Origin of the sequence: Bifidobacterium aerophilum, from assembly GCF_010667685.1 — a bacterium.
Taxonomy (GTDB): Bacteria; Actinomycetota; Actinomycetes; order Actinomycetales; family Bifidobacteriaceae; genus Bifidobacterium; species Bifidobacterium aerophilum.
On the sequence record NZ_WHZW01000011.1, the window covers coordinates 1 to 57,671 of the forward strand.

44 protein-coding genes and 1 other RNA gene (1 of these 45 running past the window's edge) are annotated in these 57,671 nt (G+C 64.5%); 32 read left to right on the forward strand and 13 right to left on the reverse strand.

Annotated features, from left to right (window positions below; all coding sequences use genetic code 11):
* The first annotated feature begins 128 nt into the window (after window positions 1–128).
* The 5 genes from dtd (at window position 129) to GFD25_RS06095 (ending at window position 4,596) form a co-directional block, all read left to right on the forward strand.
* The gene (dtd, locus tag GFD25_RS06075; protein WP_163230970.1) at window positions 129–614 is read left to right on the forward strand and encodes a D-aminoacyl-tRNA deacylase; all 486 of its coding nucleotides are present in this window, start codon (window positions 129–131) and stop codon (window positions 612–614) included.
* Between the two features lie 94 nt (window positions 615–708).
* Window positions 709–2,301 (forward strand): S10 family peptidase, encoded by a 1,593-nt coding sequence (locus GFD25_RS06080; protein ID WP_163230972.1) that lies wholly within the window; start codon window positions 709–711, stop codon window positions 2,299–2,301.
* A gap of 74 nt (window positions 2,302–2,375) precedes the next feature.
* Window positions 2,376–2,693 (forward strand): hypothetical protein, encoded by a 318-nt coding sequence (locus tag GFD25_RS06085; RefSeq protein ID WP_163230974.1) that lies wholly within the window; start codon window positions 2,376–2,378, stop codon window positions 2,691–2,693.
* Between the two features lie 77 nt (window positions 2,694–2,770).
* Window positions 2,771–3,418: an alpha/beta hydrolase gene (locus GFD25_RS06090; protein WP_163230976.1), complete on the forward strand. Its 648-nt coding sequence runs from the start codon at window positions 2,771–2,773 to the stop codon at window positions 3,416–3,418.
* 86 nt (window positions 3,419–3,504) lie between these two features.
* Complete coding sequence (locus tag GFD25_RS06095) at window positions 3,505–4,596, forward strand: glycosyltransferase family 2 protein (protein ID WP_239512437.1); 1,092 nt, start codon at window positions 3,505–3,507, stop codon at window positions 4,594–4,596.
* Between the two features lie 121 nt (window positions 4,597–4,717).
* On the opposite strand, the gene GFD25_RS06100 is transcribed toward GFD25_RS06095, so the two are convergent.
* The 3 genes from GFD25_RS06100 to GFD25_RS06110 form a co-directional block, all read right to left on the reverse strand.
* Window positions 4,718–6,829 carry a GmrSD restriction endonuclease domain-containing protein gene (locus tag GFD25_RS06100; RefSeq protein WP_163230978.1) on the reverse strand — a complete coding sequence of 704 codons (2,112 nt, stop codon included), beginning with the start codon at window positions 6,827–6,829 and terminating at the stop codon, window positions 4,718–4,720.
* Window positions 6,830–7,026: 197 nt separating this feature from the next.
* On the reverse strand, window positions 7,027–7,680 hold the full coding sequence (locus GFD25_RS06105) for a response regulator transcription factor (protein WP_338024631.1): 654 nt from the start codon (window positions 7,678–7,680) through the stop codon (window positions 7,027–7,029).
* A 130-nt stretch (window positions 7,681–7,810) separates the two neighbouring features.
* On the reverse strand, window positions 7,811–9,166 hold the full coding sequence (locus tag GFD25_RS06110; RefSeq protein ID WP_163231119.1) for a sensor histidine kinase: 1,356 nt from the start codon (window positions 9,164–9,166) through the stop codon (window positions 7,811–7,813).
* A gap of 259 nt (window positions 9,167–9,425) precedes the next feature.
* On the opposite strand from GFD25_RS06110, the gene GFD25_RS06115 reads away from it, so the two are divergent.
* From GFD25_RS06115 to GFD25_RS06125, 3 genes are all read left to right on the forward strand, one after another.
* On the forward strand, window positions 9,426–10,016 hold the full coding sequence (locus GFD25_RS06115) for an Ltp family lipoprotein (protein ID WP_163230982.1): 591 nt from the start codon (window positions 9,426–9,428) through the stop codon (window positions 10,014–10,016).
* A gap of 141 nt (window positions 10,017–10,157) precedes the next feature.
* The gene (locus tag GFD25_RS06120) at window positions 10,158–11,009 is read left to right on the forward strand and encodes a Bax inhibitor-1/YccA family protein (protein WP_163230984.1); all 852 of its coding nucleotides are present in this window, start codon (window positions 10,158–10,160) and stop codon (window positions 11,007–11,009) included.
* A gap of 118 nt (window positions 11,010–11,127) precedes the next feature.
* Window positions 11,128–12,102 (forward strand): DMT family transporter, encoded by a 975-nt coding sequence (locus tag GFD25_RS06125; RefSeq protein WP_163231121.1) that lies wholly within the window; start codon window positions 11,128–11,130, stop codon window positions 12,100–12,102.
* On the opposite strand, the gene GFD25_RS06130 is transcribed toward GFD25_RS06125, so the two are convergent.
* The gene (locus GFD25_RS06130; RefSeq protein ID WP_163230986.1) at window positions 12,059–12,787 is read right to left on the reverse strand and encodes a GTP pyrophosphokinase family protein; all 729 of its coding nucleotides are present in this window, start codon (window positions 12,785–12,787) and stop codon (window positions 12,059–12,061) included. The two genes, GFD25_RS06125 and GFD25_RS06130, sit on opposite strands and share 44 nt — an antisense overlap.
* Window positions 12,788–12,899: 112 nt before the next feature.
* On the opposite strand from GFD25_RS06130, the gene miaB reads away from it, so the two are divergent.
* A complete protein-coding gene (miaB, locus tag GFD25_RS06135; RefSeq protein WP_163230988.1) occupies window positions 12,900–14,360 on the forward strand; it encodes a tRNA (N6-isopentenyl adenosine(37)-C2)-methylthiotransferase MiaB in 1,461 nt (486 codons plus the stop codon).
* A gap of 4 nt (window positions 14,361–14,364) precedes the next feature.
* Window positions 14,365–15,390 (forward strand): tRNA (adenosine(37)-N6)-dimethylallyltransferase MiaA, encoded by a 1,026-nt coding sequence (miaA, locus tag GFD25_RS06140; protein WP_163231123.1) that lies wholly within the window; start codon window positions 14,365–14,367, stop codon window positions 15,388–15,390.
* 49 nt (window positions 15,391–15,439) lie between these two features.
* On the opposite strand, the gene GFD25_RS06145 is transcribed toward miaA, so the two are convergent.
* Entirely contained in the window at window positions 15,440–16,228 is a 789-nt protein-coding gene (locus tag GFD25_RS06145; RefSeq protein WP_163230990.1) for a Fic family protein, read from the reverse strand.
* 81 nt (window positions 16,229–16,309) lie between these two features.
* On the opposite strand from GFD25_RS06145, the gene GFD25_RS06150 reads away from it, so the two are divergent.
* From GFD25_RS06150 to GFD25_RS06180, 7 genes are all read left to right on the forward strand, one after another.
* On the forward strand, window positions 16,310–19,222 hold the full coding sequence (locus tag GFD25_RS06150) for a DNA translocase FtsK (protein ID WP_163230992.1): 2,913 nt from the start codon (window positions 16,310–16,312) through the stop codon (window positions 19,220–19,222).
* Between the two features lie 63 nt (window positions 19,223–19,285).
* The gene (pgsA, locus tag GFD25_RS06155) at window positions 19,286–19,957 is read left to right on the forward strand and encodes a CDP-diacylglycerol--glycerol-3-phosphate 3-phosphatidyltransferase (RefSeq protein ID WP_204314798.1); all 672 of its coding nucleotides are present in this window, start codon (window positions 19,286–19,288) and stop codon (window positions 19,955–19,957) included.
* Between the two features lie 77 nt (window positions 19,958–20,034).
* Window positions 20,035–20,601: a CinA family protein gene (locus tag GFD25_RS06160; RefSeq protein ID WP_163230994.1), complete on the forward strand. Its 567-nt coding sequence runs from the start codon at window positions 20,035–20,037 to the stop codon at window positions 20,599–20,601.
* A 147-nt stretch (window positions 20,602–20,748) separates the two neighbouring features.
* Window positions 20,749–21,261 carry a helix-turn-helix domain-containing protein gene (locus GFD25_RS06165; RefSeq protein ID WP_163230996.1) on the forward strand — a complete coding sequence of 171 codons (513 nt, stop codon included), beginning with the start codon at window positions 20,749–20,751 and terminating at the stop codon, window positions 21,259–21,261.
* An 87-nt stretch (window positions 21,262–21,348) separates the two neighbouring features.
* The gene (locus tag GFD25_RS06170; RefSeq protein ID WP_163230998.1) at window positions 21,349–21,594 is read left to right on the forward strand and encodes a DUF3046 domain-containing protein; all 246 of its coding nucleotides are present in this window, start codon (window positions 21,349–21,351) and stop codon (window positions 21,592–21,594) included.
* A gap of 260 nt (window positions 21,595–21,854) precedes the next feature.
* Window positions 21,855–23,003, forward strand: a complete 1,149-nt coding sequence (recA, locus tag GFD25_RS06175) for a recombinase RecA (protein ID WP_163231000.1) — start codon at window positions 21,855–21,857, stop codon at window positions 23,001–23,003.
* Window positions 23,000–23,686 carry a regulatory protein RecX gene (locus GFD25_RS06180; protein WP_420837547.1) on the forward strand — a complete coding sequence of 229 codons (687 nt, stop codon included), beginning with the start codon at window positions 23,000–23,002 and terminating at the stop codon, window positions 23,684–23,686. Before recA ends, GFD25_RS06180 begins: the two co-directional genes overlap by 4 nt.
* 83 nt (window positions 23,687–23,769) lie before the next feature.
* On the opposite strand, the gene rnpB is transcribed toward GFD25_RS06180, so the two are convergent.
* Window positions 23,770–24,143: RNase P RNA component class A (gene rnpB / locus GFD25_RS06185), an RNA gene on the reverse strand.
* 258 nt (window positions 24,144–24,401) lie between these two features.
* Here rnpB and hpf point away from each other — a divergent pair.
* The 3 genes from hpf (at window position 24,402) to trpD (ending at window position 29,424) form a co-directional block, all read left to right on the forward strand.
* Entirely contained in the window at window positions 24,402–25,061 is a 660-nt protein-coding gene (hpf, locus tag GFD25_RS06190) for a ribosome hibernation-promoting factor, HPF/YfiA family (RefSeq protein ID WP_163231005.1), read from the forward strand.
* Between the two features lie 236 nt (window positions 25,062–25,297).
* Window positions 25,298–28,216 carry a preprotein translocase subunit SecA gene (gene secA, locus GFD25_RS06195; RefSeq protein ID WP_163231007.1) on the forward strand — a complete coding sequence of 973 codons (2,919 nt, stop codon included), beginning with the start codon at window positions 25,298–25,300 and terminating at the stop codon, window positions 28,214–28,216.
* A 161-nt stretch (window positions 28,217–28,377) separates the two neighbouring features.
* A complete protein-coding gene (trpD, locus tag GFD25_RS06200) occupies window positions 28,378–29,424 on the forward strand; it encodes an anthranilate phosphoribosyltransferase (protein ID WP_163231009.1) in 1,047 nt (348 codons plus the stop codon).
* Between the two features lie 76 nt (window positions 29,425–29,500).
* Here trpD and GFD25_RS06205 read toward each other — a convergent pair whose 3' ends face one another.
* Window positions 29,501–30,061: a DUF4491 family protein gene (locus GFD25_RS06205; protein ID WP_163231011.1), complete on the reverse strand. Its 561-nt coding sequence runs from the start codon at window positions 30,059–30,061 to the stop codon at window positions 29,501–29,503.
* Window positions 30,062–30,112: 51 nt separating this feature from the next.
* On the opposite strand from GFD25_RS06205, the gene GFD25_RS06210 reads away from it, so the two are divergent.
* The gene (locus tag GFD25_RS06210) at window positions 30,113–30,823 is read left to right on the forward strand and encodes a lysophospholipid acyltransferase family protein (RefSeq protein ID WP_163231013.1); all 711 of its coding nucleotides are present in this window, start codon (window positions 30,113–30,115) and stop codon (window positions 30,821–30,823) included.
* 126 nt (window positions 30,824–30,949) lie between these two features.
* Here the strand turns inward: GFD25_RS06210 and GFD25_RS06215 are convergent, their stop codons facing one another.
* Together GFD25_RS06215 and GFD25_RS06220 are read right to left on the reverse strand one after the other, a co-directional pair.
* Entirely contained in the window at window positions 30,950–33,289 is a 2,340-nt protein-coding gene (locus GFD25_RS06215) for a protein kinase domain-containing protein (RefSeq protein WP_163231015.1), read from the reverse strand.
* An 84-nt stretch (window positions 33,290–33,373) separates the two neighbouring features.
* Complete coding sequence (locus GFD25_RS06220) at window positions 33,374–34,468, reverse strand: polyprenyl synthetase family protein (RefSeq protein WP_163231017.1); 1,095 nt, start codon at window positions 34,466–34,468, stop codon at window positions 33,374–33,376.
* Between the two features lie 479 nt (window positions 34,469–34,947).
* Here GFD25_RS06220 and GFD25_RS06225 point away from each other — a divergent pair, with 479 nt between their 5' ends.
* From GFD25_RS06225 to GFD25_RS06235, 3 genes are all read left to right on the forward strand, one after another.
* Complete coding sequence (locus tag GFD25_RS06225) at window positions 34,948–35,496, forward strand: DUF4192 domain-containing protein (protein ID WP_163231019.1); 549 nt, start codon at window positions 34,948–34,950, stop codon at window positions 35,494–35,496.
* 140 nt (window positions 35,497–35,636) lie between these two features.
* On the forward strand, window positions 35,637–37,028 hold the full coding sequence (locus GFD25_RS06230) for an RNA polymerase sigma factor (protein ID WP_163231021.1): 1,392 nt from the start codon (window positions 35,637–35,639) through the stop codon (window positions 37,026–37,028).
* Between the two features lie 176 nt (window positions 37,029–37,204).
* Entirely contained in the window at window positions 37,205–39,472 is a 2,268-nt protein-coding gene (locus GFD25_RS06235) for a DNA gyrase/topoisomerase IV subunit B (RefSeq protein WP_163231023.1), read from the forward strand.
* 66 nt (window positions 39,473–39,538) lie between these two features.
* Here the strand turns inward: GFD25_RS06235 and GFD25_RS06240 are convergent, their stop codons facing one another.
* Window positions 39,539–40,975 (reverse strand): aspartate ammonia-lyase, encoded by a 1,437-nt coding sequence (locus GFD25_RS06240; RefSeq protein ID WP_163231025.1) that lies wholly within the window; start codon window positions 40,973–40,975, stop codon window positions 39,539–39,541.
* A gap of 258 nt (window positions 40,976–41,233) precedes the next feature.
* On the opposite strand from GFD25_RS06240, the gene GFD25_RS06245 reads away from it, so the two are divergent.
* Window positions 41,234–42,415, forward strand: coding sequence for an MFS transporter (locus GFD25_RS06245; protein ID WP_163231027.1), 1,182 nt, complete (start codon window positions 41,234–41,236; stop codon window positions 42,413–42,415).
* Window positions 42,416–42,478: 63 nt separating this feature from the next.
* Here the strand turns inward: GFD25_RS06245 and GFD25_RS06250 are convergent, their stop codons facing one another.
* On the reverse strand, window positions 42,479–43,915 hold the full coding sequence (locus GFD25_RS06250; protein ID WP_163231029.1) for a DUF4153 domain-containing protein: 1,437 nt from the start codon (window positions 43,913–43,915) through the stop codon (window positions 42,479–42,481).
* 154 nt (window positions 43,916–44,069) lie between these two features.
* Here GFD25_RS06250 and GFD25_RS06255 point away from each other — a divergent pair, with 154 nt between their 5' ends.
* From GFD25_RS06255 to GFD25_RS06265, 3 genes are read left to right on the forward strand one after another with little or no spacing between them, the layout of a single operon-like run.
* Window positions 44,070–44,669: a DUF2975 domain-containing protein gene (locus tag GFD25_RS06255; protein WP_239512438.1), complete on the forward strand. Its 600-nt coding sequence runs from the start codon at window positions 44,070–44,072 to the stop codon at window positions 44,667–44,669.
* Complete coding sequence (locus tag GFD25_RS06260; RefSeq protein WP_163231031.1) at window positions 44,670–44,897, forward strand: helix-turn-helix domain-containing protein; 228 nt, start codon at window positions 44,670–44,672, stop codon at window positions 44,895–44,897.
* Window positions 44,898–44,948: 51 nt separating this feature from the next.
* Window positions 44,949–49,760, forward strand: coding sequence for a DEAD/DEAH box helicase (locus tag GFD25_RS06265; protein WP_163231033.1), 4,812 nt, complete (start codon window positions 44,949–44,951; stop codon window positions 49,758–49,760).
* A gap of 25 nt (window positions 49,761–49,785) precedes the next feature.
* On the opposite strand, the gene GFD25_RS06270 is transcribed toward GFD25_RS06265, so the two are convergent.
* Window positions 49,786–52,515, reverse strand: coding sequence for a DNA gyrase/topoisomerase IV subunit A (locus GFD25_RS06270; protein ID WP_163231035.1), 2,730 nt, complete (start codon window positions 52,513–52,515; stop codon window positions 49,786–49,788).
* Between the two features lie 140 nt (window positions 52,516–52,655).
* Between GFD25_RS06270 and GFD25_RS06275 the strand changes: the two genes are divergently transcribed.
* Entirely contained in the window at window positions 52,656–53,906 is a 1,251-nt protein-coding gene (locus GFD25_RS06275; RefSeq protein WP_163231037.1) for an alkaline phosphatase family protein, read from the forward strand.
* 93 nt (window positions 53,907–53,999) lie between these two features.
* Here GFD25_RS06275 and sepH read toward each other — a convergent pair whose 3' ends face one another.
* The gene (gene sepH, locus GFD25_RS06280; protein WP_163231039.1) at window positions 54,000–55,085 is read right to left on the reverse strand and encodes a septation protein SepH; all 1,086 of its coding nucleotides are present in this window, start codon (window positions 55,083–55,085) and stop codon (window positions 54,000–54,002) included.
* 149 nt (window positions 55,086–55,234) lie between these two features.
* Between sepH and GFD25_RS06285 the strand changes: the two genes are divergently transcribed.
* The 3 genes from GFD25_RS06285 to GFD25_RS06295 form a co-directional block, all read left to right on the forward strand.
* Window positions 55,235–55,528 carry a DUF4193 domain-containing protein gene (locus GFD25_RS06285; protein ID WP_163231041.1) on the forward strand — a complete coding sequence of 98 codons (294 nt, stop codon included), beginning with the start codon at window positions 55,235–55,237 and terminating at the stop codon, window positions 55,526–55,528.
* Window positions 55,528–56,004: a dUTP diphosphatase gene (gene dut / locus GFD25_RS06290; RefSeq protein ID WP_163231043.1), complete on the forward strand. Its 477-nt coding sequence runs from the start codon at window positions 55,528–55,530 to the stop codon at window positions 56,002–56,004. The genes GFD25_RS06285 and dut overlap by 1 nt, the downstream gene beginning before the upstream one ends.
* Before the next feature lie 66 nt (window positions 56,005–56,070).
* Window positions 56,071–57,671 carry the 5' portion of a RelA/SpoT family protein gene (locus GFD25_RS06295; protein ID WP_163231045.1) on the forward strand. 736 nt of this gene lie beyond the right edge of the window, so only the first 1,601 of its 2,337 coding nucleotides appear in the window; its start codon is at window positions 56,071–56,073; the stop codon falls past the right edge of the window.

Genomic DNA, 57,671 nt, shown 5'->3' on the forward strand with positions numbered 1-57,671 from the left:
AGGTTTAGGCACCACCCATTCTGCCTAGAAGCCTCTAACTATTCCCACCCCTCCATCAGAACAGCAAACACGGTCGCAGTCCGATGTCGGTCATGCGACGACCTCGGCCCCGTGGCATAATCGGGTGCATGCGTATTGTGTTGCAGCGAGTGTCCCAGGCCAGCGTCGATGTGCTGAACGAATTGGGCACGGTCGATCCCACCTTCGAACCGCAGCAGACGGGACCCGGATATATGATCCTGGTCGGGGTGTCCGACTCGGACGGCGAGAGGGAGGTCTCCTGGTTGGCGCACAAGGTGCTCAACCTGCGCGTGTTCGAGGACGAGCAGGGCAGGATGAACCGTTCCATTCAGGATGTTGGCGGGGAGATCCTGTCGATTTCGCAGTTCACGCTGTTCGCCGACGTGCATAAGGGCAACCGGCCGAGTTTCGTGAAGGCCGGCGAACCCGTTCATGCCGAATTGGTCTGGCGCGATTTCAACGATGCGTTGCGATCCGGGGGAGTGCCGGTGAGCGAAGGGCGGTTCGGTGCGCACATGCGCGTCGGACTGATCAACGACGGGCCGGTCACCATCGCGATCGACACGGACGCCGACATGCCGGGCAAGGCGTAGGGGAGGCCGGTGTCGGGAAACGACATGCCGTAGAACATTTGTTCGATCTGTTTGGTAGAGTGATGACACGATTCTCGAAAGGTCGGTGATCGCCATGAGCGAGGACAACAAGACGCAGGACAACAAGACGGCTGCCGTGCAGACCGGAACGACCTCGAACGCGCAGCACGATGGAGGGAAGCTGCCCGAGCCGTATGAAAAGACCACCCGTCACGCGATCGTGATCGACGGAACGCATCTGGACTATACGGCCACGGTAGGTGCCATCAACATCGATACCGCCAAGGTCAAGCCGGCCGCGAGCATCTTCTTCACCGCCTTTGACATCGTTGACGGCAGCGGCAATGCGGATCCGTCCCGTCCCGTCACCTTCATCTTCAACGGAGGGCCGGGCTCGTCCACCACGTTCCTGCTGATGGGCTCCGTGGCGCCCAAGCGCATCGACGTGCCCGATGCGGCCCCGGTGCCGGCTGCGCCATACCATCTGGCCGACAACGCATACACGCTATTGCCCTCGTCCGATCTGGTGTTCATCGACGCGGCCGGGGCGGGTTTCTCCGAGATTCTCGACGCCGCGAAGGCCGAGCTGTGGTCGGTCGATGGCGACGTCGCCGGCTTCAGCGCGTTCATACGGGCCTATCTGTCCAAGTATCGTCGTTGGAACTCACCCAAGTATGTACTCGGCGAATCGTATGGCACCACGCGCGGTGCGGCATTGGCCTATCGTTTGCAACAGGACGGCGTCGCGCTCAACGGCCTGATCCTCATCTCCAATATCCTCGACTACGCATTCACGCTCGACACGTCGGACCAGTTCTACATCGGCTACTTCCCGACCTTTGCATCCGTTGCGAAATACCACGGCCGCGCGGCATCCGATACCGAGATCGCGGATCATCTGCAAGCCGCGCGCGCATTTGCGAACGGTCCGCTGCGTCTCGCGCTTGCAGCCGGCGCGTCCCTGGATGACGACACGAAGCATCGTGTCGCCGCACGCTATGCGGAACTGACCGGCCTGAGCGAACGGTATGTCTATGATTCCGACCTGCGCGTGGTGGACATGCGATTCCGCAAGGCATTGCTGCGCGACGAGGACAGGATCGTGGGTCGCTATGACGGCCGCGTGGCGGGCTATGATCTCGACCGCATGAACGACGAGGAGACGTTCGTGGTGGACGACGCGTTCCTCGACCCCGCCTATTCCAGCCTGTGCAACGCATATCTGCGTGACGAACTCGGTTGGGACCGCGTGCCGGAGCGCCGTGGATTCGCCGACTTCGATTGGAACGCCACCGAACCCGGTAAGGGTTGGACGTGGTGGCATGAACAGCCGGACATGACGAAATCCTCTTGGGGCGCGAAGATCCCGTTCCCGAACGTCGTGCCCGATCTGGCCGCCGCGATCGTTCATCAGCCGACGCTCAAGGTGCTGATCGGCAACGGCATCTACGATCTGTGCACGCCGTTCTTCCAGACGGAATACGATATCGACCATCTCGGTCTGCCGAAGCCGTTGCGCTCCAACGTGGCATTCACCTACTATCCGGCCGGTCACATGCTGTATTCGTCCGAAACGAGCCTCGCCAAATTCTCGTCCGATCTCAAGCGTTTTTACGGCGAGGATGTGACCGGACTGCCTAAGCTGAACGAGCGCCCGGATCTGCCCGAGGCGCGGATCGACCTGTAACGGCCCATTGCCGACGGTTGGATCATGCCTTTCCGCGGCATGGTCCAACCGTTCCCGACTCAAAGGAGGCATCCATGACATCATTCGCCAACTGGTCCGACCTCGACCTGAGTAATCTCGACCTGTCCAAACTCGACCTGTCGTTCATCGACAGGATCGTGTTGTGGTACGGCACGCTGCCATCCGCGGTGCAGACGCTCATTACCGTCGCCGTCGGCGCAGCCATCGCCTATGTGGTGTTCAAGATCGTCATCAAACTCATCAAGGGCATCATCGCTTCGGTCATCGCCGCCGTGCTCGCGTTCCTGCTGACGACGGTTCCCGGCAACCTGCTGCTGTCCCAGGCGTTCGACCATGTCGAGCAGCAGATCTCCACAAGCCTGAACAAATAGCGCATGGATTCCGTTCCCGTCTTGGGTCGTGTACGAGACGCGACGGACGATCCCCGTACAGTCGGAAAGGTTGTGATATGGACGTTACGCATGCATTGACCCATATCGGCACGAACGATACCGGACCGGTGTTCCTGCTGTTGCACGGATGGGGCTCCAACGAGCACGACCTGCCGAGCCTGCTTGCCTACTGTGCGCAGGGGGCGGATTACGCGTCGCTGCGTGCGCCGATCGCATATGGCATGGGCTATACATGGTTCGGTACCTGGGACTATGACGGTGTGCCTACCGGAGCGTCATTGGACGAACAGGCGCAGGAGGCGGGCGAAGCCATCAATCGTTGGGTATCGGACAATATTCCCGACGATCGGCGTATCGTGGTCATGGGATTTTCACAAGGTGGCCTGCTTGCAGGCGAGGTGTTGCGGCTGAAACCGCAGCGGTATGCGGCGGCGGTAAGCTTCTCCGGATTCCTTGCCCATGCGCCGCTTGCCGGAGACGACGAATTGGCGCAACGGCGCCCGCCGATGTTCTATGGACATGGTTCCGCCGACGATATCTTTCCACAGGACGAGGTCCGGGCGATGTCCCACTTCTACGCGGCTCACGTCACGCTCACCGAACGCGTGTACCCGGGCATGACCCACAGCATCTGCATGGAAGAGATGCGTGACGTCTCCGCGTTTCTGACCGACAATGATCTGACAAGGCCTCGCATCTGGTAAGCCGGTGCGAACGGTACCGGCATCGTGCGGACATGCCGTCGGCGTTATAGTGGGAATCATCGTGACCGCAGGGAACGGAGCAGCAGATGACGACGCAGGGAACGGATGACGACATGCTGGTATCGGTGATCGTGCCGGTATATAAGGTCGAACGCTATCTGGACGAATGCGTGGCCAGCATCGTCGCGCAAACCTACCGCAATCTCGAGATTCTGCTGGTGGACGACGGGTCGCCGGACGATTGTCCCGCCATATGCGATGACTGGGCCGAGAAGGACGATCGCATACGAGTCATCCACAAACCCAACGGCGGGCTGTCCGACGCCCGCAACGCCGGGCTTACGCGTGCCACGGGGGATTGCATCTACTTCGTGGATTCGGACGATACCATCGCGCCGAACCTCGTGGAACGCGCGGTGGCGACCATGCGCGAATACGATGCCGACCTGGTCATGTTCCAATTCGACACGATATCCGAAAACGATGTGCCGCTGGTGTCGGACTACAGGCACAACGACTTCGATACGGTCATGGTCATGACCCCCGAAGAGGGCATCAAGGCGCAGGTCAAGGCCGAAATCGACGGTTACTTCTGGTCGTTCCTCGCCGCGGCCCCGATCTACAAGGATCATGGGTTTTCGTTCCCCGTCGGCCGCAAGATCGAAGACATGGCGCGCATCTGCAACGTCATCGGCGAAGCGCGTCGCATCGTGCGCATCCCCGAGGTGCTCTACCATTACCGGCTGCGCAAAGGATCGATCACCAGCGGTTGGAGCCCTCAGCTCATCAAGGATTGGATGAAGGCCGCCGATGACCGGGAAGCCTATATTCTGGACCGGTATCCGGATCTCAAGGGGTTCATGCGCCTGCAGCAGCTGACGTTCTTCGCGAACCTCGACTATGAGACGATCCGCCAAAGCGTCACCGCAAGCCTGCATATCGATCCCGAGGACGCGAACGAGCTCCGCCGCCGCATCGACAGACTTCGCAAGGACATGGACGACAGCGGAGACGCGGTGCCGGAATCCACAGATTCACTGCTGGACATGCTCAAGGACTCCGTGGACGATGCCGTTGACGATTTCAAGGATAATTTCAAGGAAATACGCGATGACTGGATCCGCATTAGCCGCGGCTGGAAGGAGTACATGCACGACAAGGAGACGGATCGGGACTAATGCCGGTCTAGCCCGCTCGCCTTATTCCTTTGCTCCCCCTGAAGGGGGAGCTGGCAGCGAAGCTGACTGAGGGGCGGCACCCGGTCCCTTGAATCCAACGGGAACAGTAGGCCGGCCAGTCTCAGTTCGCCTTCAGACGGTACGCCTTCCACACATCGCTGAGCTTCTGTCCGTTCGACGTACGCTTCCACACGTCCAAGCCCACCTTGCTGCCTCCCGCCGCGCGTGCCGCGGCGGGAGGCGACGCGTATTCGGAACCGTCCTCCAGACGGAACCTGCCGTTTTCGGTGACGGTCGCCACATAGCGTTCGCCCTTGCGCGGCCGCTCCCATACCAGTGTCTCGCCGGGAATCAGCAATCCCGCTTTCACCACCTGTGCGATGGTGACGCGTCGGGATCCCCGGCTGACGCTCGACGCCGCATCCGTGCTTTCGACCAACCGTTCGATGCTGTCCGATGACGTCAGATCCGAATGGTTCTCGTCATAGCGAATATCCCAATATTCGGCGATCAGCCGAACCGTCTCCTCCTGACGGTGCCGCATCATCGCCGGCGTGCACTCGGCGAAATCGGCCAGCTCCCGCGTCAGCGGGAAACGCCGCGAATCCGCCCGCATCAGTATCCGTTCCCTTCTGCGATCGTACTCGGCCATTTTGTCCAGCTGATCCGCACCACCCTGCACCAGCGTCATATTGCCCAGACGGTACATCCAATAATCATGCGTTTCCTGCGACCAATGGGCGAACGATGCGGACTCGCCGATCTCCAACGGCATGATCGGCAAGGCGCTGAGCTTGCGCGGACGGGCGAGCCGGCCGTTCGCCGCCTGCTCGTTCGCGCGGATCAACAGCAGCCGCGCCAGTTCCTCGTCGCCCTGCAATTCGCCGTGCAGCCGTACCAAGGCGCCCGCTCGGTCATCGGCGCTGATGGACAGCCCCCGTACCAGTCTCACCGGATATCCCTTGTCGAGATCCCGGATCGCCGCCGTCGCATGGCCGCGCCGTTCCAGGGAACCCGTACGGTTCAGCGTATCCACGCCGGTCACGCGCTCCAATGCGGCGAACAGTTCCTCAAGACGTTGCGCATCGTGCAATCCGAGCGATGCCTCCGTCACCGTCGTGCGCGACGCGTGCGAGCCGCGCCGCACGAACGGTGACATGCCAGGTTCGCCGAGCTTGCGGAACGAATTGACCAATGCCCACATCGCCACGGGCTTCCACTCGTGGTTCCGGTAGTCGTTCAACGCTTCGATCCGGTCACGGACCCCTTCGGACAGCACCGTGTCGCCCGGATGCTCCAACATGCGCCACGCCATCGCATACGGGGCGAGAACACGGTCGATGAAGGAGGTGATCGTGCCGGCGGCCAGATACGGCTGCAGCACCTCATTCAGGAAGTCGTCGATCAGCTTGCCGGTATCGGGCTTGTGCGCCAGGATCAGATACAGGTATGAGAAGAATTCCTCGCTTTGACGGGGATCGTCGCCCAGGGGATCCATGATGTCGTCCCAACGAGCCGCATACGCGTCCACCAAGGCCGGTTTCAGCCCCGACGTCGCACGGGCCTTGAACACGTCGGACGGCGTCAACGGCAGTCCGCGCATGTTCATCACGTCGAAGATGCGGTGCGCGCCATCGAGATCATCGGTGGTGACGATCACCAGGGTCACGCCATTGACCAGATATGAGGCGAACGCGTGGCGCTCATCATCGCCCATTACGGACAGCGCGTCATAGGCCGCCCGGGTGTTGCGCGCGACATTGCGCTGCGCGGTCGACGACCAATCCTCGTCGGTCATGTCGAACAACGCCTCGAGATTGCCTTCCTGCACGTATTCGCGGAAAAACGCCGCATCGCGTTCGCGCAAGGTCAGTCTCGGTTCGTTCCTGATGCCGCGCAGCTTGTCCCCGGGCTCCACGATCAGCGCATCCAGCAGACGCATCCACTCCGCATCCTCCTCCAGATCGCGCAACGCCGCGATGATGATCGACAGAGACACCAATCGCTGCTGCCCGTCAATCACCTCGTACCGCGTTCCACCGTCATGCACCAGGATCAGCGATCCCAGAAAATATGGGACATCCGCGGATTTGGACGCTTCCTCGAGATCGCCGATCAGTTGCAGCACGTTCGCCGGCTGCCATATATAGGCGCGCTGGAACGAGGGGATCGTGAACCGATAATCCGAAGTGAACACCTTGCCGAGCGGTTTTTCCGTCGCGCTGATCGCCATACGTACCCCTTCGTTCAATGCCGTCACCAACAACCTGCACCCAGCCTACCAGCGTATGCATAGAACACCGGCATCGGCATCCGGCCATCCGCATATCCGCGGGAGAATCGTCACGATGCGCGGGACGGGATGACGGTGCACGGGGCGGCTGATGGTGCACGGGTACGGTGTGACGGTCCGCAGGACGCCGAACGGTCTCATTCGACGGGCGGCAGATCGGCCCGTTCCACCAATCGCGCCAACTGCACGCGTCCCATGTTCAACTTGTCCGCCGCACTCGACAGATGAGCCTTCGCGGTGCGTTCGGAAATGAACATGCGCGCGGCGATCTGCGCGTTCGTGAAGCCTTCCGCCGCCAGCACCACCGTCTCACGTTCCCGCGCGGGCAGCGAATCCAACAGGCGTCTCGCCTCGTCGCGACGGGCGGTCGGCCGCTGCGCGCCCAGATCGGCGATCAGCTGGCGCTGGCTCGCGGTATTGAACTGGGGAACGCCCTCGCACACGTCGAACACGCGACGGATGATCTCCTGCGGCGCATCGGTTTTCGACACGAATCCCTCGGCGCCGGCCTCCACCGCACGCTCCACCGTATTCGACGGGTTCAACGACGTGAGCATCAGCACATGCGGCGGCTCGGGAAGCGCCCTCAGCTGCCGCGTCGTCTCGATGCCGTCCGTGCCGGGCATGGCGATGTCCATCAGCACCACGTCGGGATGCTCACGCCTCGCATGCTCCACCGCGTCCACGCCGCTGACCGACGTGGAGATGACACGGATGCCTCCGTTCGAATAGTCCGTCAATATCAGCCGCATCGCCTGGCAGACCATCGGATCGTCATCGACGATGTTCACCGTGACATGAGGATCACGACAAGGTTCGGTGGCGCTGGCATCGGACGATGGACGGAGATCATGATCGCGTGTGTTCACGGCTTCATTGTATCCGGGCATGGGAGGATGGCATTCGCGACGGTACGTTCGGTCATGCGAGAGGACCGCCCGACACGCGAGGATCGGATGATGCCGCAGCCCACGGCAGCGTCACGTCGACATGGAATGCGCCGCGGCCGTCGACGCCATATCGGCACGAACCCCGTGCGGAACGAACCCGCGCAGCCAATCCCGACAGCCCGGAGCCGATGCGTGGTTCCCGCGTCGCGGACCGATCGGAACCGGCGTTGCCGGAGACCGTATGAGCGGTCGTGGTTTGAGTCGGCGTCGCGGCCACCGGATTGCTGGCATGGACGTGCACCCCGATCCGGGGATTGACGGTCACCTCCAGCGATATCGGCATGCCCGACGCATGACGCAGCGCATTCGTCAGGCTCTCCTGTATCGCCCGATACGCCACCTTGCCGACCGACTCGTCCAGATCGCCCAACTGGCGGATGTCTATCCATGTGTTGATCTGCGCTCCTGCCTGCCGGGCGTCCGCGATCAGGGCGTCCAACGAGTCACGGGTCAACGACGTGTCGTCTGTCGGAGCAAGCTGCTCCCACGCCTGTTGAGGATGGCGCAGCATGTCGATGATCGCATGCGCCTCATCCAGCGCGCCGGCCGCCTGCCGACGGATCTCGTCCGCCTTGGCCGCCACGGATGCGGCACCCGGACCGATCCGCACGTCGGAGCCGGACGCTTCGGCCAGTCTGTTCGCCTCGGCCTGCAGGGCGCTCGCGTTCAGGGCTATCAGCGACAATGAATGCGCAAGCGTGTCGTGCGCCTCCGCGGCGATCGCGTCGGCAAGTTTCTGGTCATCGAGATCGTTCTGCAGATGCTGCACATGATGCCGGGCCGCCTGCGTCTGCGCGTCGGCCTGCGTCAGACGAGCCCGTGAACGGATGTGCAGGCCGACCAGCACCGCCACCACGACGCCGATCAGACCGGTCATCGCCGCCGTGAGCACGATGGCGGGTTCTCCTGCCATCATCTTCGTGCCGGCCGTGACTGTCGTGTCGCCATCGGGCCGTTCGGCGAACACCACGTGCCACAACGACGTTCCCGCCGGTCTCAGGGCGTCGCGCACCTGCGACCATACGGCGACCGGCGTCGCCGCGGCCGTCGCGCGTATGGTGCGCGAGACGGCCGAACGCCGTGCCACCAGCGAGGACAGCGCCATCAGCATGAGCAACGGGTCATAAGGGAAGACGAGCACCACCGCCAGGCATGTCCAGAACACCGGCTCGGGATGCGTGCCCCGTTTCAGCAGGACGAACGGCCACACCAACGTGAGCAGCGTGCTTACCGACAGCCACGGGTACAGGATCCCGAGGCTCGGATCCAGACGCTCCGCCGTGAACGACGTCTGGGCCAGGCACATGAACGCCGCCGACGGGATCATCAGCACGGTGCACCAGCGTCGGGTGCGCACCGGCACATCGTCATCGTCGGCCGGCCGATGCGGCCATGCGATTCGTGGAAGGGTCATGATCCCCACTGTATTGCGTCACGCGCCCGCCGGCCATTGGACATGCGGGCGATATCGGACGCGACCCGTTGCCCGAAGGGGCAGCGAATTATGGCCGTTCGTCCACTGACGTTCCGACGACGTTTTCTGTAGCGTCGGACATGTCACTTACGAACGAGAAAGAAGGAACATCATGAGCAGTCACAGCCAATCTCCGATCCGACCCCAGTCCGATCCGCAGCCGGCCGGCAAGGAAGGCAAGACCGTCAAGAAGCCGATCTGGAAGCGTTGGTGGTTCTGGCTGGTCGTCGTCATCGTCGTGGTCGCGTTCGCCGCGAGCGCGAACGGAGGCAACGGGTCGTCTCCGTCGGCGCAGCAGTCGTCGCAGTCATCGACGAGCCAGAGCCAGCAGTCCGACGGCTCGAAGGACACAGCCGGTCAATCGGGCGATACGTCGAAGCAGGAGGAATCCAAGGTTCCCGCCGAATACCGGTCCGCGCTCAAACAGGCCGACACTTACGCCAATGTCATGCATATGTCCAAGCAGGGCGTCTACGACCAGCTTGTCAGCGAATACGGCGGCAAGTTCTCGGCCGAAGCGGCTCAATATGCCATCGACAACGTGAAGGCCGACTGGAATGCGAACGCACTGGCCAAGGCAAAAAGCTATCAGGACAACATGGCGATGTCCCCCGAGGCGATACGCGACCAGCTTGTCAGCGAACACGGTGAGAAATTCACCGCCGACGAGGCCGCCTACGCCATCGAGCATCTGAACGACTGATGCTGCGGGCCTCGTTCCGGGAATGCCGTGCATCCCGAACGTGGCCGTTCGGTGAAAGCGCGACGCTGCCGGCTGAAATTCATGGAATTCCAAGGTTGCCTCCCGTAGGATAGGCCTAGACAAGCAAAGCAAGGAGTCATCATGACATTCGGCCAGCAGCCGCAAGGCAACAACAACCAGTACGGCAATCCCAATGGCCCGCAGCAGTATGGCCAGCAGCAGTACCAGTACGCGCAGGCCCCGTACGGGCAGCCGCAGTATGCGTATGCGCCCAACGGCGCCGCCGCGATGAATACGCAGGCCGCGTATTCGTACGAGCAGGTGCAATCCGCCGAACGCGCGTCCGTCACCCGCGCATACGGCGAAATGACGATCGGTCTGCTGATCACCGCCGTCGTCGCGGTCGCCGCGCAGATGACCGGCGCGTACATCGCGTTCCTGCAGTCCACCGGACTGATCGGCGTCATCCTGTTCGCCGTCATCCAGGTCGGCATGGCCGTATATCTCGGCGCGCGCATCATGACGATCAAGGCGTCGACCGCGCGCGTCATGTTCTACGTGTATGCGGCGCTGATGGGATTCACGCTCAGCTCGATCTTCCTGATCTACGATCTCGGCTCGATCGGGCTCGCGCTCGGCATGACCGCGCTGTTCTTCCTCGTGCTCACGATGTTCTCCATGACCACGAAGATGGACATGCTCAAGGCCGGTCCGATCCTCATGGTCGCGCTGATCGTGCTCATCATCTCCCAGCTGATCCTCGCGTTCCTGCCGGTGAGCGGCATGACGCAGATCGTGTGCGCGATCGGACTGATCATCTTCGCCGGCATGACGATGTACGACGCGCAGGTCACCCGCGCGCTGTTCGCCCAGTACGAGGCGCAGGGGCCGGACGTGATCAAGAAGGTCTCGATCGTGTGCGCGCTGAACCTGTACCTTGATTTCGTGAACATGTTCCTGTACGTGCTTCAGCTGCTCGGCAACCGCGACTAGCCTTACGGCTGATCCCTGCCATCGACGAAAGCCCGGCCCCCGAAGGTCGGGCTTTCGTCGTTTCGGTCACCTGCCGGCGCTACCGTGGTGCCTCATGACACGACAGGAACTCGCGGGCATGGGATGCCTGATGCTGACGGCGCTGATCTGGGGCTTCGCCTTCGTCTCGCAGGTGCAGGGCATGGATTCGATGACGCCGCTGTTCTTCAACGCGACACGGTTCACGCTCGGCGCGCTTTCGCTGGCGCCGCTGCTGTGGTGGCGGTCGAAACGCGGGGGAGGAGCCGTTGCGGAGACGATGACCTGCAAGGAGGACGCCGCAGCCGACGGCGTATCCTCGGGCGTATCCAAAACATCCGTCGCTCGCATGCTTGCCGATCCGATCGTCGTCGGCGCGATCTGCGGCATGTTCCTGTTCACCGCCAGCACCTTGCAGCAGTACGGCATCCTGTACGGGCATTCGGCCGGGCGTGCCGGATTCATCACCGCCCTGTACATCGTGCTGGTGCCGTTGCTGGCGTTCGTGTTCCTGCGCCGACGCGTGCGTCCGGTCACGGCTCTCGCGGTGGCCGTTTCCATCGTCGGCTTCTACGCGCTGTGCGTCACCGACGGATTCGGTTCGCTGACCTTGGCCGATCTGCTGCTGGTGGTGACGGCCGTGCTGTTCGCCGCGCATATTCTGGTGATCGATACGCTTGGCGGCCGCATCGACCCGCTGACGCTGTCGTTCGTCCAATTCGTGACGACGGCCGTGCTGAGCTGGGCCGGATCCCTGGCCGAAGGGTCGATCGACTGGCAGGGAGCGGCCCAGGCGTGGCCGGCCGTGCTGTACGCCGGAATCGGTTCGGTGGGCGTCGCCTACACGTTGCAGGCGGTCGGCCAGCGATGGGTGCCGCCGACCCGCGCGAGTCTCATCATGTCGCTCGAATCGTTCTTTTCGGTGATCGGCGGCGCGCTGCTGCTCGGCGAGGTCATGACGCCGCGCGGATATCTTGGTTGCGCGCTCATCTTCGCCGGCACTCTCCTGGCCCAGCTGCCCGCTGAACCGCTCAGTCTGCCTTCGGTGCCTCGCCGACCTGAGGGGCGCCGTTGATGTCGCGGTGGATGTTCTGCATCTGCGTCTCGATGTTCTGCAGCGAGCGCGCGCAGTCGAGCAGCGTCTGCGAGTGCTCGCTGAGCTTCGAATCCGGCAGGTCGGTCTTGTATCGCAACGCGTGTTCGAGGCTTGCCCAGTAGTCCATCGCGATCGTGCGGAACTGCACCTCGACCGGCGTATAGTGCGCGCCCGACGACAGGAACACCGGCACCGCGTAGATCACGTGCAGGGAGCGATAGCCGTTCTGCTTCGGGTTTTTGATGTAGTCCTTGACGCGCAGCACCGAAATGTCGTTCTGCGCCGACAGGTAGTTGGACACGGAGTACACGTCGTCGCGGTAGTTGCAGATCACGCGCACGCCGGCCACGTCGAACAGGTTGTCGCGGATCGACGAGACCTGAAGCGGCAGCTCCTTGCGCTCCAGCTTGCCGAGGATCGAATTGACCGATTTGAGACGGCGTTCCATGTGATGGATCGGATCGTGCGCGAACCGCACCTGGAACTCCGAGTCGAGGATCTCGAGTTTGGTGCTGATCTCGTACATCGCGCCCTCGTATACCTGCATGAGGTTGACGAATTCCGTGATCTCCTCGGCGGGGAACGGCACGTTCTCCTGGCCGATGGCGTTGAGACGGGCCTTGAGATCGCTGGTATTGATGCGGCTTTGTCGGTCAAGTATCACGGTCAATAATCATAGCGGCACATGTGCGAAGGAACTGAAAATTTCCTTGGCCGCCCGCCGCGACGCGACCCGGCGGACGGTCTGGCGTGGCCAATCGTTACGATGGACGGTTATGAACGAAGACATGATGACCGAGGCGGAGCGCGCCTCGAAACTGGCCGAGCCGGCCGGCGACGCCGTTGCCGCCCCCAACCGGGGCAAGGGCGTGTATTACGTACATACGCTCGGATGCCAGATGAACGTGCATGATTCCGAACGCATCGCCGGCGTGCTTGAATCGGACGGCTATGTGCCCGCCACCGAGGAGCAGGTGATCGACAAGGACATCGACCTGATCGTCATGAACACGTGCGCGGTGCGTGAGAACGCGGCCGAACGCATGTACGGCACGATCGGCCTGTGGGCGCGGATGAAGCGCGAACGCCCGAACCTGCAGATCGCGGTCGGCGGCTGCATGGCCCAGCTCGACCGGCAGAAGATCGCGAAGAAGGCCCCGTGGGTGGACGCGGTGTTCGGCACGAAGAACATCGGCTCGCTGCCGCGGCTGCTCGATCAGGCGCGCATGGTCGGCGAGCCGCAGGTCGACGTGGTCGACAGGCTCGATTATTTCCCGAGCCAGCTGCCGACCGCGCGCGCCTCGCGCGTCTCCAGCTGGGTGTCGATCTCGATCGGCTGCAACAACACGTGCACGTTCTGCATCGTGCCGACCACGCGCGGCAAGGAGCATGACCGCCGGCTCGGCGACATCCTCGCCGAGATCCGCCAGTGCGTGGACAACGGCGCGAAGGAAGTCACGCTGCTCGGCCAGAACGTGAACTCGTTCGGCTACGGCATCGGCGACCGGTATGCGTTCAGCAAGCTGCTGCGGGCCTGCGGCGAGATCGAAGGGCTGGAACGCGTGCGCTTCACGTCGCCGCATCCGGCCGCGTTCACCGACGACGTGATCGCCGCGATGGCCGAGACGCCGAACATCATGCACCAGCTGCACTTCCCGTTGCAGTCCGGTTCCGACCGCATCCTGCGCGCGATGCGACGCTCGTATCGTTCCGCGAAGTTCCTCGACATCCTCGGCCGCATCCGTGAAGCCATGCCGGACGCCCAGATCTCCACCGACATCATCGTCGGCTTCCCCGGCGAGACCGATGAGGACTTCGAAGAGACGATGCGCGTGGTGCGCGAGGCGCGGTTCTCCTCCGCGTTCACGTTCGAGTATTCGCCGCGTCCGGGCACGCCGGCCGCCGCGATGGAGCAGGTGCCTCATGATGTGGTGCAGGAGCGTTTCGAACGGCTTGTGGCGTTGCAGGAGCAGATCACCGCGGAGGAACTCGCGAAGTTCGAAGGGCGCGACGTCGAGGTGATGATCACCGGGGCGGCGGGCAAGAAGGATTCCTCCACGCATCGCGTCACCGGCCGCGAGAAGACCGGCGTGCTCGTGCATATCGGCGTGCCCGAGGGCGAGACGATGCCTGAAGTCGGTGATTTCGTCACCGCGACCGTCACGCATGCCGGCCGTCATAATCTGATCGCCGATCCGAACCCGGCCGAAGGGCAGACCTATCATGTGCGCCACTGAGACCATGCCGTCCGCGGTGCCGCACCCCGGAGCGCGCGGGGCGTCCGACGTCCCGCGCGTCGTCTCGATCGTAGGTCCCACCGCATCCGGCAAGACCGGTCTCGGCATCGCCATCGCCAAGGCGCTTGAGTCGCGCGGCGAACGTGCCGAGATCGTGAACGCGGACGCCTACCAGATGTACCGCGGCATGGATATCGGCACCGCCAAGGCCACGCCCGCCGAACAGGCCGAGGTCAGGCATCATCTCATCGACGTCATCGAACCGGATGACGCGATGTCGGTGGCGCGTTTCCAGCAACTTGCGCGCGAGTGCATCCGCGATCTGCAGTCGCAGGGCATCCGCCCGATCATGGTCGGCGGTTCCGGCCTGTACGCGCGCGCCGCGATCGACGACATCTCGTTCCCCGGCACCGATCCCGAGGTGCGCAAGCGGCTCGAGGAACGGGAAAAGACCGAGGGCGCGGGCGTGCTGTTCGCCGAACTCAAGGCCAAGGATCCGGCGGCGGCCGCGCGCATGGACCCGCACAATCCTCGCCGCACCATCCGTGCGCTCGAGGTCATCGAAGTGACGGGCAGGCCGTATTCGGCAAGCCTGCCGCGCTACCGGTACGTGATCCCGACCGTGCAGATCGGCCTTGACCTGCCGCGTGAGGAACTTGACCGTCGCATCGACATCCGCACCAAGCGGATGCTTGACGGCGGATTCATCGAGGAAGTGGAACGGCTGCGTCCGCATCTTGGCATGACCGCATGCCGGGCCCTCGGCTACCAGCAGGTCATCGACTACCTCGACGGACTCGCCGACCTGAATGACACGTACATGGACATCGCGCAGAAGACCAAGCGGCTCGCCCGCAAACAGATGGGATGGTTCGGGCGCGATCCGCGCATCCACTGGCTGCAGGCGCTCAACCCGAGCCTCGTCGACAACGCGATGGCGATCATCGCGCACGCCGACGCCGGCGACTACGATCCGATCGATGCGCATGCCGACGAATACGTCCAGCACCATCTGGGCGACATCGGATAACGGAATCCCTGCGGCCGCGTACGCCCCGGACGGCCGCAGGCGATCGTCATCAGTGCGCCGGTCCCTGCTCCCAGCCGGCGATCAGGAACGTGCGGGTCGGATTCGCCGGCCGCGCGATGGCATCGAACATGCGCGTGAACCCTGACGTGTCGCCGCGGTACGCCGCATGTTTCGCCGCCTTGTAGCCGTCCCGGCCCACCGGTCCCCAGTCGAGGTCCCATCCGGCATCATGCGCGAGCCTCGAGGCGAAGATCCGCAGCGTCATCGCATTGCCGCCCTTGAACGGATGCAGATAGCCCAGCTCGTCGTAGATGCGTGCCAGTTCGCGCACGAACACGTCGCGGTCCATGGCCACCAGATTGCGTTTGTCCGCCAGTTCAGTCGCGATGTTGTGCGCCCCCGTCTCGATCAGCGCCGCGGGGAAGAACGCCTCCGGGTTTCTGGCAAGCGCGCGGTCCGCGGTCACCTCCCGCGTCGTGTTCGTCGTGCGCAGACGTCCGGCGTCGGCGAACACGCCTGCGAACAGGCCTCGGTGGATCGCGGTCAGTTCGGCCAGATCGTTGCCGGTCTCCCATCCGCGTTCGGTCAGCAATACGGTACGCGCCACGATGCTGCCGGCATGGTCCCTTGCGTGGTCGTCGAGACTGCCGTCCGCCAGTCGGCCTGGCGCGACGCCCGACGTTTCGGCGTCCGCCGCGTCGATCAGACCGGAAACGTCCAGATCGCCGCGTTCATAGTCACGCAGGGCGCGCAACGTCGCGTCGCCCGGCGCCATCGCTTCCAACGCGCAGTTCTTCAGTGCAAATGCGACTGCGCTCGCACGTTCGGCTGGAGTCATAGGCCCATCCTATCCGATGGACGCGGGTCATGCGGCCAGGCATGCGGAAAATAACCGGGTCTGGGTAGAATCATGACCGTTATGGCACGTACAGCATCCTCCAGCAAGAAAACCACGTCTTCGAACAACGACGCGTCGGCGCGTGACGGCGATACGCGGGTCGACCTGTCATCCGAGCCGCTCGGCAAGAAGATCCTGCTCGCCGTTCCCCGTGCGATCGGTTCCGCGGTCCGGGCCGTCGGCGGCGTGGGGGAGTACGATCCGATGTATCGCCGCGACGGCCTGTGCTTCCTGATGCTGGTGCTGGCGATCTGCTTCTGCGCGTCCGAATGGTTCCGCGTCAACGGCGCGCTCGGACGGCTGCTGCATGCCGTAGCGGCCGGCCTGTTCGGCGTGATGAGCGTGATCGTGCCGGTGCTGCTTGTTCTGGTGGCGGTCAGGCTGATGCGCAATTCGGGCAAGCATTCCGACAATCCTCGCGTCGTGACCGGATGGGTGCTGCTGCTGTGGTCGATCTGCTCGATCATCGACGTGGCCGTCGCCGCCGATACGCCGGGCTTCGACATCGCGCTGCTGCAACGGGCCGGCGGCCTGTTCGGCTTCGTGCTCGGCTCGCCGTTGGCATGGGGACTTTCCGACGTGTTCGCCATCATCGTGTTCGTGGTCGTCGCCCTGTTTTCGCTGCTGATGATCACACGCACCCATGTGACCGAACTGCCGGACAACCTGCGTGCGCTGCGTGACCGTATCCAAGGCGGCTCGGCGCCCGGGAAAAGCGAAGGGCGGAACGACGCCGACCGTTTCCCCAATGAGGTGCGGATCGGCGACGACACGCTCGCGTTCGCCGAGGGCGTTCCCTCCCACGATGGTTCGGACGGCTCGGATGGGAACACGAAGGCCGCCGGCACGTCCGGAGCGTGGGGATTCCTGTCGCGTCTGTTCGGACGCCATCGCGGCGACGAAGACCATTCCCTGGACCGTTATGCAGGGGATGACCCGTTCATTCATGCGGCCGACCGGCATGGCGAGGCCGCGGAAACCTCGCTGATCGATCACGCCGCCGCGGTGCCGACGAGAACCGTGTCGTCGGGAGAGCATGGCGTCGGCGCATACGGTTACGGATACGACGCCGATGGCGACGATCGCACCGTCGCGCAACCCGTGGCGGACGGGCATGGCGGGGAAACGGATACCGTCGCCGCCCCCGTACGTACGGTCAGCAGCGTGCCCCCGCAGCGTACCACGGTCATGCCGCTCGGCGGCGTGCCGGCTGCGGGTTCCGACCCATGGGCCGGCATCGGACGCGACGGTACCGCGTCGATGCCGGCGGTGTCCGCCGCCCCGGCCGCGGACGGCGACCAGACGATGGCCGTGCAGCCGACCGTCGACCCGGTCACCGGCGAAGTCCTCGACGACGGGGAAGCGGGCGGGACCTCCCCGGCCGACGCGGCCCGGGCCGATGCCGGACGCCCCTACCAGCTTCCCGACCTCGGCATTCTTGCCAAGGGGCAGCCGCACGCCGCGCGCACTCCGGCCAACGACAACGTCATCCGCGCCCTGACCAACACGTTCCAGCAGTTCAACGTCGACGCGAAGGTCGTCGGCTTCCTGCGCGGCCCCTCGGTCACCCAGTACGAGGTCGAACTCGGCCCCGGAGTCAAGGTCGAAAAGGTCACCAACCTGCAGAAGAACATCGCCTACGCGGTGGCAAGCTCCGACGTACGCATCCTCTCTCCGATCCCCGGCAAATCGGCCATCGGCATCGAGATCCCGAACGTCGACCGCGAGATCGTGCACCTGGGCGACGTGCTGCGCTCCGACAAGGCGATGAACGACCCGGCCCCGATGCTCACCGGCGTGGGCAAGGACGTCGAGGGCCATTTCGTGACCGCCGACCTGACCAAGATGCCGCATCTGCTCGTCGCGGGCGCGACCGGTTCCGGCAAGTCGAGCTTCATCAACTCGATGCTCACCTCGCTGATCATGCGGGCCACCCCGGAACAGGTGCGCATGATCATGGTCGATCCCAAGCGCGTGGAACTGTCCGCATACGCCGGCATCCCGCATCTGCTCACGCCGATCATCACCGATCCGAAGAAGGCCGCGCAGGCGCTCGAATGGGTCGTCAAGGAAATGGATGCGCGCTATTCCGACCTCGAGTTCTTCGGGTTCCGTCACATCAAGGACTTCAACAAGGCCGTGCGCGAAGGCAAGGTGCATGCACCCGCCGGATCGCAGCGCAAGGTGGCCCCGTACCCGTACATCCTCGTGGTCGTCGACGAGATGGCCGACCTCATGATGGTCGCCAAGAACGACGTGGAAAGCTCCATCCAGCGCATCACACAGCTCGCGCGAGCCGCCGGCGTGCATCTCGTGCTCGCCACGCAGCGCCCGTCCGTCGACGTGGTCACCGGCCTGATCAAGGCCAACATCCCGTCCAGGCTGGCGTTCGCGACCTCGTCGGCCACCGACTCGCGCGTCATCCTCGACACGACCGGCGCGGAAACGCTGATCGGCCAGGGCGACGCGCTGTTCCTGCCCATGGGACAGGCCAAACCGCTGCGCGTGCAGGGCTCGTGGGTGTCCGAATCGGAGATCCGCAAGGCCGTCGAGTTCGTACGCACCCAGCGAAAGCCCAGCTATCGAGAGGACATCGAGGAGATGGCCAAGGAGGCGGACAAGGCCGCCGTCGAACCTGACGAGGAGATCGGCGACGACATGGACGTGCTGCTGCAGGCCGCCGAACTGGTCGTCACCACGCAGTTCGGCTCCACGTCGATGCTCCAGCGCAAGCTGCGCGTCGGCTTCGCCAAGGCCGGCCGTCTCATGGACCTGCTCGAATCGCGCGGCGTGGTCGGCCCGTCCGAGGGGTCGAAGGCGCGTCAGGTGCTCGTGCAGCCGCAGGACCTGCCCGCGGTACTCGCGTTCATCCGCGGCGAAACCAGCTCCATCCAGTCCGGAGCCTCCTCTCGTCAGGAACCGGGCGGCGAGTGAACCCACGGCGAACACGCACGCAACATTCAGGCAAGGTAGAAACGTAAGGGTATGGTGAACGGTATGGCTACCGATATGAAGGAACATCAGGAATCCAGGCAATCGTCGCTGCTGGACGGCTGGAACGCGCCGCCGAACCTCGTCACCTATTCACGCATCGTGCTGGTGGTGATCTTCCTCGGCCTGTACATCGCCGCGGGTCCGTGGGGCGTCAACAACTACGCGATGCGCTGGGCGGCCGCCATCCTGTTCATCGTCGCCGCCTCCACCGACAAGCTCGACGGATGGATGGCGCGCAAGTACAACCAAGTCACCGAACTCGGCAAGCTCATGGATCCGATCGCCGACAAGCTGCTCACCTGCGCGACGCTGATCGTGGCCGCGGCGTTCGGCGAACTCGGCCCGACGGTGCTCGGCTGGATCGTCGTGGCGCTGTTCCTCGTGCGCGAGATCGGCATCACCGTCATGCGGTTCTTCGTGATCGACACCGGCGGCAAGGTGATCGCCGCCGCATGGCCGGGCAAACTCAAGACCCTGTTCCAATGCATCGGCCTGGCGATGCTGATGCTGCCCTTCTGGCAGTTCGCGGCAGGCTCCGGCGACAACCCGATGTGGCTGACCGTGTACCTGTTCGTCACGTACTTGATGATCTACGTGGCATTGGTGCTATGCCTGTACTCGGGCGGCGTGTACCTGGCGAACACGTTACGCGGGCGCAAGGGCGGATCTCGATGACGACACGGCTTCCCGACACGGGAAGCCGTTTTTTGATGGCTACATACCGGTTTGACCGGGAAGACAAGGAGAGGAATATGACCGTGACGGCTGATGACATCGACGAACGGCGCGACGCGATAGCCGCGAAAACACTGAACGAATGCCGCGACAGGGGATTGAAGATCGCGGCTGCCGAGTCGCTTACCGGCGGGCTGCTCGCCGACGCGTTCGTGCGCATACCCGGCGCATCGGATGTCCTGCTCGGCTCCGCCGTCACCTATGACATCAACGCCAAGGCGACGGTGCTCGGCGTGGATCGGGCGCTGCTGGAACGAGAGGGCGCCGTCCATCCCGAAGTGGCCCGGCAGATGGCCTCGGCGACCGCCGAACTATACGATCAGCCACAATATCGCGGTCTTGTGATCGGGCTGTCGACCACGGGCGTGGCGGGACCCGGTCCGGATGGCGACAAGCCGGCCGGTCTGGTGTACATCGGGCTGTCCATGCCGTCGGACGACGGACGGCGGTCCGGGCGGCGCACCATCGCCCGCGAGCTGCACCTCGCCGGAGACAGGCCCCGGGTTCGGCGATTGACCGTACTGCGGGTACTGGAAGCGTTGGACGACGTGCTGGCCGATCGAGGTTCGCTCGGCGCCCGCTGAACAACGTCGTTCGTCGTCGCTTGCCCGGCGCCCGATCGGACGATCCAGCGAAACCTGTGCGGATTCACAGCGACTTTTCAGGAATAAACCCCGCCCTTTGGTGTTGAAGGTAATGGAAACACCGACGAACGCATAAGGAGGGTTGCGATGGAAACGATGACCCGTACCACCGAAACGACGAACGTGCAGGAGCTCAGTCCCGTGGCCGCGCGGCCGGGAAGCGCCCGCATGCGCTCCCTGACCCCGGCCCAGCGCCGTGCGGTGATGTTCGCCCAGCAGCAGGTGCTGGCGGCGAAGGCCGCGAAGAAGGCCAAGGATGAGCGTCAGGCGGCGCTCAGCCGTATGTGGCAGGAGGAGGACGCGCCCCAGCCGCGCGCCCATGCCGTGGCGCGCGCGCAGGAGACGACGGGGGAGCCGCGTGACGTGTCGTTGCGCGAGGCCATCGGCCATGTCCTGCGCGAGCTGCGCACGCGTGACCGCAAGACGTTGCGCGAAGTGAGCGAGAAGGCCGGGGTGTCGCTCGGATACCTGTCAGAGGTCGAACGGGGGCAGAAGGAGGCCAGCTCCGAACTGCTCAGCTCGATCGCCGAATCGTTGGGGGTCAGCACGCCGCAAATGCTGCGCATGGTGGCCGATTATCTGGAATCGCTGGAAGCATAGGATCCGAGGCTTTCTCTTGTATGCGGCGGCGCCCGTTGGATTGGGCGTCGCCGTTTCGCGTTGTGCCGGTGCGATAGACTGTGGCTCGTGCGAGAACGGGAATTCTGGGAATTGCTTGAGGAAGTGTTCGGACGGGGCTACGGGCGTAGTTTGGCCCGTGACCAAAGGCTGGACCGGCTTGGAGGCGTGAGCGCGGCGCAGGCATTGGAACGTGGCGAGGAGCCGCGGGTGGTGTGGAACGTGCTGTGCGATCACATGGATGTTCCTGACTTCCGGCGGTGGGGCCGCGATCACGCGGCGCCTCCGATGCCCGCGCGTTTCGACGAGAAATAGGGAATGCCGTCGGCGTGTCTTGGAATGCAAGTCGAACAAATGTTCGCGCCTGCGGATATAGTTGTCCACATTGGCACCATGTCATCGGATGCGGTGCCGGATACGTGCAGACTACGGGAATCGTTGCGCTGACTGGGATCGGGCATGGCTCGACACGTCCCGGGCGGACCGTTCGACCACATAGGCCGATCCGGGTTGCCCGGGCGTCGCGCGTCCGGTAGCGTGAGGGCACACCGGCATCACAGTGAAGGAGAACCATCATGGCACAGCAGGCGAAACAGCCGGCGAAACAGCCGGACAACGGCAAGCCAGGTCTTGATCCACGGCGTCAGGCGGCGTTGGACACCGCGCTTGCGCAAGTCGAGAAAAGCTTCGGCAAAGGTTCCGCGATGCGTCTGGGCGATCGCCCGGAACAGAACGTGGAGGTCATTCCGACCGGATCCTTGGCCCTCGACATGGCGCTGGGCATCGGAGGCCTGCCGAAGGGGCGCATCGTCGAGATCTACGGTCCGGAATCCTCCGGCAAGACCACGCTCGCCCTGCACGTGGTCGCCAATGCGCAGAAGGCCGGCGGCGTGGCCGCGTTCATCGACGCGGAACATGCGCTGGATCCGGTCTATGCGCGCAAACTCGGCGTCGATACCGACTCCCTCATCGTCTCCCAGCCGGACAACGGCGAGCAGGCTCTGGAAATCGCCGACATGCTCATCCGCTCCGGCGCGCTCGACGTGATCGTCGTCGACTCGGTCGCGGCTCTGGTGCCCAAGGCAGAAATCGAAGGCGACATGGGGGACAGCCACGTCGGCCTTCAGGCCAGGCTCATGAGCCAGGCGCTGCGCAAGATGACCGGCGCGCTCGCCCAGGCGGGCACGACCGCGATCTTCATCAACCAGCTGCGCGAGAAGATCGGCGTGTTTTTCGGAAGCCCTGAAACCACCACCGGCGGCAAGGCTCTGAAGTTCTACTCCTCCGTGCGTCTCGACATCCGTCGCATCCAGACCATCAAGGTGGGCGACGAGGCCGTCGGCAACCGCACCAAGGTCAAGGTCGTCAAGAACAAGATGGCGCCGCCCTTCAAGTCCGCCGAATTCGACGTGTTGTACGGCGAGGGCATCTCTACCGAAGGTTCCGTGCTGGACATGGCGTTGCAGTGCAACGTGGTCAAGAAATCCGGCTCCTGGTTCACCTATGAGGGCGACCAGCTGGGACAGGGCCGCGAGAACGTACGCAAGTTCCTCAAGGACAACCCGGCCGTCACCGAGGAGATCGAAAACAAGGTAAAGGTCGCGTTCGGCCTAATCCCGCCCGAAGACCAGTTCGCGGAAGAACCGGAGTCCGACGGGACCGCCGCGGAGCCGGCCGTCGAGGACAAGGCCGCCAAGGCCTCCAAGGACGCGGCGAAGGCATGATCAGCGCCGAGGAATTTCTGGTCCGGCACCCTGTACGGATGCCGGACCGGACTTCCGTCGTCGGGAACCGTAACGACCGCGCTCCCGACATATCGGATACGTCGCCCCGTAGCGCGCGAGACGCGAGTGGCGGGACGGGCGACGATGTCATGTCCGAATCCCGTGATCGCGGATTGCCGCGGAGACGCGCCACGTCTTTCGCGGCGCGTCAGGCCGCACCGGAGGATCCCTCGGACGCCGACGAATGCCGTGAGGCCGCGTTGCGTCTGCTCGATGCGGCGCCGCGCTCGTCCGGCGCGCTGCGCGAACGATTGCTGGACAAGGGGTATGACGGTGAAACCGTCGATGCGGTGATCGAGCGTCTGATCGAAGTGAACCTTCTGGATGATGAGTACTACGCGCGATCGGCGGTCAGATACTGCACGGAGCGGCTCATGGGAGCGCGGGGCGCGTTCATGGAACTGCTGCGCAAGGGCGTTGACCGGGATGCCGCACGCAGGGCGGTCGACGAGGCGGATGCGCGGGGCGTGTTCGAGGAGTCGGCGTGGGAGCTCGGACGCCGCTATGCGCGCAAGACCGAGGGCATGGAGCCGAACAGGCGCAGGCAACGCTTCTGGTCGGCCGGAGGACGCAAGGGACACGATCCCGAAACGCTGCGCCGAGTGGCCCAGGAGCTGCTGTAGGCCAAGGACCGATGTATGCCGTGATGGCCTCGTCGTCGTTGCGGCATACATCGGCATGGATGCGTGCCGGCATATGAACATGTGGGATGAGACCCCTCATACCCCGGGTTCTGTCATGCCGCAACGCGGCACGGATGGCCATCCATCTCGACCTGACGTCGCCGCCAGGCTCCAGCAGCCTACCCGAAGGCATCGGGCGAGCAGCCCTCGAACGCCTTCTGCTTGGCCTTGCTCCCGATGAGGCTTGCCATGCGGTCTTCCGTTACCGGAGACCCGGTGGTCTCTTACACCGCCGTTTCACCCTTACCGGTCCGAGGACCGGCGGTCTGTTCTCTGCTGCGCTATCTCTCAGGTCACCCTGGGCGGACGTTATCCGCCATCGTGCTCTATGGAGCCCGGAAGTTCCTCAGCCCGATGTTCCGGTATGGGATCGGGCCGCGGCCATCAAGGGGTCTCAGCCGCACCATCATACACGATGCCGGGATCGCCGCGCCACGCGCGCCGCGCGGGCGTCGCGCCGGAGCGTGTGCGGCGCACACATGGCACCAATGCAACCACGGCGACGTTACGGTGACACGCAGAAAAGAAACATTATTCTTCGGGCGAGTTCCCCGCCGTTCACCGTTCGTTCGGCTACAATAAAACATACCGACGGCGAAGTCGCCGCTCGGTCCGTCAAATAGCGGGTAGCACCGCTTGAGTCTAGGAGGTCCACATGGAAATCGTCGTTACCGGACGCCACACGCAGATCAAGCAGAAGTTCCGTGATGTCGTTGAAAGCAAGATGAATCGTGTGACCGCTATCGCCCCGGACGCGCAGCGCGCGCAGATCGTGCTGACGCATGAGGGCAACCCGCGTCAGGCCGACACCGCCAAGCGCGTGGAAATCACCGTCATCGCCGGCCGTACCGTGGTGCGCGCCGAGGCGTCGAGCACCGACGAGTTCAGCGCGCTCGACATGGCGCTCGACAAGCTGACGCTCCGTCTGCGCCGCACCCGCGATCGCCGCAAGGACCATCGTCGCGGCTACACGAACCCCGTTCCGGTCGACATGGGCGTCATCGAGCCCGAGGCCGAGGAGGAGACCGTCGAGGAAGAGCCGAACAACAGCCCGGCCGCCGCCGTCGCGTCCGATCTCGGCCCGGGCGAATCGGTCGAGGTGCAGGTCGGGGACACGCCGATCGTCATCCGCCGCAAGCTGCACATCGCCGAGCCGATGACCATCGACGAGGCCCTGTACGAGATGGAACTGATCGGACACGATTTCTTCCTGTTCGTGAACAAGGAAACCGGCCGTCCCTCGGTCGTGTACCACCGTCACGGCTGGAGCTATGGCGTGTTCGAGATCGACACCCCGGAGAACGTCGCCAAGTGACGTCATCCGGCCTCTCCCGGCGACGCGCGCCGATGCGCCGACCGAGGCGGGGCATATGACCGACGCATAGGTCGCACAAGCCCATATGGGATGGCCCATATGGGCTTTTTCATGATATTCGTGAACAATGCATACAAAAATCGGCGTGTTCGCGTAGTATGGACGAAGTTTATGCCCGATTGGCCTCAATCTGGGCTATGCTCGTTTACGGTAACGGACTCTATAGGGAGCGAAACGTGGTAGATATCGTCGACAAGGCCCTGCGAATGGGCGAAGGACGCCAGATCAAGAAGCTGGAAAACGTGGCCAAGGCCGTGAACGCACTCGAGGATGAGATCTCGTCCATGAGCGACGACGAGCTCAAGAGCCAGACCGCCAAGTTCAAGCAGCGTCTCGACAACGGCGAAAAGCTGGACTCGCTGATGCCGGAGGCGTTCGCCACCGTGCGCGAGGCGTCCAAGCGCATTCTCGGCCAGCGGCACTTCGACGTGCAGCTGATGGGCGGCGCCGCCCTGCACTGGGGCAACATCGCCGAAATGAAGACCGGCGAAGGCAAGACCTTGGTCGCCACCCTGCCGAGCTACCTCAACGCGCTCGAGGGCAAGGGCGTGCACGTCGTCACCGTCAACGACTACCTCGCCAGCTATCAGAGCGAGCTCATGGGCCGCATCTACCGCTTCCTCGGCATGTCGGTCGGATGCATCATCACCGAACAGAAGCCGGCCGAGCGTCGCAAGCAGTACAACGCCGACATCACCTACGGCACCAACAACGAGTTCGGCTTCGACTACCTGCGCGACAACATGGCATGGGAGAAGAGCGACCTCGTACAGCGCGGCCATCACTTCGCCATCGTCGACGAGGTCGATTCCATCCTCATCGACGAGGCCCGCACCCCGCTCATCATCTCCGGTCCGGCCGAAGGCGACGTGACCCGCTGGTACATGCAGTTCGCGCGCCTCGTGCCCAAGCTCATCCGTGACGAGGACTACGAGGTCGACGAGAAGAAGAAGGTCGTCGGCATTCTCGATCCGGGCATCACCAAGGTCGAGGACTTCCTCGGCATCGACAACCTGTACGAGCCGAACAACACCGCCCTGATCGGCTACCTGAACAACGCCATCAAGGCCAAGGAGCTCTTCCTCAAGGACCGCGATTACGTCGTCACGCACGGCGAGGTCCTCATCGTCGACGAGCACACCGGCCGTATCCTGCCGGGCCGCCGCTACAACGAAGGCCTGCATCAGGCCATTGAGGCGAAGGAAGGCGTCGAGGTCAAGGCCGAGAACCAGACCTTCGCGACCATCACCCTGCAGAACTACTTCCGCATGTACGACAAGCTCGCCGGCATGACCGGTACCGCCGAGACCGAGGCCGCCGAGTTCATGGGCACCTACAAGCTGGGCGTGCTGCCGATCCCGACCAACAAGCCGATGATCCGCAAGGATCAGGATGATCTCATCTTCCGCACGAAGAAGGAGAAGCTGGCGGCCATCATCAAGGACGTGGCCAAGCGTCATCACGCCGGCCAGCCGGTGCTGCTCGGCACCGCGTCCGTCGAATCCTCCGAGATCGTCTCCTCCCTGCTCGACGTGGCGAAGATCCCCCATCAGGTGCTCAACGCCAAGCAGCATGAGAAGGAAGCCGCCGTCGTGGCCGTCGCCGGCCGCAAGGGCGCCGTCACCGTCGCCACCAACATGGCCGGCCGAGGCACCGATATCATGCTCGGCGGCAACGTCGAGTTCCTCGCCGACCAGAAGCTCAAGGCCGAAGGCTATTCTCCGGACGATACCCCGGATGAGTACGAGAAGCGTTGGCCCGGCGTCCTCGAGCAGGTCAAGGCGCAGGTCAAGGACGAGCATGACGAGGTCGTCGAACTCGGTGGCCTGTACGTGCTCGGCACCGAACGCCACGAATCCCGTCGTATCGACAACCAGCTGCGCGGCCGTTCCGGCCGTCAGGGAGATCCGGGCGAATCCCGCTTCTATCTGTCGCTGGAAGACGACCTGATGCGCCTGTTCAACACGCAGCTCGTCGCCCGCGTCATGGCCAAGGGCATGCCGGAAGGCGAGCCGATCGAGTCGAAGAGCGTTTCCAAGGGCGTGCGCACCGCGCAGAAGGCCGTCGAATCTCGCAACTTCGAGATCCGTAAGAACGTCCTCAAGTACGATGACGTGATGAACAAGCAGCGCACCGTCATCTACTCCGAGCGTCAGGCCGTGCTCAAGGGCGAAGACATCCACGAGGACATCGAGCGCTTCTTCGCCGACACCGTCGAAAGCTACGTCAAGGGTGCCAACAACGGCTCGGAGAAGCCGAAGGACTGGGATTGGGAGGGCCTGTTCAAGGCGCTCAAGACCGTGTTCCCGATCACCTTCGACATCGAGGCCATCAAGGACGCCGCAGGCAAGCTCAAGGGAGAAAAGGCCGTCGAAGCCGCTCGAGACGCCATCGTCGAGACGATCAGGGCCGAATACGCCAAGTTCGAAGAGAAGATCGGCTCCGAGGGCCTGCGACAGCTCGAGCGCCGAGTCGTGCTCGCCGTGCTCGATCGCAAGTGGCGCGAGCATCTGTACGAAATGGACTACCTCAAGGACGGCATCGGCCTGCGTGGCATGGGCCAGCGTGATCCGCTGGTCGAATACCAGCGCGAAGGCTATCAGATGTACAACTCGATGATCGAGGCGATCAAGGAGGAAAGCGTTCAGCTGCTCTTCCACGTCGATGTCGAGCAGGTCTCCCGTACCGAGGACACGACCACCGAATCCGATGAGGACGAGGCCGTGGATCAGGCCGAGGCATCGCTCGGCATCGACACGGATGAGTCCGAGGCCGAAACCGCCGACGCCGAATCCGAGGTCACCTCCGAACCGAGCGAGGATGAGAACGACGAGGTCGACGAGGAGCAGGCCGCCGCCATCGCGAACGCCGCCAAGTCGTCCGAAGCCGGAGAGGCGTCCGCCCCGGTCGTTGTCGGCCCGGCGCCGATCAGCCACGCCGAAGGCAAGGTGCCCGCCAACAAGCGCCCGAAGAGCGAGGAGCTCAAGACGCCGTGGGCCGACGGCCGTACCTTCCCGGGCACGCCGAAGAACGCGCAGTGCCCGTGCGGTTCGGGCCGCAAGTACAAGATGTGCCACGGCCAGAACGAGCAGTGACCGGGATCCGGTAAGCGGCCTTCCGGTCCGATGACGAAAAGCTCCCTGCGGGGAGCTTTTCGTTTTGCTATATGGAAGATCGGGATGACCGAAACGCCAGCTCGTTACAATGAACGGCGAGTACACACATAACGGCGCCGTTGAGCGCCAAGGAGGGCATCATGGCAGAGATCACATGGAAGTCGATTCTCACCAAGCTGGTCGGGGGAGACCATCTGAGCGCGGAGGAATCGGAGTGGTTCGTCGATGACCTGATGCAGGGCAATGCGAACCCGGCCGCCGTCGGCGCGGCTCTCGCCATGCAACAGCAGCTGGGCCTGACCGCGGACGAGGTGTCGGGCGCGGCCAAGGCCATGGTCTCCCATGCGGTGCCGCTGGATGTTTCCGGAGAGACGACCGATATCGTCGGCACCGGCGGCGACGGCTTCGCCACCGTGAACCTGTCCACCATGGGCTCGGTCGCCGCGGCCGCGGCCGGTGTGAAGATCGTCAAGCACGGCAACCGTGCCGCATCGTCGAAGTGCGGCGCCGCCGATGTGCTGGAGGCGCTGGGCCTGCCGCTGACACTGACCCCTCAGGCCGTCGGCGAGGTCGGCGACGAGGTAGGCATCACCTTCGCGTTCGCCCGCACGTTCCATCCGGCCATGCGCTTCGTCGGTCCGATCCGTGCCGCGCTCGGCATCCCGTGCGTGTTCAACGTGCTCGGACCGCTGACGAACCCCGCCAAGCCCGCGCATGTCGCCATCGGCTGCGCGAACCGTGCGATGAGCCCGATCATGGCCGCGGTCTATGCGGCCAATGGCCAGTCCGGTATGGTATACACCTCTCACGAAGGATTGGACGAGCTGGCTCCGACCGGTCCGGTGTCCGTCTGGGAGATCCGTGACGGCAAGGTCACGGAAACCGAATTCGATCCGACCGTCGAATTGGGGCTCGCCCCGGTCGACGTCGCCGATCTCAAGGGCGGCGAACCGGAAGTCAATGCGGCCGCGTTCCGTGACTTCCTCGCCGGCAAGGATATTCCGGCGCGCACCACCGCGCTGCTCAATGCCGCGTCCGCCATCGTAGCCGACGGCCATCTGGTCGGCGACGGTACGCTGGGAGAGCGGTTCAAGCAGGCGTATGCGCTTGCGCAGGACGCCGTTGATTCCGGCAAGGCCGAAGCCCTGTTCGCCAAGTGGATCGAGACCGCGCAGGCCAAAGCCTGACGACATTCGCGTGATGAAATAGTTTGGGCCGGTTCCCAGCACTGGAGAACCGGCCCAAACGTGTCATTGCAGGCGGTTAAACGCGGGCACCGTCATCGGTATAGCCGTTACGCGTGTCGGTGTGGCCCTTGTGCTGAACGATCAATCCCACCGCACCTACCAAGGCGCACACGCCGAACACCGTGCCCAGCACCGCAGCCAACGCAGGCACGAACACGGATGCGATGACGCCGGCGATGCCGGCGACCAGCAGGATCCAGAACACCAGTTTCGACGCCTTGACTGGACCGATGCTCGGGTTCGGCGGCACGAAATCGTCGCCATAACGGTCCATCACCGCATCGGTGTCGAGCCAACTGGAATTCGTGTTGTCGCGAGGTCCTCGCGCACGGCGGGACATCGGTGCCAGATCATCCACGAACACGCCGTTGTCCAGGTCCCTGACCGACAGCAGTGCCTCCTTCTCCTTGCGCTGGGCGTGTTTTTCGAACCGTTTCGCACTGCGGGAACGTTCCACGTCCTTGAGATCGTCGGCATGGGCCTGCGCGAACGCGGCCCATGCGCCGTCGAGATCGGCGTCGTGGTTCGAGGAATCGTCGCGGCGTTCACCGGCATTGCTATTGTTGAGGTCAGTCATATCCACCACTGTAATCAGCGGCAAAGCCAAGTGGCTGAAAGGAGCGTCGTCATGCTCTACTGGTTCTTCGTCAAAGTGTTCGGGCCGATCGCCCGTCATCGTCTTGGACCCTCGGTTTCGGGATTGGACAACATTCCGCGTCAGGGCGGCGCGATCATCGCGGCGAACCATTTGGCCGTGATCGATGACGCGCTTATCCCGATCACCTGCCCGCGCATGGTGCACTTCATGGGCAAGGCCGAATATTTCGAGGGCAAGGGACTCAAGGGCAAGTTCAAGAAATGGTGGTTCACGTCCGTGGGCGTGTTCCCGGTGGACCGTTCCGGCGGATCCAAATCGCTTGGCGCCCTCGAGCATGCGCGCGAGATCATCGAGGACGGTCACCTGTTCGGCATCCACATCGAGGGCACGCGCAGCCCGGACGGCAAACTGTACAAGGGACATACCGGCGTGGCCCGTCTCGCGTTCGAAACGGGATGCCCGATCGTGCCGACCGCCATCATCGGCTCGCGCGAGCTGCAGACGCCCGGCACGGTCATTCCGCACAAGGGCAAGACCAAGGTGATCTACGGCAAGCCGATTCCCGTGAAGAAGAACCTTGCCGCGACCCACGACGATCTGCGTGCGCTCACCGATCGCATCACCCGGGAGATCCAGTCCATGAGCGGACAGGAATACGTCGACGAGTACGCACAGAAGGTCAAGGCGCGACTTAAGGAGGAGGCCACATCCGCTGCGGCGCAGAACGAGCCGACGGCGTAAGCCGCGGTGCCGGACGGCCGCGATCGACTGGTTGTTCCATGGGGCTGTGTCGTCTCCTAACCGGAAGACGACACAGCCCCATGCCATATGCAACCTCTATGCCGAATCGTCGGCCGGCCATGCCGGTCACACGACCGTGAGCGTGATGACCGTGGCCTTGCCGTTTTCGTCACGCAGCCGCACCTCGGCTCCGTCGGAGATGTCGGTATTGCCGTTCTTGATGGAACGTACCGTGCCGAACAGTCCGCCCAGCACACGTTCGGTTTTGACGTCGAAGCCCAGTGCTTTCAGTGTCTTGGTCACGTCGCTCGCCTGCTTGCCGACCAGACCGGAGGGAATCGTCGCCTTTTCCGGCCCCTTCGACACGACCACGTCGACCGAGTCGCCCCAGTGCAACGAGGCGCCCTCCTGCTGCGAGGCCGATACCACGACGCCGGTTTCGACCTTGTCGTCATAGGCCTCGGTGATGTTGGCCGTAAGCTTGAGATCGGCGAGCGCCGCCTCGGCCTCTTGTCTTGTCTTGCCGACGATGCCGGGCATGTTGACCGGCATCGGTCCCTTCGAGAGCGTGACCGTGATCGCGTCGTTGTGCTTGAGGACCGCGCCGGGCTGGATCGCCTGGCCGTCGGCGTCCGTGATGGATAATGCGGCGCCTTCCGGCAGAGTCTCCGAGTATTCGTCCTTGCCGGTGTCGTGGCTGACGTTGTCGAATCCGGCCGTTTTCAGTGCCGTGAGCACGTCCTTGCCATTGGCCGACGACGCGTCGAGGATGTCGGACGGCACCGTCGCGGTCTTCACTCCCTTGGACACGATGATGCTCATCGTTTCGCCGTTGCGTTTGCCGATGCGGTCGCCGACGTTGCCCGGTTCCGCCGAGATGATCGATCCTTCGGGCACGGTGTCGTCGTTGCGTTCGCTGACCGTGAACGGGATGTTCGATACGTTCAGCGTGCTGCGGTATGCGCTCCATTTGGCGCCGGCGACGCTGCACGGATTATCGGCCGCGCAGGTCACGTCATCCGGTTTCGGGACCGTCCAATAGCTGCCCGGTCCGAGGAAATACCACCATGATGCGCCTCCTGCGACCGTGGCGATCGTGAGCAGCGCGATGGCCACGATGATGAACGGCGTTTTCGAGCGCGGCGCGACCGTGCCGGACGTGTGTGCGGCGGGGGAGTGCCGTGTCGGATGCGCATGGCCGGGGCCCGCCTCGTCCTGAGGCAGGTCGGCCACCGATGCGAGCGGCGTCGCCGGCAGTGTCTGGGTCGCCGCCTCTTGGGGAGCGGCGAATGCGGCGGTCGGATTGGTTCCGTCATTCGCTCGGTCGAACGCCTGCGTCGCCGTGGCGTCGGACGAAACGGTTGCGGCATCCGGGATGTTCATGAGCGGGTTCGTCATCGTGTCGGCATCGGAATCGGAAGCCGTGATGCCGGGTGCGGAAACGTTCGTTTCCGCGGTTTGCTCCGGTGAGGGCGGCAGCGGTGGTTCGGGAATGTCGAATGCCGCCGTGCCTGACAGTGCGGCCAGCCCGGTCACAGGTCGGCCGCCGGCGGCGTCTCCGTCCGTGACCGGTTTCGTCCTGCGGTACATCCACGCCGCCGCGTCCAGCTGCGCGGTCATCCGATGCAGCTCCTGCTCGGCCTCTGCGGCGTCGGCGGGCCGGGCGTCGACGCCGCGTGCGGTCAGATGGGCGATGAACGCCGAGACGAGCGGACTGATGCCGGGGCAGACGGTCGAAATCGAGGGCACGTCCTCATGGACGTGTTTGAAGACGAGCGTGACGGGATTGTCGGAAACGAACGGCACCTCGCCGGCCAGCATCTCCCATGCCATGATGCCCACCGAATACAGGTCGCCCTGCGGGGTGGCCTGATTGTATTCGATCATCTCCGGGGCGAGATACGCCGCCGTGCCCAGCAGCATGCCGGTCGACGACAGCGTCGCCTGCGAAGCCGCCTTTGCCAGACCGAAATCGGTGATCTGCACGTGGCCGCGATCGTTGAGCAGGATGTTTTCCGGTTTGATGTCGCGATGCACGACGCCGGCCCGGTGCGCCGACGCGAGCCCGTCCAGCGTTTCGGCCACCACCCGCAGCGTCTCGCGTACGGTGAACGTGCCCTGTTCGTTCATTTCCCGACGCAGGTTCACGCCGTGCACGAACTCCATGACCAGAAAATCGAGCCCGTTGACCTCGCCCGTGTCGTACACCTGCACGATATGCGGGTTGGCGATCGCCGCGGCCGAGGTGGCCTCCCTGCGGAACCGTTCCACGAACTGCGCCCGATGGGGACCCTGGGCGAGCTGCGTATGCATGACCTTGATGGCGACCGTGCGGCCGAGCCTCGTATCCAACGCCTCATACACGGTGGCCATGCCGCCCTCCGCGATCCTGCGGGCGATGCGGTACCGTCCCTCGACCATCTGTCCGATCAACGGATCCTCAGGGGTGTATGCGGCTTCACTCATTGGCACGTCAGGTCCCTCACCTTGTTCATGGAATCTTCCGACAGTTTACATTGGGGCATGCCGCGGGACGTTTCCCGTGCCGGTTCACGCCATGGGCACGAAACGCGCGCATGCGGCGGTCATCGCGGCGCGTGCGCCGTCGTCCAGGTCCCACGCGCCGATCGCCTCCCTCGACTGGCGCCACAGCCGCGCGATGCGATCGCGCGAACGGTCGATGGCGCCTGTCGACGCAAACAGCTCGATGGCCCGCGCCACCTGTTCGTCGCTGCGCTCGGGAGCCTCGAACATGTCGGCAAGCTCGCGTCTCGCGGACCCGTCGGCGGATTCGAGCGCATCCGCGAGCAGCACGGTGCGCTTGCCTTCCCGGATATCGCCTCCGACCGGCTTGCCGGTGCGCGCGCTGGAGCCGGTCACATCCAGCAGATCATCCGCCAGCTGGAACGCCAGGCCGAGCGGACGCCCCACCGACAGCGCCCTGCCGCGGGCCTGACGCGGGTCGGTCCCGGCCGCCAGCAGAGCCAGCTCGATCGGCGCGATCGTCGTGTAGCTCGCCGTTTTCCAACGGAACACGTTCAATGAGGCCTCAGCCAGCGCATGCGGATCGTCCAACGGAGTCAGTTCGACGGCCAGATCCAGCACCTGCCCGATCTCCACTTCGCGATGCATGTTCAGGAACGCCGCGACAATCGCGTCGTGCGGATGCAGGACGCGCGCCGCCGTGTTGGCGATGTCCACGCTGGCGGTGGCCAACAGGTCGCCGAGCATGATGCCCAGGCCGTTGCCGATCGACGTCGAACGGGTGGCTTCGGCAAGCGCGCGATGCGCGGAGGGCTTGCCGCGCCGCAGATCGGATTCGTCGATGATGTCGTCATGCACCAGCGCCGCGGTCTGGAACACCTCGATGGCGCAGGCGAGGTCGAGCATCGCGTCCCGCATGCGCTTCGCGTCGGCGTCTCCGTCCGGCGACGCCGGACGGACCGCGTCGAACGTGTCGAGCGCCAGCAGCGCGCGCAGCCGCTTGCCTCCCTCGCTGGACGTCAACGCCTGGCCGGTCACCTCGCCCAGCACCGTCTCGCACGCCGCCGACGGCGACTCGTCTTCGTCCCTCGGGCCCATCGCGGAACGTACGAGTCCGGCGATCCTCGCCTCGACGGCTGTCTTTTGCACATCACAATCCATGCGTCCAAGGTTATCCACAATGATTGCCGAACACAAGAACCGCTTCGTTCCAACGGTTTGAGGCGTTCGACCACAGGAGGCGAAAAACGCGTCCCGAACGGCGCCCTTAGGGCATAGTTACAGGTATGCGCATGCCGCGCGTGGATGGCGGGCAAGGGGCCGTCCGCAACGAACGAGCCAAACTAAGGAGGGCCGGAATGGACACGACACGGACCGAACACCGAGATACGAGACGTCGCCGCCCGCGACGCGATCATGACCGCCTTGCGGCGCGGAATGCGGTGGGCGCGGGGAAGCGGCCGTGCCCCGTGCGCCGTGACGGGGCGGAGACCGGGCGGCGGGCGGTCGCCGCCGGCGCGCCGATCGGCGGCGACGAACTTGAACGGCTCACGCTGAGCTTCCGGGAACTGCGTCGGCGGTAGGGGCCCTCGGCCGCTTCGGAGGCTTGGGTCGGCGCGCCGTTCGGCGAATGGTCGGGGATGCTCGAATCCGTGCCGCATGCGCCGCGCGGCGACGGCATGTTCCGTGACGGCATCGCGACGGCCGACGGGCCTTGCTGTGATTCGGAGGATGCGACGGACTGCATGCTGAGCCGTGACAACGTTGCCATGCTTGCGGCGGGCATGGCCGAGTCGTTGCCGATCCGTGACGCCATGATCGTCTCCCTGGTGACGGGCCGCTCCTGCGACAGGCGCATGATGATCGAAATAGCCTCGCGTCCGCATTCGGCCGGCGTGCGACGCCGTATGTCGTCAATGATGATCGACGCCTTCCATGGGGCCGGACCGGGGCCGGATCCGACGCGTTGCACGTCGGGCGTGACGATGCTCGCCCAGATAGCCGATGCGGTGCCCGAGCGATGGGGCGTGCAACCCCGGGCCGCCATCGCATACGTGCTGTGGTGGATGGACGACGACGCGGCCGCGCTTCACGCGCTCGAATGCTTGGCCGAGGACGACGGCTGCACGCTGGCCGGCATCGTGCTGTCGATGGTCGAACGCGGAATCCGTCCCGCATGGTGCGGGTGAGACCGTTCCCGCGTGTTCGCGCGCGGGGAAACGGGAATAATCGTCCTTGGAAGGTGGTTTACTCCAATAGTTGACGATTTGCCCTTGCCAGAAGTGCGCCTTATGTGGTATAAGCGTGCGTCGGCAGGAACAGTAGGAGGATGAGCTTGGCCAAGAAGGATGCGACGGCAACCAAGGACAGCGCCGAAGAGACCGAGAAGGCGACGTCCGCAAGGAAGACCGCAGCCAAGGCGAAGAAGAAGTCTTCGACGAGAACCTCTGCGACGAAGAAGACCGCGACCGAGACGAAGCGCAAGGCAGCCGCGAAGGAGGAACCCGCCAAGGAGTCCGACGTCACGCAGGACGACGAGCTCGAGGACGACGAGGACCAGGACGTCGATGCCGATCTGGATGATCTGGATGACGATTTGGACGACGTGTCCGATGACGATCTGGACGAGGACGACGATGAGGAGGACGACGAGTCCGAAGACATCGACGACGAGGAGGACGAAGAGTCCAAGCCCAAGGAGATCGTGACCCCCAAGGAGAAGGGCGCGTTCGTTGTCCGAGACGACGATGACGACGACAACCTGACGCCTTCCGGCAACCCGAAGCGTCGCGTCATCGCCGCCGGCGCCACCGCCGACCCGGTCAAGGACTACCTCAAGCAGATCGGCCGCGTGAGTCTGCTGAACGCCGAACAGGAGGTCGACCTGTCGGAGCGCATCGAGGCCGGCCTGTACGCGCAGCACCTGCTCGACACCGAGTCGGACAAGATGGACTTCAAGCGCAAGCGCGAGCTCAAATGGGCCGCGAACGACGGCAAGAAGGCCAAGGACCACCTGCTCGAGGCCAACCTGCGACTCGTCGTCTCGCTCGCCAAGCGTTACACCGGCCGCGGCATGCTGTTCCTCGACCTCATCCAGGAAGGCAACCTCGGCCTGATCCGCGCCGTCGAGAAGTTCGACTGGAAGAAGGGCTTCAAGTTCTCCACCTACGCGACCTGGTGGATCCGCCAGGCCATCACCCGCGCCATGGCCGATCAGGCGCGCACCATCCGCGTGCCCGTGCACATGGTCGAAGTGATCAACAAGCTGAGCCGCGTGCAGCGCCAGATGCTGCAGGACCTTGGCCGCGAGCCCACGCCCGACGAGCTGGCGCGCGAGCTCGACATGCCGGTCGAGAAGGTGCAGGAAGTGCAGAAGTACGGTCGCGAGCCGATCTCGTTGCACACCCCGCTCGGTGAGGACGGCGATTCCGAGTTCGGCGACCTCATCGAGGACACCGACGCCATCGCGCCGTCCGACGCGGTCGCGTTCTCGCTGCTGCAGGAGCAGTTCAAGCAGGTGCTCGAGACGCTGTCCCCGCGCGAGGCCGGCGTCATCAAGATGCGCTACGGCCTCGAGGACGGCCAGCCGAAGACGCTGGACGACATCGGCCGCGTGTACGGCGTGACCCGTGAACGCATCCGCCAGATCGAATCCAAGACCATGTCGAAACTGCGGCATCCGTCTCGCTCGCAGACCCTGCGCGACTTCCTGGATCAATGATCCGGTCGGCCCGCTCGGCAGGCCGACCGTGCGAGTCGGGGAACAGTCCAGCGGACCGTTCCCCGACAGAGCCATCCATTGTTCGTCACGCTTCGATCGCCCCGACGGAGCCATCCGTTCCGTGCTCCCCAGAAGGGAGCACGTTTTTGTCTTACACGGACTGAATAAGGAGAACCATGCCCGAATCCTACGGCGCCGACAGTCTTACCGTGCTCGAAGGCCTTGACGCGGTACGCAAGCGTCCCGGCATGTACATCGGCACGACCGACAGCCAGGGTCTCATGCACTGCCTGTGGGAGATCATCGACAACTCCGTGGATGAGGCCTTGGCCGGCGCCTGCGACCACATCACCGTCACCCTGCATGCCGACGGTTCCGTCGAGGTGGCGGACAACGGCCGCGGCATCCCCGTCGACGTCGAACCGAAGACCAAGCTCACCGGCGTCGAGGTCGTGCTCACCAAACTGCACGCCGGCGCGAAGTTCGGCAACTCCTCCTACAACGCGGCCGGCGGCCTGCATGGCGTCGGATCGTCGGTCGTGAACGCCCTGAGCTCACGACTCGACGTCGAAGTCGACCGTGACGGCAAAACGCATCACATGGCGTTCCATCAGGGTCATCCCGGCGTGTATGCGGACGCCGATCCGGCGCATCCATCCCCGGATTCGCCGTTCAAACGCACCCGCAGGAACAAGCCGACCGAACTGGAGATCGTCGGCAAGGTCAGCCCCAAGACCACCGGCACGCGCATCCGATACTGGGCCGATCCCGAAATCTTCAACGACACCGCGCGATTCAGCTACGAGCAGCTCATCGATCGCGTGCGGCAGACCAGCTTCCTCGTGCCGGGATTGAAGATCACCGTCATTGACGAGCACATCCCCGAAACGGGCGACGCCAGCGTCGACGAGCTGCGCGAAATCGACGATCAGACGCCGGACGAGACCGACACTTTCGTATCGGAAGGATCCGATGCGGACACCGCCGACACGATGGGCGGATCCGAAATGTCCGAGGCCGTCGCCGTCGCCAAAGCCGATGCGGCAGGCCACACGCACCGCCGCGTCGAGGAATTCTGCCACACCGGCGGCGTCCGCGACTTCGTGGACTTCCTGTCGAACGGTGAGCCGGTGTCCGATATCTGGCGCGTCAGCGGGCAGGACACGTACGTCGAGGAGACGCAGGCCGTCGGCGAGAACGGCGAACTGCACGCGCAGAAAGTCAAGCGCGACTGCGGCGTCGACATCGCGTTACGTTGGGTCAACGGATACGACACCGTGATCCGCAGCTTCGTCAACGTGGTCGAGACCCCCGGCGGCGGCACGCACGTCGACGGGTTCCTGCTGAGCCTGACCAAGCAGATCCGCAAGACCGTCGAGGACAACGCGCGCAAGCTCAAGGTCAATCTCAAGGATCCGGCGCAGAAGGTCGAACGCGACGACATCATGGCCGGACTCGTGGCCGTCGTCACCGTGCGCATCGCCGAACCGCAGTTCCAGGGGCAGACCAAGGACGTGCTCGGCACCGCGCAGGTCAAGCCGATCGTCACCAAGATGACCGACAGGCAGTTCGGCGAGATGATCACCGGTTCGAAACGTGGCTACAAGGAACAGTCCGGCCGCGTGCTCGACAAGATCGTCGGCGAGATGCATGCGCGCATCCAGGCCCGCAAGACCAAGGAGGTCACGCGCCGCAAGAACGCGCTCGAATCCGCGTCCATGCCGCCGAAACTGTCCGACTGCCAGCCGGGCAACGACGACGTGGCCGAACTGTTCATCGTCGAGGGCGATTCCGCGCTCGGAACCGCCAAGGCCGCCCGCAACTCCGCGTTCCAAGCGCTCCTGCCGATTAGAGGCAAGATCCTCAACGTGCAGAAGGCGTCGCTCGCGCAGATGCTGTCCAACAAGGAATGCGCGGCGATCATCCAGGTCGTCGGCGCCGGATCCGGCCAGAGCTTCGACATCGACCAGGCGCGGTACAACAAGATCATCATGATGACCGATGCCGACGTCGACGGCGCGCACATCCGCATCCTGCTGCTCACCCTGTTCTACCGGTACATGCGCCCGCTCATCGAGGCCGGGCACGTATACGCGGCCGTGCCTCCGCTGCATCGCATCGCGCTTGCAGGCTCGCACAAGGGCGAATTCATCTACACGTATTCCGACGACGAACTCGCCGGCAAACTCGCCGATCTCGACAAGCGCAGAATTTCCTATAACCCCGACATCCAGCGCTACAAGGGCTTGGGCGAGATGGACGCCGACCAGTTGGCGGACACGACGATGGACCCGCGCACACGCATGCTGCGCCGCATCCGCATGGAGGACGCGGCCGAAGCCGCCGGCATCTTCAGCCTGCTCATGGGCGACGACGTGCCGCCGCGCAAGGCGTTCATCGTCGACAACGCCGACGATTTCGACCGTTCCAAGATCGACACCTGATCCCGAACGAGATTTGTCCTCCCCGTCGCACAGACGGGGAGGACAAGACGTTTGCGCTGTCCGTCGTCACTGATGCTCGCGGCAGGTCTGTCCGAGCCGGCGGGACAACGCGATCGGATCAAGCAGCGCGTCCAGCTGTTCGGCCGGCAGATCGGTGCGCTCCCCGGCGACCTCACGCACGCTGCGTCCGCTGACCGCCGCCTCCTTGGCGATGTCGGCCGCATGCTCATATCCGATCGAATCGTTGAGCGTCGCCGCGATCGACGGCGAGTATTCGGCGTACCGGCGTCCCACCGCGGCATTGATGGTGATGCCGTCCACGCAGCGTTCGCGGAACATCGCCATCGCCCGTGTCAGCAGGTCGATGCCGCCGAGCAGCGCATGGATCATCACCGGATCGAACGCGTTCAGCTGCAACTGGCCTTCGGATGCGGCCCATGTCACGGTCGTGTCCATGCCGAACACCATGAAGCAGCACTGGTCCACGCATTCGGGGATCACCGGGTTCACCTTGCCGGGCATGATGCTGCTGCCGGCCTGTCGCGCCGGCACGTTGAGATCGTTGAACCCGTCGTGCGGCCCGGAGTTGAGCAGGCGCAGGTCGTCGGCGGCCTTCTTGAGATGAATCGCGAGGTTTTTCACGGTCTGCGACACGGCGATGTACGCGCTCATGTCGGTCATCGCGGCGATCGGGTCGGGCGCGGCCGTGATCGGCAGCCCGGTGATGCGGGCCAGATGTTCGGTGGCCGCCTTGCGGAAGCGCAGATCGGCGCATATGCCGGTGCCGATGGCCGTCGCCCCGAGGTTGAGCGACATGAGCTGAGGCACGACCCGTTCGAGCTCGCGCATGTCGGCTTTCATGAAGCTCGCGAACGCGTGGAACTCCTGGCCGTAGGTCATCGGCACGGCGTCCTGCAGCTGCGTGCGTCCGATCGTCACGTCGTTGATGTGCCGGTCCGCCAGATCGTGGAACGCTCGGGCGAGTTTCTTCGTCTCCTCGGCCAACGGGCCGAGCGCGTCGATCAGCGCGATCTTGCACGCGGCCGGATACGTGTCGTTCGTGGACTGTCCGTGGTTCACATCGTCGTTGGGGTGGATGTAGGCGTAGTCGCCACGGGCATGGCCGGCGATCTCGAGCGCGCGGTTGGCGATGACCTCGTTCATGTTCATGTTGGTCGAGGTGCCGGCACCGCCCTGCAGCACGTCGACGGGGAACTGGTCGGCGAGTTCGCCGCCCTCGATCTCGAGGCATGCGGCGATGATCGCCCGCGCCTTGTCATGGTCGATCAGCCCGAGCTCTTCGTTGGCCTCGGCGCAGGCGCGCTTGACGGTGGCGTACGCCTTCACGAGCTGCGGATGCGCGGAGTCGGGGATGCCGGAGACGGTGAAGTTGCCGATCGCGCGTTGCGTGTGGATGCCCCAGTAGACGTCCGCCGGCACCTCCATCGTGCCGATGCAGTCGTGTTCGAGGCGTGTCCGTCCGGTCGTGGCGTGCTCGCTCATCGTATGCTCCTTTGTCGTTGGGCCTGTGGCCGTGTCGTCTGACCACCATCATGGCGTGTTTGCTTGCGACATGCCATCGTTCGCCGTGCGCGAATGGTCGTTGACGGGTCCGTCGGCACCGGGAGGGCGGCGTTGCGGGCGAGCGACACGCCAATAAATACCGATTGGTAATTATCGAGATGTGTCGGTATGGTATGTACGAACGTACATTAGTTGATTTCCGTCGGACGACGGGAACGCGATCGCAAAGGAGACGTCGTGGTCAATCTGCTGCTGGCCGTCATCTACGTCGCTTTCATCAGTCTCGGACTGCCCGATGCGCTGCTCGGCGCCGCATGGCCGACCATGAGTCAGGATCTGGGCGCGCCCGTCTCCTGGGCGGGCGGCATTTCCATGACGATAGCGGCGGGAACGATCGTCTCGGCGCTGCTGAGCGACCGCATGACATTGCGGTTCGGTGCCGGTCGCGTCACCGCGGCGTCGGTCGGCCTGACCGCGGCGGCTCTGTTCGGCTTCTCGGTCGCGCCGAACTATTGGACGCTGATCGCCCTGGCCGTCCCCTATGGCCTCGGGGCGGGCGGCGTGGACGCCGCGCTCAACAACTACGTCGCCATCCACTACGAAAGCAAGCACATGAGCTGGCTGCACTGCATGTGGGGCGTCGGCGCGTCCGTCGGGCCGTACATCATGGGCTTCGCGCTGTCCGGAGGCCAGGGCTGGTCATGGGGATACCGATACATCGCCATCCTGCAGGTAGTCCTGACCCTCGTCCTCGTGCTCAGTCTGCCGTTATGGAAGGGACGCGGGAATTCCGCTCCTTTCGCCGGCGAACCTGCGTCGGAGGGCGGGGCGGACCGCAAGCCTCTGGGCGTCCTGGGCGTGCTGGCCATTCGAGGCGCCAGGGAGATTCTCATCATGTTCTTCTGCTACTGCGCGATCGAGACGACCGCCGGCCTGTGGGCGAGCAGCTACATGGTCATGCATGACGGCGTTGACAGGACGACCGCCGCCAGCCTGGCCAGCCTGTTCTATCTCGGCATCACGGCCGGACGCGCGGCCAGCGGATTCATGACCATGAAATTCGACGACCCGACGATGATTCGCCTCGGGCAGGGCGTGCTTGCCGCCGGCGTGCTGCTGGTGCTGCTGCCATTGCCCGGATACGGCGCTACGGTGGCTGGGCTGCTGCTGATCGGACTGGGCTGCGCGCCGATCTACCCATGCATCATCCACTCGACGCCGGCCTACTTCGGCGAGGGGAACTCGCAGGCGATCGTCGGCGTGCAGATGGCCAGCGCGTACGTGGGCTCGATGGCCATGCCCCCGGTATTCGGGCTGATCGCCCAATATGTGTCCATTTCCCTGTTTCCGGTCTACCTGATCGTCTTCCTCGTGCTCATGGTGGTCATGCACGAGGCCCTGCGAGCCAAGCGCGGCTGACGCGACCCGCATCGGGCCGCGCCGGGTTTCGCGGCGGTGCGGCCCGGTGCAACGGGTCGTCCGTCACATCAGCGGCGGAAAGCCATGCGCCATATTGTACTGTTCGACGAACCTCGCCGGATCGCAATATCCCAATGCGACGTACCAGACCACGAACAGCGCGAAACACGTCGCGGCCAAGGGCAGTCGCGGCACTCGCATCCGCACCAGGCACAGCGCCAGCATCACCGCCAGCAGGCCGATGAACGCCAACGATGCGAACCGCAGCCACGTCAGCCCGTACGTGCCCACATACAATCCCAGCCGCATCGCCGCCGACGACAGCATCACGCCGGTCGCCGCGACCAGGCCGACCGGCATCGCCGTGATCACACGCGTACGTTTCGCATAGGTCAGCACGAAGCCGAACGCCGCCAAGTTCGTCGCCGCGACGAACAGCAGCTGAAAGAATCCGCTGCGCGCGTATTCGGCATACGTCAGGCCTCCCGGCAGTCCTTCGCCCGCGAACAGGAACGTGAACTGCACCGCGCAGAACACCGCGTACACGGCCAGTACCAAGCCCAGCACGATGGCCGTCACCAGCGTGTCCGGCGATGGCGAAACGGACTTGTCGTATAAAGCCGCCATCTCGCCGTCGGAGCGCTCCTGATTGTCCAGCAGGGAAAACAGGAACGGCATCGGCAGCAGCACCGCAAACGCATGCATGAGCAGCGATGCGATATCGAGGTCGCCGAACAGGCGTGAGATGCCATACGATACCACCATGTCGGCGCTTGCCAGCAACGCGACCAATACGGCCAGCAGCGGAACGGAGATCAGCAGCGCGACGCCTATGCGGCGCATGGTGGGGCGTTGGCTGCCGCTGGCCGCGGCGTGGGCCGTCGTCGATACGGCCCGGCCGAACCGTCCGAGCCCGGTGAACGGCTGGATGAGCCAACCGGTCAGCCAGCGCAGCATGATGCCGAGCGGATGGCGGGCGTCGTGGCGTCCGTTGGCCAGCTGCATATGCAGCATCAGCAGTGACGGAATGGCGCATAGGCCGGTGATGATTCCATACTCGGGGTCGTCCGAGAAGACGCCATGCTCTGACGCGATGAACCAGAAGGAGAGTGCCGCGATGGCGGCGGTGACGAGCCATGTCATCGGCCGATGCCGTACGGTTCGCCAGTGCAGCGCGTTGACGATGGCGACGCAGGACAGCCAGAATGCCGCGAACGGCAGGCTCATCGTGCGGGAGGTCCCGTAGGCCGAGGACAGTCCGGCCAGTACCGTGCGGTCGAACAGCAGCGGGATGGCGAACGAAACTGCGAGCAGTTGGATGGTGCGCGGCCTGGGCGGCCGGGAAGGCGTCGTGGCTGGCCGCGTGTCGTGGGAGTCTGCGACGGCGCCGGCTTGTCGCGGCTCGGAGGTCTTTTCCGCTGGCGTGATGTCGGATCCGGGCCGGACCTCGGATGCGTCTCCGGGTTGGTTTTCGGCTGATTCGTGATGCGAGGTGCTCATGCCGCCAGCGTAAGGCCGCACTGTGGGGCGGCGGCTGGGCGACCGATGGTTCTTCACCAAATTTGCATATCGAAAAACGATATATTACTATCGAATTGCGATTAGTGATAATCGATTGTCGATAGTAATTGCCGCATGGAAAGGTGGTGTCGACATGGGGGACATCAGTCAGTTGCAAGGTCGCGCGACATCCGCAGTGCCGTCGATGGGCGGCGATGTCCGGACGTGGAGGGAATTTCATCCGAAGGCGATCGCCGCGCTCAAGGTGCTGATCGTGCTGTTCGAGCTGATCTGCCTGTGGGGGCAGGTCGCCGTCTATGTGGCGGCCGGCGACTTCGTGTCGTCGTACCCTGAATTCGCGACCGCGCGATGGCCGTACACCATGGCCGGGCTGCTTGGCATCGCGTGCTTCGAGGTCGCGTTGGTGCCGTTGTGGAACCTGCTGACCTTGGTGAAGCGGCGCGATGTGTTTTCCGGCAAGGCGATCTTCTGGGACAACGTCATCATCGGGTGCGCCGGCGCCGAAGGGGCGCTGGTGCTGTTCGTGCTGCTGTATGGCTCGTTCGCCCACGGGACCTACCTTGACGCGTATCGGGGCGTGACGCTGGACGTGGCGATGGGCGCGTTCGCATTGAGCCTGGCCTGCGCCGTCGCGCTGCTGCTCATCGTCGCGTTCGTCCTGCTCATGCTCGTCATGCGATCGTTGCTCGCGGCCGCCATCGCCCAGCGCGACGAGCTCGAGGCGGTGATCTGAATGACGATCCTCGTGAACCTCGACGTGATGCTCGCCAGACGCAAGATGAGCGTGGGCGAGCTCGCCGAGCGCATCGGCATCACGCCGGCCAACGTGTCCGTGCTCAAGAACGGTCGCGCCAAGGCCATTCGCTTCTCCACGCTCGACCGCATCTGCGAGGTGCTGGACTGCCAGCCCGGCGACGTGCTCGAATGGGTCGACGGAGACGGGGATGAGAGCGCCCTGTGAGAGATGCCGCCGCGTGTCGCGTCGTCCGAGGCCGCGGGCATAATCGAACGCATGTACGAATGTTTGGATCTGTTCTCGGAGCCCACCAGGGCATGGTTCAAACATGCGTTCGCAGAGCCGACCGATGCGCAGCAGACGGCATGGCCGGCCATCCGATCGGGCAAGAACGTGCTGGTCATCGCGCCCACCGGCTCGGGCAAGACCCTATCCGCGTTCCTTTCGGCGATCGACCGGCTGATGGAAAGACAGACCTCACGTTCCACGCCCGAAACGGATCCCGCCGCCAAGTCCTCATCCGGCTCGTCGACGGTTGACCGCGACAAACGGCGGACCTCCCGCAAAGGCGTCACGGTGCTGTACGTCTCGCCGCTGAAGGCGCTCGCGGTCGATGTGGCCAAGAACCTGCAGGCGCCGCTCGACGGGATCGCCGCCCAATGCGAGGCGATGGGACTGCGCATGCCGAACATCACCGTGGCGGCTCGCAGCGGCGACACCACTCCGCAGGAGCGACGCGCCATCGCCGCCCACCCGCCGGACATCCTCGTCACCACGCCGGAATCCTTGTATCTGCTGCTCACCTCGAAGGCGCGTCGCATCCTGAAAACGGTCGACACGGTGATCGTGGACGAGGTGCATGCGCTCGCCGGCACCAAACGAGGCGCGCATCTCGCGCTCAGTCTCGAACGGCTCGATTTGCTGACGGCAAGGCCGGCACAGAGGATCGGGCTGTCGGCCACCGTGAATCCTCCCCGGGAGGCGGCCCGTTTCCTCGGCGGCATTCAGCCGGTGACCATCGTCAATCCGGGGAACGACCCGGCGATGGATCTGCGTGTAATCGAACCGCTGCAGAGCATGCGCGACCTGCAATCCGCCAACGTGTCGTCCCGTGCGGGAGGCGTGGAAACGCGGCCTGCAACGGCGCCTCGCATCTCCGGCGTAACGCCGGCCATGCAGCGTCTGGCCGAACGCCGAGGCCTTTCCGGCACGGCGCATGACGACGCGACGTCGATGGGTACGTCAGACGGTCAGGCCATGGGACGTGATTCGGTCGACTTGACGGGGGCGGCGGGGGATCGGACATCCGGTTCCGTCTGGCCGGTCGTGGAACGCAGTATCCTTGACGAGATTCTCACGCATCACACCACGCTCGTGTTCGTCAACTCACGCGGACTGGCGGAACGGCTCACCGCACGGCTGAATGATCGCTACGCCGACATGCGCGGCACCGGACGCGAGCTCGCCTCGCCGGAAGGTCGGGAAGGTTTCGCCAAGCATTACGACGCGGTGGTCGGATCCACCACCATGCTCGTGCAGTCGCATGAACCGGGCGACGTGATCGCAATGGCCCATCACGGTTCCGTCTCCAAGGACCGTCGCAAGCAGATCGAGGAACAGCTCAAGCGCGGCCGGTTGCGTTGCGTGGTGGCCACCAGCAGTCTCGAACTCGGCATCGATATGGGATCGGTCGATCTGGTCATCCAGATAGCGCCGCCGTTGTCGGTCGCATCCGGCCTGCAACGTGTGGGCCGCGCCGACCACCGTGTCGGAGGCGTCTCGCATGCGTTGTTCTACCCGTTGACCCGCGAACAGATCATCGGCATGGCCGCCGGTATCGAAAGCATGAAAGCCGGCGCGCTCGAACCGCTGGCCATACCCCGCAATCCGCTCGATATCCTCGCCCAGCAGACCGTCGCCGCCGCGGCGATGGGCGATCTCAGACCGGACGAGTGGTATGAAACGGTGCGCAGGGCGGCGCCGTTCAACGAACTCACCCGTGACATGTTCGACGCGGTCATGGGCATGATGACCGGAGCCTACAACAGCGAGGACTTCTCCGCATTCCGTCCGCCGCTGATGTGGAACCGCGAAGACGATATCATCTCCGCCCGTCCCGGCGCCCAACGACTTGCCGTCACCAGCGGCGGCACCATTCCCGACCGCGGACTGTACACGGTCGTTCTCCCCGAGGCGGATGCCGGCAAAGGTCCGCGACGGGTCGGCGAACTCGACGAGGAGATGGTCTACGAATCCCGCGTCGGCGACGTGATCACCCTCGGCACCTCCACCTGGCAGATCCAGGAGATCACCCGCGACCGGGTCGTCGTCATTCCCGCACCGGGGCGCACCGCGCGACTGCCGTTCTGGCACGGGGAAGGCAACGGACGCGACTACGGGTTCGGCAAAGCCAAAGGACGGTTCATCCGCGACATCCTGCGAGGATTGCCGGATGCGATGCCGACTCCGATACGTTCGGGCGATACAGGAGAAGACACGTCGACGGATGGCAGGCCGCACTTCGACACAGGCACGGAACGGCGGCTGCGTGGAGATGGCCTCGACGATAACGCTGTCGACAATCTCGCCGCACTGCTCGCTGAACAACGGGCCGCGACCGGCACCATACCCAGTGACCGCGATCTCGTCATCGAACGGTGCCCCGACGAAGAAGGCGACTGGCGCATCATCGTGCACTCGCCGTTCGGCCGGCGCGTGCACGAACCGTGGGCTATGGCCATCACCAACCGGTTGAAGCAACGATACGGATTCGACGGACAGGCATATGCGGCCGACGACGGCATCGTGATCCGTCTGCCCGACGGGGAGGGAACCATACCCGTTCAGGAGCTCGTCAGATTCGATCCCGACGAACTGCAACGCATCATCGAAACACAAGTAGGGGAGAGCGTGCTGTTCGCGGCACGGTTCCGCGAATGCGCGGCGAGATCGTTGTTCCTGCCACGCACCGAACCCGGCAAACGCGTACCGCTATGGCAACAGCGGCTGCGTGCCGCGCAGCTGCTCAACGCCGCCAGAACGCGCCGGAATTTCCCATTGTTGCTCGAAACCGCCCGCGAATGCCTGCAGGATGTCTATGACCTGCCGGCATTGCGCGAGATCATGACCGGTCTCAACGCCGGCATCATCACCCTGCACGTCGTGGACACGCAAACGCCGTCGCCGTTGGCGGAAAACCTGCTGTTCGGTTTCGTCGGCGCAGTCATGTACCAGTATGATGTGCCGCAGGCCGAACGCAGCACGCAGCTGCTGTCGATGGACCCGGACGTGCTGGAACGGCTGCTCGGCACCACCGACATGTCCGCGGTGCTTGATCCCGAGGCGATCGCGGAAGTCGAACGGCAGGTCGCCGGACATTCGTTCTGGAACGAACTGGACGAACACGACATCGACGGTCGGGTTGCCCGCTACGCCAAAACCCATGGGCCATTCACCGCGGATCAGATGATAGCCGACCTGCACATCGCCGCCGACGATGCCGTGCATGCATTGGACGGGCTCAAACAACGCGGCGAACTACTGACAGGCACGTTCGTCACCGGCATCACGGATACGCAATGGCTGCACAGGGACATCTTCCGGCGCATTCGCGCCCGCTCGCTCGCCAAGGCCCGCGCAGCCGTCAAACCGGTAGCGCCATCGGTCTTCCAGTCGTTCCTGCTTGACCGTCAGGGCGTAGGGCCGGTCGGGGGAGCGCGCTGGCAGGGAACGGACGGCCTGATGCGTGTCATCGAGCAGCTTGAGGGCATCTCACTGCCGTTGACGGTGTGGGAATCCTCGGTGTTTCCCTCACGGGTGGGGGATTACGCGCCGGCCATGTTGGACGAACTGGTCGCCGGCGGGGATGTCATATGGACAGGCGACAAAGGTGCGGACGCCAAGACCGGCGAACCGGGCCGGATCGTCTTCCATCCCGCCGATTCGAGCCTGTGCGGACAGACCATGAAGGAAAGAAACGACGCCTGCTCCGACGCACGAGGATCGCAATCGGAAAACGAATCCCTGACCATACCCGAAGCCATCCTTGCGGCGTTGTCATCCGGCGGAGCCTACCGGGCCGACCAGTTGGCGCAGCTCGCACGGGAGCACTGGAACGAAGCCGGTACGGTCACCGTCGATCCGGATACCGGAGAGATCATTCCGCAGGCATGGTCGCGGCAGCAGTTCGAGGAGGCCCTCTGGTCGCTCGTCTGGCAAGGCAAGGTCACCAACAGCTCACTGAATCCGGTGCGCGCATTGTCTATGGGAGCCACGCAGGCACGTACTCCCGCGCGCACATCCAGACGGCTTACCCGGATCCGTCCCCGCATGCCCATGACGCTTGGCGGACTCTGGTCGGCCGTCACGCACGAGCCGTTCCCCGAAGCGGACGATTGCACGGCCGGCGGCGGACGGGTGACGATGCCGCAGATGTCCGCCGCGCTCGCCGACGATGGTTCGGCCTCGCCCGAACGCCGGGCCATCGCACAAGTGGACACACTGCTTGACCGGTATGGCGTCATCGCGCAGCCGCTGGTCGAACGGGACGGCATCGAAGGCGGATTCTCCGGATTGTACCCGGTACTCAAACGCATGGAGGAACATGGGCTGCTGACGCGCGGCATGTTCGTCACCGGTTTCGGCGCCGCCCAGTTCGCAGCCGCGGACACCGTGAACATGCTGCGTGAAGGCGCCGGGCAATGGCACAGCCGATCAAGCATCGTGCTGGACGCCACCGACCCGGCCAACCTCATCGGATCCGTCATCGCATGGCCTGCCGGCAGCGGTCGTCCGACGCGCAGGACCGGCACCATGATCGTGCTGCACCATGGCAGGCCGGCGCTCTACGCCGCCGTCCGCGCCCACCATCTGATCACCTTCGAACAAGACGAGGCCGTGCTGCGTTCCGTCTGCGCCGAACTCGTCTATGTCCTGCAGCGACTCATGGATCTGCCAGGCGCATTGTCCAACGGCATCACCCTTTCCGACGTCAATGGAGAGCCGCTGACCCGGCATGGCGAGATCGCCCGTCTCCTGCATGCAGCCGGATTCGTCCCATGCCCGCAAGGCATGAGGCTGTACCGCTAAACCGGCTGTCCTGCCGAACGAACCGTCATGCGACGAACGTGATCGGCGCGGACAGGTCGACGCCCGACCCGTCGCGACGCATGTCCGGTGCCGGAAGCGCCACCGGGGAGCCGGCCTCGGTGGAGGCATGCAGCGGGTATGCGCCCACCCAGGCGAGGATCAGCGTGTTCTGTCCCTTGAGGAAACGCTGCGAGCGCACGCCACCCGTGCCGCGTCCCTTGGCCGGATACAGTTCGAACGGCGTGATCTTCGCCGAACCGTTCTCCGTGCCGGCCAGAGCGTCCTTGTCCCCCGCGACGGTCAGCACCACCGTACCGGAGCCACAAGCGGCATCGTCCCCGTCGCCATCCGTCCATGCGATCCTGCCGGCCGGCACCACGTTGAACGACAACGCCACGCAATCGGCGGCCAGACGAATGCCGGCCATGCCGCCAGCCGTACGTCCCTGCGGGCGTACGTTCCTCGCCTCGAACGTCAGCAGCGAGGAATCCGACGACACGAACACCAGACGGTCGTCATCGGCGGCATCCGCGGCGAACAGCACCTGATCGTCATCCTTGAGGTCGATCACGTTCCACGAATCCATCGTGGTCGGCGCCTCGCGGTTCCAACGCTTCACCACGCCGCCGCGCGTGCCGATCGCCAACGGCGGCAGTTCGGTCAGCGCATTGCCGTCCGTGTCGCGGCCGGCCGCGAACTCGGGCTGCTCCACGCCGTTCAACGTGCCGGTCATCGCCACGGCCGCCACCACGTGTTCGCCATGTACCGGATCGGTGCTTTCGGTCATGCCGATCAGCTCGTCCGCACGCACCCCTCCGGTCACGCTCAGCGATTCGGCCGCGGGCAGTGACGGCAGCTCCACCACGTGGGCCAGCACCAATCGTCCGGCCGACGTGACCAGACCGTACGACGAACGTGTGGACGTGCGGATGATCGAGACGATCTGGTCGTCCGGCTTGCGGGCATCCGTTGCGGACCGGGCCTCCCACACGTCCCATGCGGCCGGAGACGTACGTGCGATCAGCCCGGATGCACTCAGCATCACCACGCACGGTTCGTCGTCGATCTGCAATGCGGCCGCGGCAACCGCCGCGCCTTCCTCCCCGGCCTTCTTCGCGGCGGCAGCGGCGGCGGCCACATCGGCCGCCGCGGAGGACAGTCGCGTCGCGGTACGGGCCGCTTCCAAAGCGGCCGACGACGTGGCGTCATCACCATGCGCGGCCACCGGGGTAAGCGTGCCGTCCGGTCCCTCGTCCAGCAGCACCGTGCGCCGCGGCGAGCCATACGTGGCCACGGCTTCGTCCATCTCGCGGACCACCACGCGGTCCAGCTCCTCGGCGGACGCGAGGATGCGTTCCAGTTCCTCGATGCGCTGCTTGAGATCGTCGCGTTCCGCCTCAAGCTCGATGCGGCTCATCTTCGTAAGCCGGCGCAGGCGTAGGTCAAGAATGTACTGCGCCTGGATGTCATCGAGGTCGAACACCGCGATCAGTCGGCTCTTCGCCGCATCCGCATCCTCGGAGGTGCGGATCACCTGGATCACCTCGTCGATGTCGAGCAGGGCCAGCAACAGGCCTTCGACCAGATGCAGCCGCTCCAGCGCCTTCCTGCGCCGGAACTCGCTGCGCCGGCGCACCACAACGCGCCGGTGGTCGATCCATACCGAAAGCATCTCCTTCAAGCCCATCGTGTGCGGGCGTCCGTCCACCAACGCCACGTTGTTCATCGTGAAGTTGTCCTGCAGCGGCGTGTTGCGGAACAGCTGCGCGAGCACCGCGTTCGGATCGAACCCGGTCTTCACCTCGATCACCAGACGCGTGCCGTTATGCCGGTCCGTCAGATCGATCGCGCCCGAAATGCCTTCGAGCTTATGGTTCTTCACGCCTTCGGAAATGCGCTCGAGCACGCGTTCGGGGCCGACCATATACGGCAGTTCGGTCACCACGATGGCCTTCTTGCGGGCCGTCACGTTCTCGATATGCGTCTTCGAACGGGTCGTCAGCGATCCGCGGCCCGTCGCGTACGCCTCGCGTATGCCGTCGCGCCCGATGATGATGCCGCCGCCCGGCCAATCCGGTCCCGGCACGTAGCGCATGAGCTCTTCGAGCGAGGCCGTCGGATACTTCATGAGGTGCTTCGCCGCAGCCACCACCTCGCCGAGGTTATGGGTCGCCATGTTCGTGGCCATGCCCACCGCGATGCCCGAGCCGCCATTGACCAGCAGGTTCGGGATCGCCGCCGGCAGCACGGTCGGCTCCTTGAGCTTGTTGTCGTAGTTCGGCGTGAAGTCGACGGTATCCTCATCGATATCGGCGTTCATGCCGAGCGCCGCCGGGGCGAGACGCGCCTCCGTGTAACGCGATGCGGCCGGCCCGTCGTCGAGCGAACCGAAATTGCCATGGCCGTCCACCAACGGCAGGCGCATCGCGAACGGCTGGGCGAGACGCACCATCGCCTCGTAGATCGCCGAATCGCCATGCGGATGCAGCTTGCCCATCACCTCGCCGACCACGCGCGCCGACTTCATGTACGGACGGTCCGGGGTGAGGTTCATCTGGCCCATCTGATAGACGATGCGCCGCTGCACCGGCTTCATGCCGTCGCGCGCATCGGGCAGGGCGCGCGCGTAGATCACCGAATACGCGTATTCGAGGAACGATTTGCTCATCTCCTCGTTCAACGGCGTCTCGACGATATGCTCCTTGACCGTGCGCAGATCATAGGCGGGCTGTGCCGGCTTGCGATGCGATGCCATGCGTACGTGCTCCCCACTTGTGTCGATGGAACTGATGACCCTGACAAGATGCCGGCGCGAATGGCCGACAACCGCACCATACTATCGAAACCGCACGTCAACACGCACATTTGTTCGCCCCGCAGTGATTGAATGGAGGCATGAGTGTGGATGTCCCGGATATGGAAGAACTGCTGCGATTCACGTCCGTCGCGCGATACGGAGACCGTGATCCCGTTTGTCCGGACGGCAAGACGGACGGCCGGCCGCGGCGCGGGGGAGCGCTGCACCTGTCCGCGCTCCTGCCCGCGATCTCCTCGGCGATCGGATATCCCGTGGCCACCGCCGTGCATCGCGACCCGTCGGCGCTGCAGGCCGCGCTTTCGCTTCCCTCGGCGCGTTCCGCGATCGTCGTGCTCGTGGACGGCCTCGGTTACTGGAACCTCGCCATGCGTCTCGGCCACGCCCCTTATCTGCGCTCGTTGATGAACGAGTCCGTCAACCGGCGTCCGATCGCGACATGCGCGCCCAGCACCACGACGGCCGCGATGGCCACGTTCGGCACCGGCACCTGTCCGGGGCTGACCGGCATGGCCGGCTACACGCAGCTCAACCCCCTCACCGGCAAACTCTCCCAACTCATCCAGTTCACCGACGCGATCGCCCCCGCCGACCTGCAGCGCCAGCCCACCGTATTCGAACTGCTCCGCAGGCAGGATGTGCGCGTCACCAGCTGCGGCCTGCCGAAATTCAGGGATTCGCCGCTGACCGAGGCGGCGTTGCGCGGGCCGGACTACATCGGCGCCGTCACGCCACGGGATCGTGTGATGGCTGCCTGCGACGCCGCGAAAACACCCGGTCTGACGTACCTGTACATCCGGGACGCGGACAAGACCGGGCATGGGGACGGATGGGATTCCGACAAATGGATCGCCGTGTTCGAACGTATCGACGCCCAGCTGGCATTGCTGAAACGCGCCGCGCCATCCGGCACGCTGATCGTCGTCACCGCCGACCACGGCATGATCACGACCGATCCGGACCAGCGGATCGACATCGCCGAGGAACCGGAACTTGCGCGGGGAGTGCGCATGGTGGGCGGCGAGCCACGCTCGCTCATGCTGTATGCGCAGGCCGACGAGCCGGCGGAAGCCATCGCCGAACGGTGGCGTCGGAGACTGGGAAACATGGCGGTGGTGCGCACCAAGGACGAGGCTGTCGGACAGGGTCTGTTCGGTCCCGTCGAGGAACGCGTGCGTGCGATGCTCGGCGACGTGATCGTTTCCGCGACCCATGCGGCCACGATCGTGGATTCGCGCATCCAATCCGACAAGGCCACGCGTTTGCCCAGCGTGCATGGGTCGCTCAGCTTGCTCGAATCCGACATTCCCTGTCTGATCGACATGGCGTGATGCAGCCGACCGTGCAGGACGCCAACACGGTCTATGGTTTCGGGATCCGGACCTGAGACCGATATCGTCTGAGTCTGAGCTTGTATCGGGGGGCTACTCGCCGAACAGGATCTCGTCCCAGCTGGGCACTGCGGAACGTCCCGAACGCCGTTTCGCAGGCTTGACGACGGGCTTGCCGCCGGTATCGTCGCGCGCGTCCGCCGCGCCGCCATCCGACGGGCCCGCCTGTTCGCCGTCGTTCGCGCGTTCCGGGGATGACGGCTGCTGCTGCGTCGCGGATGCCGCGTGATCCGCGACCGTATGGCTTGGCGACAATGCGGAAACGGACACCGTGGACGCCGCAGGTTGCTCCGCGACGACGTCGTTGCCGTCCGTCGTGCTTCCATTCGCGTTTCCGGGCCTCCATGTGATCGGCTGAAGCGGCGCCACCGCCATCGAACCGGCCGGATCGGCCGCGTCGCCGTTGGTCCCGCCCCATTGCGCCACCGCGCGTTCGATGCGCGCGGAACGGATCGAATCGCCCGGAAGACTCAACGACAGAGCGAGATCGCCGTCGGCCGACGCGGTGTCTGCGGACGACGGGGCGGCGTCCCCGGCCGTCCGCAGGCCGAACAGCTGCTTCGCCGCCGCGTTGACGCAGACCACGGCGTTGTCGTGCATGTTCCATGTCCACTCGGCGCGCACCTCGCGCCCTGCGGAACGGAAACGGGCGACGATCCGCCACGGTTCCAGACCACGTCTCGTCGCCTGCCAGCTCAACGTCTCCATGCCGATGCGTGCGGTGGCCAACGTGCGTTCGATCAGCTCCGCCGTCGTACGCATGCGGCTGTCCTTCGGGGCGGGCACCGCAAGGAACTGCTCGATCGCGTATTGCTTCTCGGTCTCCACCGCGGCGGAGAACCGGCGCACCAGAGCCTCGCCCAAGCCGTAGCGTTCGGCGACCTTCGATGGGTCCGCGCCCGCGCGGATCAACGCCTGAATCTGTGAGATCGGCAGGGTGCCGGCCGTTTGAGGCTGCGGCCGACCGGATTCCGAACGTATCTGCTTGGCCTCCAGTATGGCGCGTTCCAGCGTGTCGTCGACATGCACCGCAAATCTCAGGTTGCCGACCGCGAACACGAGGTTGCCCGCGTCGTCGACATGGTCGAAACGGGCCTGTTCAAGCGGATTCTCAGGCATGCGCACCACTTTCCTCGTCCAAAGGGCTGTCGTTCTCTATTGTGCCCCACGTGTCGTATTTTACGAGTATTTCGAATCGCGTATCCTACGTCGGGTAAAAGTCATGTATTCTATGGCGCAGAAGAAACCACTTCGACGAAAGGAACACGATGGCTCAGGATTACGATTCCCCTCGTAACAAGGACGAGGACGAGGAGTCGCTGCAGGCGCTCGGCAAGGGATCGCAGAACTCCTCAAGCGACATCGACGACGATGAGAACGCCATCGCCGAGGATTATGAGCTGCCCGGCGCCGACCTGAGCAACGAGGACGCCTCGGTGACCGTCATCCCGATGCAGGGAGACGAGTTCATCTGCTCCGAATGCTATCTGGTCAAGCACCGCAGCCAGCTCGCATACACCACCGAAGACGGCCAGCCGGTCTGCAAGGAGTGCGCCGCCTGATGGCGATCGACGAGACCTACAACGAACCGGAAACCGTCGAGGTGCTGGTCAAATCCCTCGACCCCGATCATCCGGCCGAACTGTTCTACGCCCATGCCGGCGACGCCGGCGCCGACCTCATCACCACCGAGGCCGTGACGCTCAAGCCGTTCCAGCGGGCGCTGGTGCCCACCGGCGTGGCGATCGCATTGCCGGCAGGCTACGTCGCGCTTGTCCACCCGCGTTCCGGGCTTGCCGTCAAGCGAGGCGTCACCGTGCTCAATGCCCCCGGCACCGTCGACGCGGGCTACCGCGGCGAGATCAAGGTGCCCCTGATCAACCTCGACCCCGAGCGCACCGTCGAATTCCGGCCCGGCGACCGCATCGCCCAGCTGGTCATCCAGCGGTACGCCGAGGCGACGTTCATCCCCGCGGCCGTCCTGCCCGGTTCGGACCGCGCCGAACGAGGCTTCGGCTCGACGGGAGTCGCGTCATAAGGCGTCGCTCCCGGCCGGGGCGGCGGATCGAGTAGTATAAACACATACACAAGGGCAGGTGGGATCATGGCGAACGCAGAGAACGATTACGCGGCGGCACGCAAGCTTGGTTGCGAAATCAGCGATGACCCGGTCAACCCGCTCAAGCCGATCCTTGAGGCATGTCGCGCCCATCATCCCGGCGAGGACCTGTCCATCCTCGAACGGGCCTATCGTCGCGCCGTCACGCAGCACGCGCCCCAGCGGCGCAAGTCCGGCGAGCCGTACATCATCCATCCGCTGGCCGTCGCCCAGATCCTCGCCGACCTGGGCATGGGTCCGCTCGTCGTGGCGGCCGGCCTGCTGCACGATACGGTGGAGGACACCGACTACACGCTCGACGAGTGCCGCGCCGAGTTCGGCGATACGGTCACTGGTCTGGTCGACGGCGTCACCAAACTGTCGAAGATGGAATACGGCGACTCCGCGCAGGCGGAAACGATCCGCAAGATGGTCGTCGCGATGAGCCGCGACGTGCGTGTGCTCGTCGTCAAGCTCGCCGACCGCGTGCACAACGCGCGCACCTGGCGCTACGTCAAGACCTCGGGAGCGCAGAAGAAGGCCCGCGAGACGCTCGACGTGTACGCGCCGCTCGCCAACCGCCTCGGCATGAACGCGATCAAGACCGAGCTCGAGGAACTCAGCTTCAAGGTGCTCTACCCGAAGATCTACAACGAGATCGTCGTGCTCGTGGCCCGTCGCGCCGGGCAGCGCGACGTGTACCTCAAGCAGATCCTCGCGGAGATCAACGAGGATCTCGACGCCCAGCACATCCGCGCATACGTGACCGGACGCCCGAAGGACTACTTCTCGATCTACCAGAAGATGATCGTGCGCGGACACGATTTCTCCAACATCTATGATCTGGTCGGCGTGCGCATCATCGTCGATACGATCCAGGACTGCTACGCGGCGCTCGGCGCCGTGCACGCCCGATGGAGCCCGGTGCCGGGACGGTTCAAGGACTACATCGCCATGCCCAAGCTCAACATGTACCAGTCGTTGCACACGACGGTCGTGGGGCCCGGCGGCAAGCCGGTCGAAATCCAGATCCGCACGTGGGACATGCACCGTCGCGCCGAATTCGGCATCGCCGCGCATTGGAAATATAAGGAGAACGGTCAGGCCGGCCGCGCGCTGAGCTCTCCGGACAAGTCCGATCTCAAACGCGGCAGCGGCGGGGAGAATCAGGAGCTGAGCGAGGCCGACAACCTCAAGTGGATCCAGCAGCTTGCCGATTGGACCAGCGAAACCCCTGATTCGAACGAGTTCCTCGGCTCGCTCAAGGAGGATCTCGGGGCGGCCGAGGTGTACGTGTTCACGCCGAAAGGCAAGATCGTCTCGCTGCCCGCCGCCGCCACGCCGGTCGATTTCGCGTATGCCGTGCACACCGAGGTCGGCCACCGCACCATGGGCGCGCGCGTCAACGGGCGACTCGTGCCGCTCGACACGAAACTCGAGAACGGCGACACCGTCGAGGTGCTCACCTCGAAATCCGAGACAGCCGGCCCGTCGCGCGACTGGCTGAGCTTCGTCAAAAGCCCGAAGGCGCGCAACAAGATCCGCCAGTGGTTCTCCAAGGAGCGGCGCACCGAGGCCATCGAAGAGGGACGCGACGAGCTGACGCG

Excerpts from the sequence above, each read along its gene's own strand:
- dtd (WP_163230970.1), top strand. The coding sequence starts at position 129 with ATGCGTATTGTGTTGCAGCGAGTGTCCCAGGCCAGCGTCGATGTGCTG.
- GFD25_RS06080 (WP_163230972.1), top strand. The coding sequence starts at position 709 with ATGAGCGAGGACAACAAGACGCAGGACAACAAGACGGCTGCCGTGCAG.
- GFD25_RS06085 (WP_163230974.1), top strand. The coding sequence starts at position 2,376 with ATGACATCATTCGCCAACTGGTCCGACCTCGACCTGAGTAATCTCGAC.
- GFD25_RS06090 (WP_163230976.1), top strand. The coding sequence starts at position 2,771 with ATGGACGTTACGCATGCATTGACCCATATCGGCACGAACGATACCGGA.
- GFD25_RS06095 (WP_239512437.1), top strand. The coding sequence starts at position 3,505 with ATGACGACGCAGGGAACGGATGACGACATGCTGGTATCGGTGATCGTG.
- GFD25_RS06100 (WP_163230978.1), bottom strand. The coding sequence starts at position 6,829 with ATGGCGATCAGCGCGACGGAAAAACCGCTCGGCAAGGTGTTCACTTCG.
- GFD25_RS06110 (WP_163231119.1), bottom strand. The coding sequence starts at position 9,166 with ATGATCCCGTCGGCGGCGTTCATGTGCCTGGCCCAGACGTCGTTCACG.
- GFD25_RS06115 (WP_163230982.1), top strand. The coding sequence starts at position 9,426 with ATGAGCAGTCACAGCCAATCTCCGATCCGACCCCAGTCCGATCCGCAG.
- GFD25_RS06120 (WP_163230984.1), top strand. The coding sequence starts at position 10,158 with ATGACATTCGGCCAGCAGCCGCAAGGCAACAACAACCAGTACGGCAAT.
- GFD25_RS06125 (WP_163231121.1), top strand. The coding sequence starts at position 11,128 with ATGGGATGCCTGATGCTGACGGCGCTGATCTGGGGCTTCGCCTTCGTC.
- miaB (WP_163230988.1), top strand. The coding sequence starts at position 12,900 with ATGAACGAAGACATGATGACCGAGGCGGAGCGCGCCTCGAAACTGGCC.
- miaA (WP_163231123.1), top strand. The coding sequence starts at position 14,365 with ATGCCGTCCGCGGTGCCGCACCCCGGAGCGCGCGGGGCGTCCGACGTC.
- GFD25_RS06145 (WP_163230990.1), bottom strand. The coding sequence starts at position 16,228 with ATGACTCCAGCCGAACGTGCGAGCGCAGTCGCATTTGCACTGAAGAAC.
- GFD25_RS06150 (WP_163230992.1), top strand. The coding sequence starts at position 16,310 with ATGGCACGTACAGCATCCTCCAGCAAGAAAACCACGTCTTCGAACAAC.
- pgsA (WP_204314798.1), top strand. The coding sequence starts at position 19,286 with ATGGCTACCGATATGAAGGAACATCAGGAATCCAGGCAATCGTCGCTG.
- GFD25_RS06160 (WP_163230994.1), top strand. The coding sequence starts at position 20,035 with ATGACCGTGACGGCTGATGACATCGACGAACGGCGCGACGCGATAGCC.
- GFD25_RS06165 (WP_163230996.1), top strand. The coding sequence starts at position 20,749 with ATGGAAACGATGACCCGTACCACCGAAACGACGAACGTGCAGGAGCTC.
- recA (WP_163231000.1), top strand. The coding sequence starts at position 21,855 with ATGGCACAGCAGGCGAAACAGCCGGCGAAACAGCCGGACAACGGCAAG.
- GFD25_RS06180 (WP_420837547.1), top strand. The coding sequence starts at position 23,000 with ATGATCAGCGCCGAGGAATTTCTGGTCCGGCACCCTGTACGGATGCCG.
- hpf (WP_163231005.1), top strand. The coding sequence starts at position 24,402 with ATGGAAATCGTCGTTACCGGACGCCACACGCAGATCAAGCAGAAGTTC.
- trpD (WP_163231009.1), top strand. The coding sequence starts at position 28,378 with ATGGCAGAGATCACATGGAAGTCGATTCTCACCAAGCTGGTCGGGGGA.
- GFD25_RS06205 (WP_163231011.1), bottom strand. The coding sequence starts at position 30,061 with ATGACTGACCTCAACAATAGCAATGCCGGTGAACGCCGCGACGATTCC.
- GFD25_RS06210 (WP_163231013.1), top strand. The coding sequence starts at position 30,113 with ATGCTCTACTGGTTCTTCGTCAAAGTGTTCGGGCCGATCGCCCGTCAT.
- GFD25_RS06215 (WP_163231015.1), bottom strand. The coding sequence starts at position 33,289 with ATGAGTGAAGCCGCATACACCCCTGAGGATCCGTTGATCGGACAGATG.
- GFD25_RS06220 (WP_163231017.1), bottom strand. The coding sequence starts at position 34,468 with ATGGATTGTGATGTGCAAAAGACAGCCGTCGAGGCGAGGATCGCCGGA.
- GFD25_RS06225 (WP_163231019.1), top strand. The coding sequence starts at position 34,948 with ATGCTCGAATCCGTGCCGCATGCGCCGCGCGGCGACGGCATGTTCCGT.
- GFD25_RS06230 (WP_163231021.1), top strand. The coding sequence starts at position 35,637 with ATGAGCTTGGCCAAGAAGGATGCGACGGCAACCAAGGACAGCGCCGAA.
- GFD25_RS06235 (WP_163231023.1), top strand. The coding sequence starts at position 37,205 with ATGCCCGAATCCTACGGCGCCGACAGTCTTACCGTGCTCGAAGGCCTT.
- GFD25_RS06240 (WP_163231025.1), bottom strand. The coding sequence starts at position 40,975 with ATGAGCGAGCACGCCACGACCGGACGGACACGCCTCGAACACGACTGC.
- GFD25_RS06250 (WP_163231029.1), bottom strand. The coding sequence starts at position 43,915 with ATGAGCACCTCGCATCACGAATCAGCCGAAAACCAACCCGGAGACGCA.
- GFD25_RS06255 (WP_239512438.1), top strand. The coding sequence starts at position 44,070 with ATGGGGGACATCAGTCAGTTGCAAGGTCGCGCGACATCCGCAGTGCCG.
- GFD25_RS06260 (WP_163231031.1), top strand. The coding sequence starts at position 44,670 with ATGACGATCCTCGTGAACCTCGACGTGATGCTCGCCAGACGCAAGATG.
- GFD25_RS06265 (WP_163231033.1), top strand. The coding sequence starts at position 44,949 with ATGTACGAATGTTTGGATCTGTTCTCGGAGCCCACCAGGGCATGGTTC.
- GFD25_RS06270 (WP_163231035.1), bottom strand. The coding sequence starts at position 52,515 with ATGGCATCGCATCGCAAGCCGGCACAGCCCGCCTATGATCTGCGCACG.
- GFD25_RS06275 (WP_163231037.1), top strand. The coding sequence starts at position 52,656 with ATGAGTGTGGATGTCCCGGATATGGAAGAACTGCTGCGATTCACGTCC.
- sepH (WP_163231039.1), bottom strand. The coding sequence starts at position 55,085 with ATGCCTGAGAATCCGCTTGAACAGGCCCGTTTCGACCATGTCGACGAC.
- GFD25_RS06285 (WP_163231041.1), top strand. The coding sequence starts at position 55,235 with ATGGCTCAGGATTACGATTCCCCTCGTAACAAGGACGAGGACGAGGAG.
- dut (WP_163231043.1), top strand. The coding sequence starts at position 55,528 with ATGGCGATCGACGAGACCTACAACGAACCGGAAACCGTCGAGGTGCTG.